This is a genomic window from Halorhabdus amylolytica, assembly GCF_004944975.1.
GTDB lineage: Archaea > Halobacteriota > Halobacteria > Halobacteriales > Haloarculaceae > Halorhabdus > Halorhabdus amylolytica.
In genome coordinates this window covers 1-53,389 of the sequence record NZ_SPQG01000008.1, presented here as the reverse complement: position 1 = coordinate 53,389, position 53,389 = coordinate 1, and the positions used below count along the sequence as shown (strand labels likewise).

48 protein-coding genes and 2 pseudogenes are annotated in these 53,389 nt (G+C 55.7%); 19 read left to right on the top strand and 31 right to left on the bottom strand.

Annotation, left to right across the window (positions count from 1 at the left end):
• A partial coding sequence (locus E3374_RS11055) for a DUF6610 family protein (protein WP_248299462.1) occupies positions 1 to 699 on the bottom strand: 699 nt, incomplete at its 3' end.
• Between the two features lie 125 nt (positions 700 to 824).
• On the opposite strand from E3374_RS11055, the gene E3374_RS11050 reads away from it, so the two are divergent.
• The 3 genes from E3374_RS11050 to E3374_RS11040 all read left to right on the top strand — a co-directional run bounded on the left by E3374_RS11050 (position 825) and on the right by E3374_RS11040 (position 3,650).
• Positions 825 to 2,189 (top strand): restriction endonuclease, encoded by a 1,365-nt coding sequence (locus E3374_RS11050; protein WP_136689144.1) that lies wholly within the window; start codon positions 825 to 827, stop codon positions 2,187 to 2,189.
• 699 nt (positions 2,190 to 2,888) lie between these two features.
• Positions 2,889 to 3,206 carry a toxin-antitoxin system TumE family protein gene (locus E3374_RS11045; protein WP_136689143.1) on the top strand — a complete coding sequence of 106 codons (318 nt, stop codon included), beginning with the start codon at positions 2,889 to 2,891 and terminating at the stop codon, positions 3,204 to 3,206.
• Between the two features lie 27 nt (positions 3,207 to 3,233).
• Positions 3,234 to 3,650, top strand: coding sequence for an HVO_A0114 family putative DNA-binding protein (locus E3374_RS11040; RefSeq protein ID WP_136689142.1), 417 nt, complete (start codon positions 3,234 to 3,236; stop codon positions 3,648 to 3,650).
• Between the two features lie 60 nt (positions 3,651 to 3,710).
• On the opposite strand, the gene E3374_RS11035 is transcribed toward E3374_RS11040, so the two are convergent.
• Entirely contained in the window at positions 3,711 to 4,502 is a 792-nt protein-coding gene (locus tag E3374_RS11035) for an alpha/beta fold hydrolase (RefSeq protein ID WP_136689141.1), read from the bottom strand.
• 203 nt (positions 4,503 to 4,705) lie between these two features.
• Between E3374_RS11035 and E3374_RS11030 the strand changes: the two genes are divergently transcribed.
• Positions 4,706 to 5,392: a helix-turn-helix domain-containing protein gene (locus E3374_RS11030; protein WP_136689140.1), complete on the top strand. Its 687-nt coding sequence runs from the start codon at positions 4,706 to 4,708 to the stop codon at positions 5,390 to 5,392.
• A gap of 340 nt (positions 5,393 to 5,732) precedes the next feature.
• Here E3374_RS11030 and E3374_RS11025 read toward each other — a convergent pair whose 3' ends face one another.
• Positions 5,733 to 6,377, bottom strand: a complete 645-nt coding sequence (locus E3374_RS11025; protein WP_136689139.1) for a MarR family transcriptional regulator — start codon at positions 6,375 to 6,377, stop codon at positions 5,733 to 5,735.
• 165 nt (positions 6,378 to 6,542) lie between these two features.
• Here E3374_RS11025 and E3374_RS11020 point away from each other — a divergent pair, with 165 nt between their 5' ends.
• A complete protein-coding gene (locus E3374_RS11020) occupies positions 6,543 to 7,109 on the top strand; it encodes a DUF7437 domain-containing protein (RefSeq protein ID WP_136689138.1) in 567 nt (188 codons plus the stop codon).
• A gap of 35 nt (positions 7,110 to 7,144) precedes the next feature.
• On the opposite strand, the gene E3374_RS11015 is transcribed toward E3374_RS11020, so the two are convergent.
• Positions 7,145 to 7,471 (bottom strand): UPF0175 family protein, encoded by a 327-nt coding sequence (locus E3374_RS11015; RefSeq protein ID WP_136689137.1) that lies wholly within the window; start codon positions 7,469 to 7,471, stop codon positions 7,145 to 7,147.
• A 51-nt stretch (positions 7,472 to 7,522) separates the two neighbouring features.
• Complete coding sequence (locus E3374_RS11010) at positions 7,523 to 7,969, bottom strand: hypothetical protein (RefSeq protein ID WP_136689136.1); 447 nt, start codon at positions 7,967 to 7,969, stop codon at positions 7,523 to 7,525.
• A gap of 223 nt (positions 7,970 to 8,192) precedes the next feature.
• Here E3374_RS11010 and E3374_RS11005 point away from each other — a divergent pair, with 223 nt between their 5' ends.
• Positions 8,193 to 9,356, top strand: coding sequence for a hypothetical protein (locus E3374_RS11005; RefSeq protein ID WP_136689135.1), 1,164 nt, complete (start codon positions 8,193 to 8,195; stop codon positions 9,354 to 9,356).
• Between the two features lie 163 nt (positions 9,357 to 9,519).
• Here E3374_RS11005 and E3374_RS11000 read toward each other — a convergent pair whose 3' ends face one another.
• From E3374_RS11000 to E3374_RS10980, 5 genes are all read right to left on the bottom strand, one after another.
• Complete coding sequence (locus E3374_RS11000; protein WP_136689134.1) at positions 9,520 to 9,741, bottom strand: hypothetical protein; 222 nt, start codon at positions 9,739 to 9,741, stop codon at positions 9,520 to 9,522.
• Positions 9,742 to 9,807: 66 nt separating this feature from the next.
• Positions 9,808 to 10,962: a hypothetical protein gene (locus tag E3374_RS10995; RefSeq protein ID WP_136689133.1), complete on the bottom strand. Its 1,155-nt coding sequence runs from the start codon at positions 10,960 to 10,962 to the stop codon at positions 9,808 to 9,810.
• Positions 10,963 to 11,145: 183 nt separating this feature from the next.
• Positions 11,146 to 12,015, bottom strand: coding sequence for a nucleotidyltransferase family protein (locus E3374_RS10990; RefSeq protein WP_136689132.1), 870 nt, complete (start codon positions 12,013 to 12,015; stop codon positions 11,146 to 11,148).
• Complete coding sequence (locus E3374_RS10985) at positions 12,012 to 12,962, bottom strand: helix-turn-helix domain-containing protein (RefSeq protein ID WP_136689131.1); 951 nt, start codon at positions 12,960 to 12,962, stop codon at positions 12,012 to 12,014. The genes E3374_RS10990 and E3374_RS10985 overlap by 4 nt, the downstream gene beginning before the upstream one ends.
• Before the next feature lie 80 nt (positions 12,963 to 13,042).
• Positions 13,043 to 13,966 (bottom strand): transcription initiation factor IIB, encoded by a 924-nt coding sequence (locus tag E3374_RS10980; RefSeq protein WP_136689130.1) that lies wholly within the window; start codon positions 13,964 to 13,966, stop codon positions 13,043 to 13,045.
• 608 nt (positions 13,967 to 14,574) lie between these two features.
• Between E3374_RS10980 and E3374_RS10975 the strand changes: the two genes are divergently transcribed.
• The gene (locus E3374_RS10975) at positions 14,575 to 14,928 is read left to right on the top strand and encodes a hypothetical protein (protein ID WP_136689129.1); all 354 of its coding nucleotides are present in this window, start codon (positions 14,575 to 14,577) and stop codon (positions 14,926 to 14,928) included.
• Positions 14,929 to 14,965: 37 nt separating this feature from the next.
• Here the strand turns inward: E3374_RS10975 and E3374_RS10970 are convergent.
• The 6 genes and pseudogenes from E3374_RS10970 to E3374_RS10945 form a co-directional block, all read right to left on the bottom strand.
• A pseudogene (locus E3374_RS10970) lies at positions 14,966 to 15,420 on the bottom strand (IS6 family transposase); the annotation flags it as partial.
• A 222-nt stretch (positions 15,421 to 15,642) separates the two neighbouring features.
• Entirely contained in the window at positions 15,643 to 16,308 is a 666-nt protein-coding gene (locus tag E3374_RS10965; RefSeq protein ID WP_136689128.1) for a hypothetical protein, read from the bottom strand.
• Entirely contained in the window at positions 16,305 to 16,862 is a 558-nt protein-coding gene (locus tag E3374_RS10960; RefSeq protein ID WP_136689127.1) for a hypothetical protein, read from the bottom strand. The genes E3374_RS10965 and E3374_RS10960 overlap by 4 nt, the downstream gene beginning before the upstream one ends.
• A gap of 407 nt (positions 16,863 to 17,269) precedes the next feature.
• Positions 17,270 to 17,455 carry a hypothetical protein gene (locus tag E3374_RS17685; RefSeq protein ID WP_136689126.1) on the bottom strand — a complete coding sequence of 62 codons (186 nt, stop codon included), beginning with the start codon at positions 17,453 to 17,455 and terminating at the stop codon, positions 17,270 to 17,272.
• 134 nt (positions 17,456 to 17,589) lie between these two features.
• Positions 17,590 to 18,462 carry a biosurfactant protein 1 gene (locus E3374_RS10950; RefSeq protein WP_136689125.1) on the bottom strand — a complete coding sequence of 291 codons (873 nt, stop codon included), beginning with the start codon at positions 18,460 to 18,462 and terminating at the stop codon, positions 17,590 to 17,592.
• Positions 18,463 to 18,725: 263 nt separating this feature from the next.
• Positions 18,726 to 19,644: pseudogene (locus E3374_RS10945) on the bottom strand (transcription initiation factor IIB).
• Positions 19,645 to 20,205: 561 nt separating this feature from the next.
• Between E3374_RS10945 and E3374_RS10940 the strand changes: the two are divergent.
• The 5 genes from E3374_RS10940 (at position 20,206) to E3374_RS10920 (ending at position 28,358) form a co-directional block, all read left to right on the top strand.
• The gene (locus E3374_RS10940) at positions 20,206 to 22,176 is read left to right on the top strand and encodes a PD-(D/E)XK nuclease family protein (RefSeq protein ID WP_136689124.1); all 1,971 of its coding nucleotides are present in this window, start codon (positions 20,206 to 20,208) and stop codon (positions 22,174 to 22,176) included.
• Positions 22,169 to 23,113 carry a PD-(D/E)XK nuclease family protein gene (locus E3374_RS10935; RefSeq protein WP_136689123.1) on the top strand — a complete coding sequence of 315 codons (945 nt, stop codon included), beginning with the start codon at positions 22,169 to 22,171 and terminating at the stop codon, positions 23,111 to 23,113. Before E3374_RS10940 ends, E3374_RS10935 begins: the two co-directional genes overlap by 8 nt.
• Positions 23,106 to 26,732, top strand: a complete 3,627-nt coding sequence (locus tag E3374_RS10930; protein ID WP_136689122.1) for an ATP-dependent helicase — start codon at positions 23,106 to 23,108, stop codon at positions 26,730 to 26,732. Before E3374_RS10935 ends, E3374_RS10930 begins: the two co-directional genes overlap by 8 nt.
• Positions 26,733 to 26,845: 113 nt before the next feature.
• On the top strand, positions 26,846 to 27,292 hold the full coding sequence (locus tag E3374_RS10925) for a hypothetical protein (protein WP_136689121.1): 447 nt from the start codon (positions 26,846 to 26,848) through the stop codon (positions 27,290 to 27,292).
• On the top strand, positions 27,285 to 28,358 hold the full coding sequence (locus tag E3374_RS10920; protein ID WP_136689120.1) for a hypothetical protein: 1,074 nt from the start codon (positions 27,285 to 27,287) through the stop codon (positions 28,356 to 28,358). Before E3374_RS10925 ends, E3374_RS10920 begins: the two co-directional genes overlap by 8 nt.
• On the opposite strand, the gene E3374_RS10915 is transcribed toward E3374_RS10920, so the two are convergent.
• The 7 genes from E3374_RS10915 to E3374_RS10875 all read right to left on the bottom strand — a co-directional run bounded on the left by E3374_RS10915 (position 28,355) and on the right by E3374_RS10875 (position 37,339).
• A complete protein-coding gene (locus E3374_RS10915; RefSeq protein ID WP_169051834.1) occupies positions 28,355 to 30,490 on the bottom strand; it encodes a Piwi domain-containing protein in 2,136 nt (711 codons plus the stop codon). The two genes, E3374_RS10920 and E3374_RS10915, sit on opposite strands and share 4 nt — an antisense overlap.
• A 407-nt stretch (positions 30,491 to 30,897) precedes the next feature.
• Positions 30,898 to 31,461 (bottom strand): PaeR7I family type II restriction endonuclease, encoded by a 564-nt coding sequence (locus E3374_RS10910; RefSeq protein WP_282568467.1) that lies wholly within the window; start codon positions 31,459 to 31,461, stop codon positions 30,898 to 30,900.
• Between the two features lie 65 nt (positions 31,462 to 31,526).
• Positions 31,527 to 32,300 (bottom strand): hypothetical protein, encoded by a 774-nt coding sequence (locus tag E3374_RS10905; protein WP_136689117.1) that lies wholly within the window; start codon positions 32,298 to 32,300, stop codon positions 31,527 to 31,529.
• A 99-nt stretch (positions 32,301 to 32,399) separates the two neighbouring features.
• Positions 32,400 to 33,398 carry a DNA-methyltransferase gene (locus E3374_RS10900; protein ID WP_136689116.1) on the bottom strand — a complete coding sequence of 333 codons (999 nt, stop codon included), beginning with the start codon at positions 33,396 to 33,398 and terminating at the stop codon, positions 32,400 to 32,402.
• Between the two features lie 537 nt (positions 33,399 to 33,935).
• A complete protein-coding gene (locus E3374_RS10890) occupies positions 33,936 to 34,565 on the bottom strand; it encodes a hypothetical protein (protein WP_136689115.1) in 630 nt (209 codons plus the stop codon).
• 195 nt (positions 34,566 to 34,760) lie between these two features.
• Positions 34,761 to 35,621 (bottom strand): DNA-binding protein, encoded by an 861-nt coding sequence (locus E3374_RS10885; protein WP_136689114.1) that lies wholly within the window; start codon positions 35,619 to 35,621, stop codon positions 34,761 to 34,763.
• 1,025 nt (positions 35,622 to 36,646) lie between these two features.
• Positions 36,647 to 37,339, bottom strand: a complete 693-nt coding sequence (locus E3374_RS10875; RefSeq protein WP_136689112.1) for a hypothetical protein — start codon at positions 37,337 to 37,339, stop codon at positions 36,647 to 36,649.
• Positions 37,340 to 37,696: 357 nt separating this feature from the next.
• Here E3374_RS10875 and E3374_RS10870 point away from each other — a divergent pair, with 357 nt between their 5' ends.
• Both E3374_RS10870 and E3374_RS10865 read left to right on the top strand, forming a co-directional pair.
• Positions 37,697 to 39,394 (top strand): ATP-binding protein, encoded by a 1,698-nt coding sequence (locus E3374_RS10870; RefSeq protein ID WP_169051832.1) that lies wholly within the window; start codon positions 37,697 to 37,699, stop codon positions 39,392 to 39,394.
• A 113-nt stretch (positions 39,395 to 39,507) separates the two neighbouring features.
• Positions 39,508 to 40,227 (top strand): hypothetical protein, encoded by a 720-nt coding sequence (locus E3374_RS10865; protein WP_136689110.1) that lies wholly within the window; start codon positions 39,508 to 39,510, stop codon positions 40,225 to 40,227.
• Positions 40,228 to 40,658: 431 nt separating this feature from the next.
• On the opposite strand, the gene E3374_RS10860 is transcribed toward E3374_RS10865, so the two are convergent.
• From E3374_RS10860 to E3374_RS10845, 4 genes are all read right to left on the bottom strand, one after another.
• Complete coding sequence (locus E3374_RS10860; RefSeq protein WP_136689109.1) at positions 40,659 to 41,147, bottom strand: hypothetical protein; 489 nt, start codon at positions 41,145 to 41,147, stop codon at positions 40,659 to 40,661.
• Complete coding sequence (locus E3374_RS10855; RefSeq protein ID WP_136689108.1) at positions 41,147 to 41,440, bottom strand: UPF0175 family protein; 294 nt, start codon at positions 41,438 to 41,440, stop codon at positions 41,147 to 41,149. Before E3374_RS10855 ends, E3374_RS10860 begins: the two co-directional genes overlap by 1 nt.
• Before the next feature lie 155 nt (positions 41,441 to 41,595).
• A complete protein-coding gene (locus tag E3374_RS10850) occupies positions 41,596 to 42,009 on the bottom strand; it encodes a hypothetical protein (RefSeq protein ID WP_136689107.1) in 414 nt (137 codons plus the stop codon).
• 292 nt (positions 42,010 to 42,301) lie between these two features.
• A complete protein-coding gene (locus E3374_RS10845) occupies positions 42,302 to 42,580 on the bottom strand; it encodes a hypothetical protein (RefSeq protein ID WP_136689106.1) in 279 nt (92 codons plus the stop codon).
• A gap of 687 nt (positions 42,581 to 43,267) precedes the next feature.
• On the opposite strand from E3374_RS10845, the gene E3374_RS10840 reads away from it, so the two are divergent.
• From E3374_RS10840 to E3374_RS10830, 3 genes are all read left to right on the top strand, one after another.
• A complete protein-coding gene (locus tag E3374_RS10840; protein WP_136689105.1) occupies positions 43,268 to 44,758 on the top strand; it encodes a lamin tail domain-containing protein in 1,491 nt (496 codons plus the stop codon).
• Positions 44,758 to 45,051, top strand: a complete 294-nt coding sequence (locus E3374_RS10835; RefSeq protein ID WP_136689104.1) for a DUF3006 domain-containing protein — start codon at positions 44,758 to 44,760, stop codon at positions 45,049 to 45,051. Before E3374_RS10840 ends, E3374_RS10835 begins: the two co-directional genes overlap by 1 nt.
• Positions 45,052 to 45,228: 177 nt before the next feature.
• A complete protein-coding gene (locus E3374_RS10830) occupies positions 45,229 to 45,891 on the top strand; it encodes a hypothetical protein (RefSeq protein ID WP_136689103.1) in 663 nt (220 codons plus the stop codon).
• A gap of 379 nt (positions 45,892 to 46,270) precedes the next feature.
• On the opposite strand, the gene E3374_RS10820 is transcribed toward E3374_RS10830, so the two are convergent.
• Positions 46,271 to 46,663, bottom strand: a complete 393-nt coding sequence (locus E3374_RS10820) for a winged helix-turn-helix domain-containing protein (protein WP_136689101.1) — start codon at positions 46,661 to 46,663, stop codon at positions 46,271 to 46,273.
• 110 nt (positions 46,664 to 46,773) lie between these two features.
• Between E3374_RS10820 and E3374_RS10815 the strand changes: the two genes are divergently transcribed.
• Together E3374_RS10815 and E3374_RS10810 are read left to right on the top strand one after the other, a co-directional pair.
• Complete coding sequence (locus E3374_RS10815) at positions 46,774 to 47,442, top strand: DUF7509 family protein (protein ID WP_136689100.1); 669 nt, start codon at positions 46,774 to 46,776, stop codon at positions 47,440 to 47,442.
• A gap of 130 nt (positions 47,443 to 47,572) precedes the next feature.
• Entirely contained in the window at positions 47,573 to 48,952 is a 1,380-nt protein-coding gene (locus E3374_RS10810) for a hypothetical protein (protein ID WP_136689099.1), read from the top strand.
• Between the two features lie 126 nt (positions 48,953 to 49,078).
• On the opposite strand, the gene E3374_RS10805 is transcribed toward E3374_RS10810, so the two are convergent.
• From E3374_RS10805 to E3374_RS10795, 3 genes are all read right to left on the bottom strand, one after another.
• Entirely contained in the window at positions 49,079 to 49,357 is a 279-nt protein-coding gene (locus tag E3374_RS10805; RefSeq protein ID WP_136689098.1) for a hypothetical protein, read from the bottom strand.
• A 104-nt stretch (positions 49,358 to 49,461) separates the two neighbouring features.
• A complete protein-coding gene (locus tag E3374_RS10800; RefSeq protein WP_136689097.1) occupies positions 49,462 to 51,477 on the bottom strand; it encodes a hypothetical protein in 2,016 nt (671 codons plus the stop codon).
• A 39-nt stretch (positions 51,478 to 51,516) separates the two neighbouring features.
• A partial coding sequence (locus tag E3374_RS10795; RefSeq protein WP_248299457.1) for a primase-like DNA-binding domain-containing protein occupies positions 51,517 to 53,389 on the bottom strand: 1,873 nt, incomplete at its 5' end.

Here is a 53,389-nt window from a genome sequence, read left to right as displayed (position 1 = left end):
CACCGTCTTTCGGACGGTGACGTGGTCGGCGTCGCGACCGCTGTCGTCCCAGCCATCGCCCGTCCAGAACTCGCCGAACTGTGCGCCACGATGCAGCCCGTTCCAGTCGACGCCAACGATGTCGGCCGGTGGCTCGTCCGTGAGTGTCGGCCTGGTCAGCTGTCGAATGGCGTTGAGCTGCTTGGGCGGACTCCCGCCGAGGATGTGGACGCGTCGCCCTCTCCAATCGGCTGGGTCGGAGAACTCGTGGGCCAGCCGGTCGGCGTATCCCCGTGAATACCCGAGTGCGAGGGTCTCGGGTATCGCATCGATCACCGCCCGCGACTTCGGAACGACGATGAGCTCGGTCTCTGGATAGCTCGCTTGAATCTCACGAGCGGCAGCGACGTGGGCGTCGATGTCGTCGATTTCGTCGATGTCCCCGATGACACCGACCTCTGGTTCGTACTCGAAGAAGCGGTCGACGAACCGCTCCAGATCGGGATTCCGGAAATCGTTGTCGAGCATCCCAACGGGAATCTCGAGGTTCAGGTACTGATCCGTCTGATACCCACAGTCTTCCCGAAACCCGGGGAGAAATCCGAGGGCGAGAGCATCGCCGGCAAAGGGAGCTCGGTGGAGGAACGCCACGAAGTCTGTTTGTCTGGCGGCAGCGATGTCGCTAGTCGTGTTGGAGTCTGGATCCAAATCGAGAGACATGATGAATCTGAACTCGCGAGGCGACTGCTGGTCGCCCTGCGCCCATTCAGGGGGCCCCAAAAACAGGATGGCTCTGTGTTCGGCAACGTATTTGGTTGTTGCAATATATACCCCAGATAAATCGGATGGCTGTACTTGATGACCTCTCTGGGTTCGAGTTCGAGGACCTGATAGAGGATGTGTTTCGGAACCTCGGCTACGAAAACGTCCGACAGGCAGAGAAGACAGCTGACGAGGGTCGTGACGTCATCATGGAAGAGGTCGTTGATGGGACACGTCGTGCTATCGTCGTCGAGTGTAAGCACACGGCGACTGTTGGGCGGCCCGTCGTCCAGAAGCTGCACTCAGCCATCGCTACGTTCGACTTCGACGGGCCAAAGCGTGGGATGGTCGTCACGACCGGGCGGTTCACGGATCCCGCTCAGGAGTATGCCCAGCGGCTCCAGCAGAACGACGATCCGCATCCCATCGAGTTGCTCGACGGCGAGGACCTCCGAGAGATCGCCGACGAGATCGGGCTGGACCTTTATAACGGCCGTATCGAGATCCTCTGCGACGAGACTCTGCGGCCGTACGACCCGGCTGCGGATGTTGACGCACCGGTCCGTGAAGCGTTTCGGGATATCGAGAACATCGACGCGACTGATCTTTCGGCACCACACTCACAAGTTACGTTTCGCCCGGTGGTCGCGATCACCGCTGACACCAACGCCGTCTTCGAGACCTCGGTCGGTGTTATTCATCGGATCAACGATCGAACCCAGTTCGTTGTCCACGCTGAGCGCGGCCATCCGAAGGTGGCTGACGACGATGTCGCGACGCTGGTCACAGAGAACCTTCACGCGGTAGTCGATCTTGAAGAGGGCCGCTTCGCGGATGTGTTCGACGACATGGCCGATCGGCGATTTGGCCAGACCCAGACCGAGTACAAGGAATGGGCTGTCGATCGACTCCAGGACTACCACACGACGACGGTGACCTATACCGGCGACAACAACGTCACCTACGACAAGACTTGTGAGCCGAACCTTTCGGACATCTCGGTGCAATCGGTCGAGCCGGTGTATCTCCCCGAAGTTCGGCATACGACAGAGTTACAGGAGTATTCGTATCCGTACGAATACTATGCTGCTGGCCCCTCACGAGTGACTCTCGAAGACGGGATTCATCGGTGTGTTCATTGTGATACGAGCGGCGTCGACGAGACGTACACCTACTGTCCCAACTGTGGAGCGATCGTTTGCAACAGCCACAGCAAAACCGAACGGCTGGAGGGTGAACCCGTCTGTACAGGGTGTGCGGTCACCGAACGGTTCGCGCTGAAGACGAAGTACTTCTACGACGAGGAGAACCGCGAAGCGTTCCGTGAAGAGTACGACGCGATGCCTCTTCACGAAAAGGCGATGGAGAACAAGCTCCTGGCTGGGGGGAGTGTGGTCACGATGCTGCTGGTCGTCGTTGGATTCCTTGTGATTGCCGGCGTTATCTGAGGTGGGAAAGACCTCCCCAATAACTACATCACAGGGGTTGGGAATAGCTTCAACTTTTATCGAGGCGGAATTTCCTTCCTTGAGACCGAGTAATGCAGGAGCCGACTCCTGTCCACAAGAGGCATAGCCCGATTGGAGCCTGTCATAGAAACACCCTCACGATGTTCGTTTTCATCTATATTTGGTTGAACATCCTGGTCAGAAAGCCTGCGATTTGACCACCAAAACAGGTATCATTGCTTGGTTGAACTATCTATGTATGCAACGTTCAACTCTCTATCATCTCTCAATGGGGACAGCGGGTCTATCTATTGGATTAGTTGGGGCCAGAACGATTCTTATTGAAGGAACCACCCTCGGATCGGGGTTAATGGTTCTCGGTGGCGGTGGTATACTTCTTTCAAGTCTATTCGCTCTGTCAGGGCAAAGTTCGTCTGAGTTCGAACCGGGAGATTTCGTTTGGATTGCAGTCGTCGCAGCAATTTTCAGTCTCTTTGGAATGATACTCATATTCTTCCAGTAGCCTTCTAATGGAAGGATACCCTCCCTATCCCGTGCCGTAGACAGTCTGTACTGAACATTCTCCGATATCCCTATGGAGGGTGCGAGCGGTTCTATGACACGCTGCGATTGAGTCATTTTAGCGTTGGGGTATACCCCAACGCTTATTCTGTTGGGCCCTCTCCCAACACGTAAGGGATGGCCCAGGATCCCCTTTTCCAGTATACACACGTCGAATCTGGTCTCGTTGAGAATGTCGCCCTACGGCCGACAGAGTCAACCGAGTCATACCCATCGGGCTGGAAATACACACTCCACCTGGGTACGCTCGAAGACTTGACCCTTGTCCGATACGACAACGCTCACGAGGACACGAAAGGCCACGAACATCACACCGCTGCCGGCGACGCCGATAACGTCGAGTTCCCCGGCATGGAAGAACTCCTCGTTGAGTTCTGGGCAAGTGCTGATGAGTATTGGAACGCCGTTGGTGGCGACCCGCCGCGGCCGTACTGACGTCACACAAACTACAGACACGCAACTATGACCACACTCCACATCACCGTCGGCGACCGAGAACAGCTTCGTGAGGACACACTCCAGTTCGTCCAAGATGCCGAGACCGCTGATCTTGCGTCCATAGAGGATAAGGTGACACTTCAGTTTGGGACCTACGAGGATCTCGTGGACAGTCTAACTCCGTTACGTCTGGAACTTATCCAGGCGATCGCCGAACACAGTCCTGAGAGTATGCGCGAAGCCGCCCGCCTCGTCGATCGTGACGTTTCCGATGTCCACTCTGATCTGAAGCAGCTGGAAGTGATCGGAATCCTCAAATTCGACGAGGGCGGCCCCAGCGGAGCGATACAGCCCGTCGTCCCGTTCGATCGTATTGAGATGCATATTGATTATCCGCTTGTTGACGATATCGACATTGATGGCACGCCGGCCAGTGCGTGACAATACTACTGCGCCCTGTCCTCTTTCGGGACACCCCAGAGTTGATTATACTCGTCTTGATTACGTCCGGAGGAAGGCTTTGACCTCCGCTGTGATTCGTGCAGGATCTTCACCCGGTCCGCTGTGGCTGATGCCGTCGAACTCAACGAGGCGACTGTGGGGAAGCGCTTCGTGGACGCCACGAGCACTCTCTCGGAGGAAGTCAGGACCGTTCGTGCCCGTCATTACGAGTACGGGCGCAGTGACGTCGAGATTCTCAGGAAGCTCGTACTGTTCGACGGCCCGATTCATTCGGGCGACTTCTTCGGCGAGTTCTACGCAATCCGGCCAGACAGGCCATTCCGCCAACCACGAATCGAGATCGTCGATCCCATTGGGGTGGAGTACCTGTTCGATATACCGTTTCACTGCTTCTCGGCGCTTACCTTCGTTGATGAGCGCCTCCATACGGTCAGCGAGATCAGCTTCTTCTCGGTAGTCGTCGGGCAAGACCGCCGGTTCGTACGCGAGGACTGCTTCCACCGCTGTATCCGTCGCGGCTTCAATCGCCGTCAGCGCACCATACGAGTGCCCGAACAGAATCGGGTCGCCGTCAAGGGTATTCGCAAGCGTTCGTACGTACTGTACCTCGCGATCTAGAATCTCTTCGGCACTCGTCTCTTCTGGCTCGTCGAGACACGTACCGAATCCCGGTCGCTGTGGGATTACAGCGCTATACTCTTCGAAGCGGGGCAGGATCGGATGCCAGTACTGCCGCGGAGCCATGCCACCGTGGAGAAGGATCAGTGGCTGTCCATCGCCGTGCCGTTCGTTCGCTATCTCACTATCATCTGGGGACTGTGTCGTCACCATGGAACTCCGTGTTCGACGATGACGAGACTAAGGCCTTCTCTCAGTCATTGGGCCCTTTATATTGCGTACACGTGATGAGGGGAACACTGGTCCGGACAGAGCCGATCTATGGACTTCTCGGGTCCACCTTGTCCCGTGTTCATCCCATCTAAGCTGTTCAGCTTTTCCGTCACTTCCAATATATCGGGTAGAGACGAGACCCCATGGGACTCGTGGCTGAATTCGATATCCATTGTAAGGCGTTGCCACTCGTAGGTGTGGCGTCGACAGTGCCTGAGGCGACGCTGGTTCTCGACCTTCAGTTCAATCATGGAAAGCGACCGGTATTTCTCGTCACCGTTCAAAACGGCTCTCAGACAGCTATTGAAAACGCGTTCACAGACGCTTACGATGTTGGTGAATGGACACTGATTGGGCAGGCCGGGGACACCCGTCGATATCAATTGCTCCCCGCGCTCAGTCTGGAGGAGCAACTCGGTGAGCATCTCGACGATCTCGAAGGGCTGGAGACCCTTGCCACGGCCGATGCTATCATCGAACGAATCGACGTGATCTTGGATGGGTGGCGGCAGACTGGCTGGTTCGCTGACCGGGACGCGTTTAGTAAGTTCTCTTCTTTCTGGCAGCGTAACGCCGATTTCCAGTTACACCGCCTTACGCGAGAGGGTGAGTCAGAACCGCCCGGTGACGGACTCACCGACCGTCAACACGAAGCACTTCGGATCGCGTACGAATTGGGCTATTTCGACATTCCACGGAACGCCTCTCTCGAAGACATTGCTGCAGAATTAGGCATCTCTCCATCCTCGGTATCCGAGCGACTGCGCCGAGCACAAACCCAACTCATCGAAGAGACGGTCGCTACCACGTGGCCACCGCTCCCCGGTTGAGCGGGATGGGCTCGCTAGCGACTGCGACAGATCAATTGGTTCGTGTTATCTGGAATTATCGTGTGGCCGTCGAACTCAAGGATCGCTGTATACCAGTCGGTCGGTCGTGTCGTCGACGACATCACTCTGTTGACCTGCCGGGTGTCGTCCTAATCGGCAAGTTGCTCCAGTTCGTCCGTGGCAGCTTGACAGCTGACGTCGACTATTGTACGACCCAGATCGGCGAGACCGGATCGGAAACAGTCTCGATCTGCTTGGCTAATCTGGACGGCAAGAGGTTGGTTTCCAGTCTGGCATCGTTGCGATCTCGTATGCGAAGAAAGTCGAAATGGACCGAGGACTACTGGTCTACGTCAATGTCATCGTATATTTGCGCGAGAGTATCCAGTGCCGACTGAAACGTTGCGTAGTGATGACGGGCGAACTCGACTGTCTCGTCCAGAGATACGACCGGGCGACCGTCGACTCGTTCCGAGTCAATTGCCTCGCGGGGATCGATAACGACTTGAAGTGGTCCGTTGAGTTCGTCACGCGGCCGTCGTTCTTGCGACACCGAAATGTCGAAGAGGCCGAAAAACTGATTCCACTCTTTCATGTCTGCTGCTTCGATAGCGATGAACAGTGGGTAGTCGTCCGGATCGCGGGCAACCTGGTAGCCACCTCGCGTCCATACGTACACTGCGTCGATCCCGGTAAACGCGAAATTCATGTCGGCGAACTGGGGAAGAACGTACGCGTCCGAAATCGATGGTGGTGACACGGCTGCCGACGCTGCGAGTAACTGGAGTCCTGTCTCTCGGACAGACTCATCGACGACGAAGAGTCCGTCGTCATATTCGACATAGCCATCAGCTTCGAGTCGATCAACGATCCGTCGGATCGTCCCGCGGTTTTCGTCGATCTTCCGGGCCACCTCGACGATCGTATCGCCCGGTTCGATCGCGAGGAGCGTTTTCAGACTTTTCTCCCCACATACAGTATACATACTTTTTCTTATCAATACACATGCTCGTGTAAAAGTAAAGTATCTAACCATCGGTGAGTATTCAGCTCATATTTTCGCACGCACTCCCTGACGTGGTCTAGCTTTGTGGTCACTCGTCTATCATTGCGGCAAGATTAATTTGTTATACATAGAACATAGATAGTAATGATAACCGAACATCGTACCGCTGACGCCTCCAAATTGGAAGCCGCAGTGGGGGACCTCTTGACGTATGCAGAACTGCTCAATACGCCAAAACTAGCCCGACTCTACATCTATGTCCTTCGCAACGGTCCTGTTCCGATAGAGGATCTAACAGACGATCTCGGTCTTCCGCATTCGACGGCTTACAAGTATGTGGGAGTACTCGAGGAGATGGGCGTTCTCACTCGCCATGAGGATTCGACGCCAGCGACGATCGAAGTCGAACCGATCCGATTGAGAATGGCAACTGACTACGGTGTGGCGGTCATAACGCCAGTCTTAGTGGACGCAGTCGCGCGACAGCTCGATACCGAAGACATCCGAGTATTCCTCGATCGACAGGGGATTCCGAAACTTGCCGCGGCAGTATACTGGACTCTACGTGTTAGAAACGGTGATCTCACGAAGCGTACTGCTGCAAACAAACTCGACGTCCACCTGGTTGAGGGGATGACCGTCCTTTCCGCACTCGAAGATGTGATCGAAGAAGCCGACTCGTACGATCCGTATCTTGAAACTGGCGAGTGACATGCTGAGAGCGAGTCTTCGATCGGGCGGCCCTGTCAGTCGAGGTCGCGAGCCGTCTCGATCTCATCACGTACATCTGTCCGATCTTCCGGACCGAGTCGAAGCTCCACACCTTCCTCTCGCAAGATATCTCGCATTTCGTATCGATTGACATCGGCCAAGGACGCGGCTGCCCCGAGCGTGACGTCTCCACGCTCGTATATCGCGACCGCTGCCGCGATGCGCTGGTTTGGGTGTTCTTCAAAGTATTTCCGGAGGATGTGACGGATCGCGTCGCACTTGTCCTCGAAGATGCCGGCATGGACGGCCCCCTCGATCAGGTCGGTAAGATCGTCGGGGATCGTGGCGGTCATTTGAGACATCCAGGTACCTGGACACTATGTTGCAAACGTCATATGAATTTTGTCGACTCCCTATGTTTCGAACCGCAGGTATGCAGCCCCGACGAGACAGAGGAATCCCACAGCCAGCGTGCCCAGCCGCGGGAGGCGTTGCGTCATGAACTCTGCCTCGTAGGTGAGGTGTCTGACTTGGAGAAGATAGAATTCCCCGTCGTAGTGAACGTTGTAGATCTCGATACTGTCCGGCGGCGGTGTCAGTGATTCCGGAGCAGTCGGGACCGACCGATTGATCGTTTCGGGCGTCGCCTGACGAGCCGTGTCGAAGACTGCACGATCAGCATCGCTAAAATTTGTGTAGGCGAGGTTCGTTTGATCAGAATAGTCGCCCCAGTTACCTTCGACGTAGAATTCGACGCGATTGTCCGGTACGTCAGCTGGAGCGGCAATCGGGGCGACCATCAATGCGGAGCCGACGATGAGGAGGATTCCACTCAGAGCGGTGGATCGATTGATGTCCATGTCCCCGCTTCACCTGGGTAAGGAAATATCGGTCGGTCCAGTCACTCGATAGTTCGATCCAAGAAATATGAGGTGGTCGGCCGTCACGGAATGAGATTTTGTGGACTGGCGAAATGGATCCATGTCATTGTGGAAACGTAAGAACGCATAGTGGAGTTCGAAATACGACCATCGGGGAAGCACATACATTCAAATCACTCCCGGATCAAATGCGTCGAAAACGATGGACGAATCGTCCGTATTCGGGCACGTCATTGACGAACTTGAAACTCGCGGCTATCAACCGCTCGTCCACGTACCCGGCTCACATCAAGACACGTACGCGGCTGTTCTTGACCGGTGCGAGACCCATCAGATTACGATCGGCGGCCGATATCCTGACGTGCTCGGTTTCACGCACGCCGACCGCGTGTTCGCTGTTGAAGTGAAGGGATCGAGTGGTCTTCTACGTGGGATCGGACAAGCGCTCACTTATCAGCAAGGAGCACACGTGTCGTATCTCGCGGCGGCTGCCGACAATGTCAACCAACACGCCGATTTGCTCCGGTCGAAAGGTGTCGGTGTGATCGGCGCGAGTGACGATGGCGTAACACGCTGGTCGAGTCCGCCGACATCAGAGTCCCACGAACAAATTGTAGATATCGAAGGACAGCTGTCCGTCCGCCTGCGTCACAGCGATATCACTGGCGACATTGCAAGTCTCTCGTTGGCTCAGCCGTTGAACTATCTCGCCCCGGTCGTGGCCGTGAATCACCATGGATCACTGGCGGGAGACGAGCTGGTAGACGTGATCGAAGCTGAATACAACTTCAGTGCTGGCTCGCAATCACGACGGGGCGCACAAACCCTTGGACTGCTGGAAGGTACTGATCGGTTCACGTTGACCGATCAGGGGGAACTTGCAGCAACGGTCCTTCACGGATCTGGCATTGCGACACTTGATGAACTCAATGCGGTCAAAGAAGAAGTCCGTCGATCGACGGTCATCACGGAGCATGAGCCGCTCGCCATCCTGCTTCGGAACTGCTACGAGCGCCATCCAGAGTTCCGTCTGTTACTTGACGCACTCCGAAAAGCAGGTCCTACGATTTACTTCCCTGATCTGCTTCGCCGGTTGATTCACGAGTATCCGAACGTATTTCTGAATACGTTCTGCACTCAAGACGGCCGAACACGCGCCCGCGAGCTGATCGAGGCCGGTCAAGTATCCAAGATCTACGCTGAAGAAGCCGTCTGGAAGGACATTATTCGAACGAACGTGCTGTTCAATTTCGTCCAGCAACTCAAACACATCGGGGTGCTTGATGACCAGACACGCAGTCACAGCGGGAAGATCGAAGAATTTGATCCCAACGAGAAACCGTGGATACTGCGAAGAAACGAATAGATACGATTTCGGTCGACCGATTACCATAGTGTCGTTTCTCCCATCAATGAGACGAGATTTCTGAAACCGGTTGTCTCCTGAGAGTCTATTCGGGAAAGTACGGGTTCTGCAGTTTTAACCAACAATACCTTGCTCCCTGAATGATGTTGGTTAACACGGATAACTACTCTTCGTCCTCTCGCAACTCTTCCGCTTTCCACTGGAGTCGACGCAGAATCTGTGTTCGGTTCTGATGGGCGTTCTCATAGGCAACACACTCCCGGAGTGTTTCCATATCGGGAATCGTCGTGATGCCGGCCTTAATCAGGCGATGGTTCGGGGCTTCAAGGCGCTTCTTGGGTGAAAATTCGTCGTCACTCTGGTCGCTGTTCGCGGACTTCTCCATCTCTATCGCCCTCCACCTCTCAAGGGCGAGAAAGACAGAACAGACGACTCCCTCACTATCGCAGAGTCAGGCCATCGCGTCCTGGAACCGTTCGCGCAGCGAATCCTCGCGCTCTTCGAACTGGTCAACTTTCTCCTGCAGATCCTCGCTAACGCGTTCGATACTCGCGAGTGCCCGTTCCCCAGCCAGTGATCTCTGCGCCCCGTCATCGTCCCCTTCTAGTTCCTCTTCGTAGGCTTGTTCGACGCGCTCGATGGTTCCTTCAGGATTGAACAGGATGTCGTTGGCGAGGCGGACGTACTGGTCGAGAGAAGCACCTTCTTTCCCCTGGAAGAAATGGGTCAGGGCGTAGGTCGCGCCGGAGTGCAGTGTCCACATGTCGATCTCGAATGGATTCGCCGCGTTCGCCTCAGCGTCGCCGGCTGCCCGATCGGCGAGATAGTCCGGAAACCCGAGTAACTCGTAGAACTCCGCGACTGAAAATGGCATCTCGGTGAAGTCGATCTCGATCTCTTGGGCGTCTCGGATGAACTCGAAGAGGTCGTTAGCGACGAGTTCGACCTGTTCGAGGATCCCTTCCCACCAAGTACGGAAGTTCTGCACGTCACCGACGTGCTTGATCACTTCCTTGTCGGTGAGCGAGCGCATCGAATTCGAGCAGTAGCCGTCCTGGGCGAATCCTTCCACGTAGACAGCGTGTTCGCCGAAGAAGTCGTATCCCGATGTGACGCCCATCGTGATCGGTTCCGATCGTCCGGGGAGCCGGACTTCGAGACCGTCGAACATGATATCCATGTGGACCTCACCGCCGGTCCGGTACTGCCGAATCTCGCCGAACATCACCTCCCCAAGTGCTGTCCCGTCGATAGTCTCCCCATACAGCACCTCCTCAAGTGGTCCGTACACATCGACGGGATTGATGATCGCGTAACTGTCCGTCGGGATGTGAAACAGCGGCTCGATAGTATCCTCACCCTGTGACTGCTCGCGAATCCGCGACGGTTCGACGATCGCGTTGAAGCGTTCTGTCTCGACCCACTCATCACTGTAGGGGTTCTGGTAGGCTACCGTCGTCTCGATCGCTCGTGGGAGCTCGCGGATCGCCTCAGTGAATGCCACTGGCTCGTCGACGGGTTTCTGTTTCGCGTACCAGTCAGGTACCTGTGCGTCCGATCGGCCATCGAGACCCGCGAACACGGTACGGGTTTCTGGGTCTTTCATTTCGTCATCACCTCGTGACGGAATCTCGTCTTCGGCCAGCGCATCTCTCGCGTGCCCTGCGCCCTTCTTGAGGGCACAACAAACGACACCGTATGGCGGAAGAGCGGGCGAAAATCGCGGCTTTGATGGTGAATGTAACGAAGAAAGCAACTGCTCAGTCACTGAAGTTGGCGTAGTGATTGATCAGCGATGTGTGACACTAGTACCGTCACGCTCGAGGATTTCCTTACAGATCAGTCGATCTATTGCATCGTCGACGGCTTTTCCGTCGTCCTCTGAAAGCTCACGTACACTCGAAAGCACTCGCTCTCGGATCTCCTCGACGTCTTTGATTCCTTCGTCGACAACCCCTAGTACAGTGTACTCAGTTTCGAATTCTGTCGCGAATTTCGCGATATGATCAGTAAACGTATCTGGAAGTCCGGAGAGTGAGTTCACCGCTGTTTCGATCGCGAACAGTGGATGTGAACGGTCACGGATCTGTCGTGCTTCGGTCGAACCAGTGTTGAATGGCCGCTGTTCCTCGATTTCCGTTAGGATCACCTCGTAGTCCAACCCACGCTGGGCGTACGTCCGCATGTCTTCGATGTCTCGCCGCCGGCCACTCGCAAGGTCACCGCCGGAGACCGCTTTCAGCAAGAACATATCCTCATCCGATAGAATGAGTGCTGTTGCGTGACTGCCGGTCCAGAACTCCGCTGCCCGATCGTGCATTCGATCGGTGATCCACACTTTCCCGACGATCTGCTGTTCGAAGAGGTCGATCTGCAAATTGCGCCCCTCGTGATGTAATTCGACGGTTGTCCCGACGCCATCGAAGGGCTCCGTTGGTTCGTCGGTGACCGTGAATCCCGCTGACTGGAGCGTCCGATAGACGTGTTCGAACTCGGAAGCGATTCCGAGCGCGAGATCGATATCCTCGGTCTGAGCTTTCAATCCTTGCACCGTCATTGCGGATCCGCCGAGGAGATACACGGTGACTGATTCGGATAGCCAGCTGTCGAACTCCTCGAGAAACGCTTGGATCGCCTCGTCGCTCCTGAAAACGGTCATAAGACTCCGTACTGCTCTTTGAGTGCCGCGAATTCTGCTTCACTCGGGAGGACGACAGCAGCGTCATCCGGCTCATCGAAGGCTCCCTCGAGTGAGCGATACATCGCAGTTACTGACGCCTCAATCCCGTACCACTGCGCTGTCTCCGTTAACGTCTCCCGGTTGATGTCCAACTCCTCGATCAGGAGCATTGCGTAGCTAACGCGGCGGGATCCGCTGTCAAGGATGAGCGTGTGGCACACCACGTCCGCCGGCGTGAGGTCCTCTTCGGGCGCATACCAAAATGCGGGTTCACCCGCGAGAAAAAACTGCAGGCCGTACTCTGCAAACCGGGCGAGCCCGGTGAGTTGCCAGTCGGAAGCGGCCTCGAGTGCCTCTGTATCTTCAGCTGTCTGGATGCGGACGAGTGCCCGCTTTGGATCGCACCACGCGACGGTCGCGCTTGGAGCGATTGCCCGAACTCGCGACCGATGCTCGTGTCGCACGACCGCACGGGAGAACGATAGCAACGGCTCTAGGTCCGCATGTAACGCGTATTCGGGGCCGGACGGGGATAGCATCGCGCGGTGCTTGAGCGGTGACAGGGCCTTGTGAACGGCTTGCCGAGTAAGACCGAGTCGGTCTGCAATCTCAGCGGTCCGACGCGGTTCGTCGAGATACCAGCACACTCTGAGTGTAGCCGGCGAAAGGAGTTTGGTCCACTCTACGTGACCGAGTTCCGACTGTAGCACCCGGTACGCTTCGACGACCGGATGATCAGTCAAGCGAACTCGGCGTTGATTATTGTGACCACGGCGTTCATCGAGGAGCCCTGCTTCGAGCAGCTCATCAAGGACATCGTAGAGATGGTCTTTCGAATACTCGGTTTCCGTCGCGAGTTCAGCTGCCGTCGCCTCACGGCCGGTACGCAACGTATCGAGGACTCCAAGCCCGGCCTTGGTAAGCATGTGTGTCTACTCTATACCCTATTCATATAAATACGTTTCTGGATTTTAGTTGACGAAGGGTCATTCGATATCGAGATCGTTCAGCGTCTTTTGATTTCCCGCCACCGTTCCCGCAGGGTGGCCGGTGAAACGTCAGCTACGTTGGCGATCTCTTGCTGTGTAATATTCTCTCGAGACTTCTGTACAGCGTGGTAGAGACAGCCAGCGGCCACGCCTGTTGGATTCGGACCGTTCGCGATCCCACACTCCGTCGCCTGTTTGGCCAATCGCTCTGCCATACGACGAACGTCATCGGAGAGGTCAAGCTCGGATGCCAGCCGCGGCACGTACTGTTGTGGCGACGGCGGCACTGTAGGAAGGCCTAACTCTCGATTCAACGCTCGATAGGCGTTCTCGACGCGTTTCTGGTTCACTCGCGAGACCGCACTTACTTCTTCGAGTGTCCAGGGTAGCTGATTACACCGACAGACAGCGTACACACTGCCGGCTGCCATCGATTCGATCGACCGCCCGTGAAAGAGCCCCTCGCTTTGAGCCGTCCGGACGAGGTCACAGGCCTGTTCATCGATCACGTCCGAAGCGTCCAGCGCACTCGCAATGCGACTCGCTTCGGAGAGGCCGTGAGCGAGGTTTCGTTCGCGCTTCGATCGGAACCGCCCGCGACTGTGCTCGCGTCGGAACCGACCGAGTTGTCGACGCTTGGATCCCGTGAGCTCGTTGCCCTTTCCATCTGTCTTCCGGCCGATTTCCGTCGAAATGCCTCGATCGTGTCTAGTCGGCGTGAGCGGTGCCCCAGTGCGTTCCGGATTCGTCTGGTCGTCTTCGAACGAGCGCCACTCCGGCCCATGATCGATCGGCTGTTCATCGAGTATGAATCCACACTTTTCACAGATCGTTTCGATCGAATTCGTTCGAACGCGGCCACCGCATTCCGGACAGCCGTTGGTTGATCCGCTCGGTACATCCTCGTCGAATCGATGGTCGAAGCTATCACTGGTCGCCATGCAAATCACCGGACTCATGAGGGACTCAGTGGATCACGAGCCCCTCGCCCATCGCAGGGGCAGAAAAACGCCACCGGATCGCAACGTTTGCCATACAGTATCTAATCTGAAATTGAGGAGCTGACAAAGATATTGACATTCATTGCTGTGCGATCATCTCGGTGTCTCCCGGTCATTGCAATCAATATAGTCATATAATTGGGCTGCTGTAGCTGTCCAGTATCAATAATTTAAAAATAATCAATCTGATGTTTTGGTCTCTTAATTACAGTGTCGACCTTTTCGCTTCAGTATCTGGTCCTGTATATTTCGTTTAATGTCGTTGCCTGTAGTCAGCAGTGTTGGTTAGTTAGCTACGTTCAGGGAATTTTTGATACAGATGATTCATCAAATGATGTTGTGTTAGGTGTTGGACAGTTTGTGGAATACCAATCTAATCGAACGATACGATAGAGTGGATACGCCCCTTTTTAGCAAGTGCTACTACTAAGATCATATTTTCTAGCATAATGGCCTAATCATTGATGAATAGTTGATATAATATGTGATGCCTGAGTAGGAGGTAATAGTGAAAATATAAATAGTAAGAGTCATATGAAACTAATATCATGGATGGACAAACAGAACACTCTCAGCTGATTCAGTTCGGGAAAGAAATTTCTGAAACGACAAATAAGTGGTGGTATTTCCCCACTCTGTGTGGTTTTAGTAATATTGTTATATTGCTGATGGTATATTTTCCGATCGCACCTGGATGGATCTCGGAGACCTTTACTGTATTAGTTGTTTTACCCTCCACATTACTTGCTATTCCAGCAATTATTTTTGATATTCTTAACAAATATAAGGGTGGTCTTCCTCCTGGGCTATTTATTTATCCTCCCGCTTTGTTGATTGGATTGTTCACAAATAATATCATTATTGTTTTATCTATTCTTCTATATGCGATCATATGGCTGTAAATAATCAAAGATTACATTGGGGTCTAGTGGACACTGTCTACTTCAGCACCTCCTCAATTAGGGTCGAGCCATCTAACGTTTGGTTCGATCGATCATGGTTTTAGTAGTTCTGAAGCGTCTCAGTCAGGTTTTTCTGCTTGATTGACTACCCTGCCAGTACGAATGGAAGCAGTCAATTCGCATAGCGACAGTCTGGAATCACTTTCGATGTGGTTCCGATCTTCGTAATCGAGATGACCGCTCGATCTTGTCGAGCGAGGGCAGTCAGATACCCACCAGCATCGACGAGAAACTCTGTCTCAGAGATATCGTGTTTCTCGGTAAATCGATGCAGGAACGCTACGCGGGTCGGTCCCGTGGCGGCTGTATCCATCCATCTCAAGTAGTGTTTTGAGTTTGTATTGATGGCGGCGTAGAGCATTTCTTCTCGCCATCTATCTTGATTTGTTTCTCATTGACCGCGACCCACGACGGCGACGCTGTTGGCGGGCCGCGTCGCTCTCCGGCAGCTGTTTCCTTCCAAACCTATCCATGTCTATCTATTTGAGGAGAGCTACGAATCTATAACCAGTTCCCACTATGATTATTCGTTCTTCAGGCCTGAACCAGATCTTTCGTCGTCCAATGGAGCTACGGAGATGTACTCACCGAGAGACGCGAGCAAGTAAGTATAATACTAACTATATTTTGAAGAAAATATGATGGTGACACGTATTATACTGTGTCGATTGACGCGGTGGTAGTTACTTGATTTGTTTCACTATAAACTCGTCCTCCGCTTCCTGGACCCCAGGGAGTATAATAATATCCTAATTCGCTTTTTACTATAATTTCACCGCCATCCACTCCATCATTTGCTACTACATCAAATTCTACAGCACTGGTGTCAGTATTACTATCAGGCCATGAGTCAAGATCAAGCGTCCACATAGCACTACGCTCATTTGAGGCAATATCGAACGATCCATTATCTGGGCTAAGATCGACTTCAAACAGGGTTACACCAGCCGAAATTGGGCCCCGAGATTTAGCAAGTGAGATGTTGAACGTTGGATCAAAAAGAGGATCTCCATTTATGTCGCTCTCTTGTGGATAACAAGATTCTAGTTTCAATCCACCCTCTATCCCATCTCCATCTAACTCTACTTCGAAATGGACTTCATCTGGATATGGTGTTTCAGTAACTCTGTCGAACCCGTCTTTCAGGTATCCTTTTGTATAGAACCGGTTCCAGCCACCCTCTGGTATTTCATCACCTGCAGCTTCATTACTTTCTTCGTAGTGAGCACCGTCAATTGCACAAATCCACTCATAATCATTCGTACTATTCTCTTCAACAGATTCTGCGTCAACTAACATAACATTATACTCTTCACTCATTGCTCCTCACCACCCATTTTATTTAAGGCTGTTTCAAGATCATTCATTGTTAGCTCAGACTTTTCATCTACCATGATATATGCAATGCGATTTCTTTTTGGCGTACTAACATAACCTGTAATGTTCGAATTAGTACACATAATTTTTAACCTAATATTAAACAACTCGTTTATGTCCTCCTTTATTTCGTTCTTTTTTATAATGTTTTGTGAAGATTCAGTTATATCTATCTCTTGTATCGCTTGATATTCAGAGGCACTCTGCTCATCTGAATCAATCTCTTGCTTTGTTTTTCTTGCACTAATCTTTATAGACGAATTCATAACGGTAGAAAAGGCGCCCTGTGGAAACATGAGCGTCCCTTTGATTTGATCCGACTTTTTATCTATATCTGCAGTCACTTCTCCCAAAATATGTCCACTCTTTGGATTATATGCAAACCCTTCGTAATTTGGACTGTTAATCTGTTTTCCAGCAGCGATTGATGTTGTTCCAAGAGTAGTTGCAAGAGCTGTACCAGTGAGTTGGATTGTTCTTCTCCGGCTTAATTTCATTTTTATTGTCCTCCTCTACAGTACATTCATTATTTCCTTCCAATATAATTGTTACGACTTGGGTACTTGATGGTACTCATTACGCTTCGCTCTTTCATAGCATTTTATTGAACGGTGGATTCTGTGACGAAAGTTACAGTCCGTTCCACGCGGTCTTCGACGAACATACGCGGTGGGAAAACCTATTTGGGATTGAGTTACCGTGAACTGGCTGGCAAAGACGCGCCGGTTATGATCTGTGATATGTTGAGGATTGCGCTTTCACAACGCCCAGGGCGGCAAAGGATGTCTTGAGGATATCGATGCTAATGCCGGGTCTTCGATGTCTATGGTTGTGTCGAGGATAAACTGTATTTCGGATTTCCTATAGTAGTCCCACTGGTATCAGACGTTAATCGCATGCCATCTTAGATCATGAAAGCACGATCCACGAAATTGCGAATGTTGAGCGTAAGGGACCTTACCTCTTTCAGGAGGTCTCTTGCGGTCTCGATTCGCTCTCGATCCACGTCGTCCAATCGGTCGACGTCGAACTGGTGGAGATTGCTGAGTACACGATGGATCCGGTAGCCCTGTTCGACTTGCTGATTCATCGGCAGTGCCTCACCGCACGTCGGGCTGATAGACACTCCGTGACTGTAGTTGGACTTGAGGGGACTCCCCATGTTAACCAACAGAAGTCATCCCCGAAGGGAGTTGTTGGTTAACTGGCGAGCTTCTTCCCGTACTATTCGGGAGCAGGTCCGTAGCGAGCCGAGCCACACACCCGGCACTCCCAGATCGGCTGGCCCGTCCAGGTCTCGTCAGGGAGCGACTCGCGTGTCCTGAACCGATGTTCTGTTTCTCTCGTACAGTGCTGGCACTCGAGGGCTGTAACGGTCGGAATTTCGGCTCCGGTACTAGTGGATTCCGTTTCGTGGGGTACTATTTCAACAGCGATTGCTGGGACGATCCACTGGTGCTCGCCGTCGTCGAGCGTGTGCTCGAGGGACGACTCATCACGAATTCCCTGGCCACGCTCGTCATAGACGCGTGGGATCTCCTTCTGAGGGCGATTGTTCCTCCCATCTTCTTTCCCTGTCCGCTCACGGGCTGCTGTTAGCAACGCCTCACCAGTCGCTGAGGTCACCTCGGCAGCAGCGGGGAGCATAGGCCAGCGTTCGGTTAGCTGGGGTGCGGGCTCGTCGTCGAGATCGTAGATGAGCGTACAGTCGTCGACGGGCTCGTCGTGAGTTGATGTGAGAAGTGTCGCTGCTGCTGCTCCCTTTGCCACGGCGCCGTAGAACGTCCCAGACTCGACGAGGAAGTGGATCACACCACGGAGTGTCTGCTCGGAACTCGCAGCATCCGACGCTGAGGCGGCGTCGAGTTCGTGTTCGAGACAGAACCGGCATTTTCGTTGCGACGCCGGGATCGATGCGCCACAGGAGACACAGGCTCGGTCTGTGTCGGTTGTTCCGTCCGGATACCCACTCGAATGCGAGGCTTCACGCTGGCGGCTTGGCTGGCCGTCTGCTGGCTGATCCAGCGCTGGGTCCGGCACCAGAGCGCCCTCCCCGACAGGTTGGAACGCCTCTCGGTCTGAGTTGTGGTCAGTCATCGATTCGCTCCGCGTTTCCCCCGGTTTGGTATTTAAACTCAAGGGTGAGGAAATGCGGGGACGGATTCGGCGACGACGGGATAAATCTGACCGCCTGAGACGGATTCAGTCTCGGAGCTCGGCGACCGCTCGACCGACCTCGCGAACGTGCTCACTCCGCTCGATATCGAGTTCTGTGGACAGATACTCGACAGTCTCTTCGAGATCCATACTCTATGGTAGACTCTCCGTCTGTATGTAAGTATCCCTCAACCGGACGAGTCTCAATTCGCTTGGAGTTCGTCCCGCGGGCTACGAAGCGTCACGATTGACACCTCCGCTGCCGACCCGGCGGTGGTTGGGTGATCAGTGTGCTCTGCTCTTGGGCGGCCAGATAGACGCATGTGGCCGTAACGGCCGATGGCTGACAGCTGTTCGTGAGGACTGTCCCCTCGGCGCGCTCTGCGAGTTCGTTCGCGCGTCGACGAATGTCATGGTCTAACTCCAGCTCCGAGATCAGGTACGGAATGAACGATGTCGAGCGCATTGGTGGTGCCGGGAGCTCTAATTCGCGATTCAGTGTTCGGTAGGCGGTGGTGACACGAGTGGACTCGACACGGGCGGCGTCGACAACGTCCTCGAGGTGGAGCGGGTGTGGTTACATCGGCAGATACCGTAAATGCTCGCTGCGCCGATGGCTTCGATGGATCTGCCACGAAGCAGATCTTCGTTCTGAGCGGTCCGGAAGAGCTGGCAGGCCTGGTCACGAAGCGATTCGGAGAGTTCGAGCGCACTCGCCAGCCGGCGCACCTCGCCCAACCCGTGTGCGAGATTCCGTTCCGCTTTGGACCGCCAGCGACCACGGGTCTGCTCACGTCGCATCCGGGCCAGCCGCCGGCGTTTCTGGCCTGAGAGTTCTTTCCGGTGCGCATCGGTTTCGTGGCCGATCTCGGTCGAGAGGCCTCGATCGTGACGGGCCGCCGTTAACGGTGCACCTGTTCGCTCGCGCTCGCCTGCATCGTACGCCCGCCACTCCGGCCCGTGATCGATACGTTGTTCCTGAATGACGAGGCCACAGTCCTCGCAGACGGTTTCTTTGATGTTCGTGGTGACGTGGCCGTCGCACTCAGGACACTGGTTTGCGCTCGACTCCGTTTGGACATCTTCGTCGAATCCAGTCGCGTAGATGTCTCTCGTTGCCATTTTTCTCACCGTATTCAGGAATTTGCCAGTACGGCGAACCCCTCACCTATCAAGGGGATGATATACTTTGCGGGGATATTGAAGCCGATTCAAATACCTAGTCGAAAGCTAGTTTCTGGGTTTATGCCCAAACTACTGTAGAACTCGTCTTATCGGGATTAAACACGATATTGGTCTCCTCACCAACGTTGACAAGCATAAATCAGAGCGCTTATCTTGATTATCGACACCGATTTACTTCTAGAATATGATATAATAATCTGGTAAGAATCAGCTGGGTATCAGCAGAATACTTTAGGGTTCTCCAACAGGAGCACGTAAGTAATGCTTACAAATAATTCTTCAACTGGCAAGTTCTACGCACTCGATTTCTCTCCAGTTTCTCTCGCCGATCAGTTCGCTGCCGCCTACCAAGAACTTGAAGACAACCACGACCCTCGGGATATTCTTGTTCTGAAACGTATCCCCTGTAACTTGGATACACTCACCGACCACATCCAAGACACCCTCGGTCTTATGGTCCGCCCCAACGTCCAATCACTCCCGCAACACGCCTCCCACGTGGTCGAAATCAACGACCCGGACATCGACCGGCTGGCATACGAACAACGTATCGAACTGCTCGCTGACGTCATCGAATCCACGAACTGGGACACACTCATCGACGAGGCCACAACCCGGTTCGACAACATACGCTGGCCGGACAACTACGAGCGATCGGCCGTCATCGAGTTCTTCCAGACCGCCAGCGACCAGGACAGCTTCGGCCGGGACGTCGGGCAAGTCCTCCTCGAGGCCACCCGCCAAGGCGGATTTACCCCACCAGATGACGAAGCGGAAAGACACATCCTGATCGCGGCACTGGCCTGCCTCAACGACCGGTTCCATGACCGGCTGGATGCCCACGGCTTGGTCGAACGGGCGAACATCGTTCCCCGCGCCACGGACGCACTGCAGGATGACACCACCTACGACCACGTCGCCTCTGGGTTCGAAGCGATCCTCGCCATCGAATTCGAAGAATACACCGCGAACGACCGCCGGTACCTCGCCAAGCTCGCCGCGGATACAGACCTGATCGCGATCGGGGAACGTAACGCAAGCATCCAACGGGTGAAGACCGAACCAGGGGAACTGGACGACCTCCGTGATGACAGTGCCATCGACTTCGACGCCGGCGACCCCGCAACACTCGACGCCGCCAGAGAATCCAGCCGGTCTAATACGGATCCAGGACAGATCGCCTCGTTCCTGGCCACCGATAGTAACCCCGCGAACACTGTTTCTGCCGTCCACCTCCACGAATCCACGTTCCGAGATCAGATCAGTGCCGTCGCCAACGAAATCGAATACCTCCGGCACGACAGCGACGCGGAGTACAGTGATTTTGCCGTCGTCGTGAACAGTCTCGGTGACCGGCTGTCAGAAGCTCGCCGCCATCTCCGGGCTGCCAGCCTCCCCACCCAGACCGTGGGCGCACCCGCACTCGCGGAAGACCCGGCGGTCACCGAACTCTATGCCTTCGTCCAGTTCCTATTGAACCGGGATGCAGACGCAGAGTCTTGGCTAACCGCACGCGTCGACGACTTCTCGCTGGATCTCGCCGAGGCTTGCCGCACAGGCTCACCCGAGACCACGCTCAACCGGTGGATTGTCAACACCGACCTGAAAGAACGTGTCGCGACCGGCGAGAGCCATATCGAAATCCAGGAACAGTTCCAGAACATCGAGCGGGTCACCGACCTGGCCCGGTTCATCAACAAGACCGCCCTGCTGGACAGCACCCTGCCCACGTTCAAGCACGTGCTGGAGCGAGCGATCCGGTTCGACGCGGCGTACACGCACACGATAGAAACCGCACCCCGGATGCACGGCGTGGCCGTGACCGATATCCAGGGCGTCAAGCACGAGGCCTACAACACGGTGTTCCTGCTGAACGTGGTGGACGACGAGTATCCCGGCGGGGAACGGTTGACACCACTGTTCCCGAAACCGTGGCTGGCGGACATGCCGGAGTACCCAGCCATCACGGCGGTCGACGATGGCATGATCGACGCCACGTACGACACCTTCACCGGGGAACGGTCGACCAGTGCCTTCGACGCCTATTATCACCACCGGGAACGCCGGAAACTGGCGCTTGGTGCCCGGGCCGCAACCGACAACCTGTACTTCTGTACGTACGATTCGCAGGACAACGGGCTGGGCCGGGCGTACAACCCATCGCGCTACCTCTACCACCTGAAAGAACTGGACCAGATCACAGTGGACGACCTGTCGATAGAAACCGACGACAGGCCGATCCGGACACGAGAGAAGGTGGCCGAATACATCCTCGATCAGCCGTGGGACGAGCTCGAAGGCATCGTCAACGCCGCGCACACCGGTGAAACAGCGGAGATCGAGGACACCGAAAAGGTGTTTGGCGTGATCCAGGGCCTGCTGTCGGAGGACGACATAGACCCCGTGTTCGCCGACGCGGTTGCCAGTCAATTTGCCATGGCCCGTGGGGAGGTGATGCACAGTGACTGACACCCTCACCGCACAGGAACTGACGACATACCTTCTGTGCCCGCGGAAGTACGAATTCGAGCACATAGCCGGACTAACGGGAGATTCGCAGCGGAACCAGGATCTGTTCCGCCAGCTGCTCCGGAAAGCAATCTGCACCGGGTACAGTGAGTCCCGGAGCAACGGTACTGATCTCCACGACGCGGCGCTGGAGACACTTGACACGGCATGGGATTTGTACGCCGATGCGGCAGACCATCACTCGTCCGAGCAGGAATCCACGGAGAAAACCCGAGCTGAGGCCGGGATAGACGCCTACTTCGACGCGGTTGGAACGACGCATCTGGACCGGATCGATCAGGCGGCTACTATCTGCGGTTCACCGGTGGTCGGCCCCGATATCACGTTGATCGCGGAGATCCAGGGACAGCAGGTTGGGGTGGACGTGGATTACATCATGGCCGATGACACCCAGATCGTGGGTGTGCGGCTTACCGATCAGATGTGGGGCGACCAGGTTCCCTACGAGTCCCAAGACGACATCGTCGAGGTCCATCTTGACCAGGGCGGCTATAAGCCCGAGAAAGTGGGAACGGTGATCGGTGCCCGGATCGCGGAAGAGGCACTCAGCCAGTACGGGAACCCCGACACTGGAACGGAGTTGACGTACCTGAGTGTGATGGAGACCACGTTCGAAACGGACGGCGAGTGCCAAGCCGAAATCGAACAACGACCGATGGGCCAGTTCCTTGCGGACGCTCGACAGACAGTGGATGATGCAATCGCGTGGATGGCCGGGAATATTACAGAGGAAGTCTACAGCCCGGAGCAGGTGTTCGACGAGCAGGATCACTGGAGCGGCGACTTTGAGCAGGTGGTCGAAAATTCGTGCAGGTACTGTTCTCATGCCGCTGGCTGTCAGGAAGCAATTCGTCGGGAGGTGATGTTCAATGTCTGAGTCAGAGTCTGCGGACGAACGCACACCAAAAGGCGGACAGGAGGACGTGCTGGAGGCCGAGAATGACTGTATCAGTGTTGACGCCGGGGCCGGTGCCGGGAAAACCACGACGATGCGATGGCGGATCGAAGACCTGCTTACAGCGGGTGATGCCCCGCCGTCGGATCGGGTACTGGTCCTCACGTTCGCGAATGAGGCGGCGTCATCAATCCAGGAAAGCATCACCGACGCAGAGCAGTTGGCTATCGAGGAGGCATATAATGTTGATGTCTACACATACCACTCGTTCTGTAGTCGGCTCGTCTCTGAGTACGCCTACGTTCTCGGGTTAGACCCGGACTTCGACGTCATCACTGATGACCAACGGTTCCGCACTATTCAGAAGCTAATTGACGACCACGACTACCAGTACATCTCCCGGCGCCAGGACGACGCAGCTGCGGTGGAAAAGGAGGCGGTTGACTACATCCGTGAAATGCGGCAGGAAGCCATAACACCGGCCATGGTCGATGAGTTCTTGCCGCCGGAATCCACGGTTGCCGACCTCAAACGGCTTGTCATCGATCTGGAACAATCGGCTGCGGAACTGTTTGATCCGGATAATTTTACTTCTGACGACTTTGAGGCCGGTGAGGCACGTATCGCTGCCAACTTGGACGAGTATCGAGAGACACTAGCCCGCTGGCAGCGTGTCGCTTCCCACCGGTCGGACGACACATGGTCCACCGTCGAATCGTACCTCGACTTCTTGGAGCTGTGGGCGGACATGGTCGAGGCACTCGTTGCGGAAGACCCGGTGATGGCGTACAACTTCCTCCCGCAGGGACTGTTCCAGGCTGGTACAAACGCGTACACCTACTGGTGGACGGACCTGAAACAATCACCGTTGGGCCATCTCAGATCATACATCGAAGTACTGGAAGAGCTGCACGGCCTGCAGGAGATCTACCAGGATTACGTGGCCGAACTCGAGTCCCGTGGGGCACTGGATTTTGACGAGCTCATCAATAAGGCGAACACGTTGATCAACGACTCTCAGGTGAGTGACGAGATCCGCAGCCGGTGGGACTATGTGTTCTGTGACGAGTTCCAGGACACCGACGACATCCAGATGGAGGTTGTAACCGGGCTGTGTCAGGGTGACGCACAGCTGCTCGCGATCGGTGACGTGGACCAGGCGATCTACGGGTGGCGCGGCGCCAACCCTGAAGGGTTAAACGAGCTCGAGGATGCGTTTACGGATCACGACTGGATCGATATCAAGCGGAACTTCCGGTCGGAACAAGAGATTCTGGAGTTCGCTAATCAATGTGGCGCCTACGATTCAAAGCATCTGGTCTCGGACGATTGCGATGCCGAGACCGCGGATGGCGACCCCTATGTCGAACGGGATGAAGACGACGAAGCCCGGCTCGGCATGGTTAGTGGTGATTGGACGGAACTGACCACTGCACAGGAAGTCGCGACCACGATCTCCCAGTTGCTTGAGGACGGGTTCGACGACGTGGGTGAACGTTCGCTGGGGGATATCGCGGTGATCGTTCGTAAGAATAGGCAGGCTCGGGACGTCGCTGCAAGTCTTCAAAACCGGCAGATCCCGTACCAGATCGACGGTACAAGCGAAACAGAGCTACAGCCCGGTGTACAGACCATTCTCTCCTATTTCCGGGTTCTCGTGGATCAGGAAGCGGATATGCATCTTCGCCGGGTGCTGATGCTGGTGTATCGCGTCTCAGAGGCAGACCTGAACGCGCTGGAGACTGCCCCGGTGGATACGCTCTACGAAGCGGTTATGAACTACGACGATATCGGCAGTATTTCCTTGGATGATCCGGACCGTGTCGAACGAGCGCGAACCGATTTCCACCAACTCTGGGAGCTCAAGGACAGTCATTCGCTTCCGTACTTCTACAATGCGTTCCTCGACAAGACGTGTATCGAGTGGTATCTGAAGGAAGAGGATCGTGCACAGCTGGATCGGATCAAGAAGTTCCTGCAGGCGTACGAGAGCGATAATGTGCTCCGCCGGTTCTCCGAGGAGTTTGTGGACAGTCTAGCCCGGTCGCTCAAAGGCAGCGATGACGATGTAGGGGTCGGGATCGGGTCCCAGTCGGAAGATAAAGTCAATATTATGACGGTTCATCAGGCCAAGGGACTGCAGTTCGACACAGTGCTGTTCCCGTACCTGGAAGATGATGAATGGGTGTCAACGTATTCCCCGTCCTGGGCGTCAACCGAAGACGCCGCTTGGTCGGCGCACCGGTACCAGTCAGTTATCCGTGCCATCAAGGATGACGAATTTACGCATCCGCTGGCCGAATCAGCATATCAGGAAGAGCAGGCGGAAGACTGGCGGACCTTCCATGTTGGGGTGACTCGGGCGGAGTCACTGTTGATCGTGTTCAGTCAGTCGGCAGAAGAAACACGTGACTTCCGGAAACCGTGCTCATACTTGCGGCAGCAGTGTATCCGAGCGTCGGGACCGGCGAACTCGCCAGAACAGCTTATCGAGGAAGCATTCCCGGATGTCAACACGCCGTGGTCGCCGGAACAGCCCCAGATGGACCTGTGGACCTCGGTCCGGAACACGTTCAAAACGGTTGAGAACATGTATCCAGAGACGGTAGTGAACCTGTCTGATGAGGTGGCGCAGGCAGCGGATGTGACGCCGGGCACGATTACCTACTACAACGAGTACGAGGACGAACTGAATCTCGAACAGGCGATCGACGAAATTCACGGCTTAGGACAGGATATCTTCGAGGAGGTCCTGACCGAGGAGGATTCGACGGCGGACGATATCTATCCCTCGTCGCTGTCGTTCGAGGACGGTGCGGAGCTCCCGGTACAGCACAGTCACACGTCGCTGGAGACGTATTCGGACTGTCCGCGCCGCCACCTGTTAGACCACGTGCTGTACGGGTTCGATGATCCGATGCCGGCGGACGCAGCGGTCGGCCGGTCGGATGAACTGAGCTGGCGGAAGGTCGGGGACGTGTTTCACGCCGTGGGCGAGGAAGCATTCTACCGGAACGACACCGCGGAGGACGAGTGGCTGGAGATTTGCGACCGGATCGTACGTGCCCGGGACCTGGAGTCCGTGCGCGACGAAGTGGAGGCCTGTATCCACCGCGTGTTCGCGACGAACCTGCTGGACTGGGACCCGGTCGCCGCCGAACTCCCGTTCGAAGTAACGGACGTTCCTGGCGTGGATGGCCCGGTCGTCGGGTATATGGACTCGGTGCGGCAGGTAGCGGACAAAGGTCTCGCCGTGCTGGACTACAAGACGACGTTCGAGAAGCGAGATATTGAGTCCTCGTCCCAGCTCTTGCTGTACCTCCGGGCCTGCGAGGAAATATTCGATGAACCGGTAGAGTGGGCTGGGTACGTGTATGTTGGTGAGGCCGGTGGTGCCGATGGCGAGATCGACCTGATTCACCGGGATGAGCTCGAGGGTGGCTGGAGTAGCGTCGTGGATCTGTTGCAGGCGGCGGATTCCCCGTCGTGGGAGGCGGAGCCCGGGTCGCATTGTCGGCATTGTCCGCACCGGTCGCTGGGTTGTGCACCGGAGGAATACGCCTACGATAATGGGTATGTAGTCGAGAGCACGGACGACTAATTACAGGAGCGTACTATACCCTCAATCAGGGTTTTCAGGCCTTATAGATCCGACCAATCGAAGTTTTGGAGTTCTCACAAGTTATAAGTAAAACGCTAGAGTACACTTTCGTTATGAGCCTCTGGAGGGTCCAGCACGAAAAAGAGACTTACACGGACCTCAGCCGTAGTCTCAACAAGGCCCTCAAAGCCATCTCTATCATCCGACACGACGCTGTCGACCGGTATGGCAGGGACAGCATTCAGCAACAGTTGAAAGACGCAGACGAGATCATCAACCGTCTACTCGAGATCTCTCACGATCCCTACTACACCGACGAAGAACTCCAACCCCTATATAATGGCGTAAAAAACGCTTGGCGTGACTCTGATGATACTATTCGCCCGGACCTGCAGAACATCATCTCCTCCCTCCAGTCGCTTCAGGACAGCACCCAGCCATCACATGCGTTGTCGGACACCGAGCTTGACAGGCTCAAAAACAGGTTGGAGGATATACGGGACGTCGCCAACGAGACCGTCGAAGAGAACAAGCAGGCACTAAGAGGGAACTTTGCCTGAGACTGTCGACGAAAAACTATCCGACTTGGAAACCCGACGAGACTGCATAGACGAGCGTCTCGCAGCCGACGGCGTTCCCACCCCGGACAACGTCTTCGACCCATTACTTGCAGATTTCGACACACTACTCAACGAGATTCGATTCGACATCGAAACCCTCGCCACACTCTCCGGTGACACCAGCGATTTCTACGAAGAGATCTGCAGCGACCTCTGGGACGCCCACAGTAACCTTCAGAAGATCGAGAAGATCATCTCCTACTACGAACTCCATACTGCCCAGGAATCGGATAAGACAGCGGTATTTGACAACGTCCGTACGGTCGTCGACGAACTCTGCCACCCGCTAGGCGTCGACTTCGATATCATTCCTATCTGCTGGAACCAGACAGCACTCGTCACGTTCATCCCGGAAGCGGTGTATGGACTCTGGCTCCCACGCAACATCTCCACAGCATCGTTCAACGAGTTCGCCCCGTTGATTGCCCACGAGATTGCGCACGTCACCAGGGATTACCGGGAGAGCTACGCTCTCCCAGACACCGTCAACCAGGAGAGAAGACGGATCGCCAGTGAATTCGATGACCGCGAAAAAACGGTTACGAATGCCCTCAGTTACTGGTACGAAGAGCTGTACTGTGATACAATCGGCACGCTGACGTTCGGTCCTGCATACGTGGTTAGTCTTACCCGGCGTCTTTTCTCCGATAATCCGTATAAACTCCCTGCCAGACAGGTGAAGCAGAAACATCCGCCGGACGCTCTCCGTTACCGGCACGTTATGAACACGTTGGCCGACGAGTTCCCTGAAGAACTCCACCGACTCGCTGAGAAGGAAACCGCTGACTTCGGAGACCACCTCGATCAGCTGTCTGCCAAGCGAACTCCGGAATATACCGACTGGTGGAATGACCGATTCCTCGACGCGATTACCGAGGACACCAAACAATTCTTCACGCCCGACACCGGGGAACTCGCTGATGCAATAACACAGCCGGAAACTGACACGGCCGACACAGTCACTCTACGAGCGCGAGCCAACAGAAACCTTCTCGAAACGGTCTAGAACGGGAGATACTGGATCTCGTTACACTTTTCGAACATCTTTGCGAGTTCTGTCGCCAGGTCGGTCGATATTGGTGAACGCATATTCACACTTCCCGGCGACCCCCAGTTCAGGAAGGACAGCCGGAAAACGTCATGCGTCAATGCCGTGATGTCCCAGTCACTGTTTGCGGCCACAAGCGTACAGCTCGTGGCACGAGGCGTGCCCTGCCACACGTACGGATGTCCGCCGTTCACCACGAGACCGGTCTCGTCACCAATCGTCGTATAGGCTCCGGTCGGTGCCTGGAGATCATAGTTCTGGTCGAAGATCCGGTGCGGGGTATCCGAATTTACCTCGACTACGCCCCACTGAACATCTTCGGGCAGCATCCCCTCGTCGACAAGTTCTGGGATCAACTCCCGGACTGCTGCTTCTTCGGTGTTTTTCAATATCCCGCCTCGCTGGATAATAATCGAGGACACCGAGCCTTTCTCCTCCACAGCATCTGCGATTTGGTTTCGGAGAGCTGACTTCGTCTCGAACTCCGGTGCAGCCGTACTCGAACCTGCACTGAATCCGCTCGTCGTTTGGGTGATTACTTCACCAGTGTCCCCGTCATGGGTGACGGCTCCGATTGAGTTTTGATCGAACCCGTTTACGTCGAACCCGATTACAATGTCGGTATGCAGCGGTTCGGCGAGGACAAATGGTCGGACACCCATCTTGGCCGCAAGCCCCATCGCGACGTTGAATAGGCTGCTATCTCGGTAATCCTCCAAGGCGGATGGTGTGAGGTGTTGGACAGGTGCCCCAGCGACATCATTGACCAGCGAATAATACCGGTCATTGGACTTCTCGGATAACGCAGCCAGCAGGCCGTCAATCTGGTCTCCCTGTTGGTTCACCCACTTGTCCCAGATCCGGCGATCCGTGTGCTCAATCGGACCAACTGGACCGGGTGCTGTGATCTGTGCATACTGCTGCAGATGTTCCTGGATATCCCGGTACGTTTTCTCGGCTGTTTCCGGATAACTGTCCGGATACGCGAACGCGATATGCCGTTCGCCCCGCACACGTTTGTACGGGCCATGCTCGTCAAGCAATTGTTGTATCTCGCTTTCCCATTCCCATTTGTCCGGAAGGTCGCCCAGCGTCTGCGGATCGAATACGTGGCCGTTACCGAACATCAGAGACGGGTATGAGAACCGGGTAATTTCTCCAGATAGCTCTGTGTCACCCACGCTAAATTGCTGGCTGCCGACTTGGATGTACGATACGTCCTCGGCGAGTGACCGGATCTCATCCCGGCGTTCGGTCGGAGTGATTATCGCGGTGTCGTTTAATGCGTCGCTGTTCCCGGGGGTCTTGTAGAGCAGGGCCGGCGATACGGTGTATTCCTTCGGGTTATTCAGGTAGGTGACACCGCATAGCGGATCCGTTTCTTCGACGTTTTCGGCCTGGGGAGCCGGAGAATCGGCGTTGAGCTCGTATATCGTCGAGCCGTACACAGATTCGTCCATCACGGTCCGGTCCTCGTACACGGTTTCGAGTGTGGCGTAGCTCGTCCGTGAGCTGAACATGATGAACTTCTCGCCGGTGAACTGTTCCTGCACCCGTTCAATCCCGACCTGGTCGATCCACTCCTTCAACGATTTCTCGGAGAAAAATTTGAACGTCGGATCGAGGAAGAGTTGGAACCCATCACCATACTCGACAGAGAGCTTGTACCCAAGATGCATATTGTAGCTCCCTTGCGATGCGTACGGAGTGTACTGGTACACTCGGTTGTAGTCATCGTCCCAGTAGTCGCGGTAGGTAGTCAGGTATTCTTTGAGCCCGGTTTCAAGGGCTTTCGCCATCACCTCAGGGTCGCCGTCTGTCCCGGGCGTCCACACAGTTGATTCTGTGAGCGTCAGATTGCTGTCGGTATCCTTGATCTGTGCCGGGGGGTCGGGGTCACCGCAGGCTACGATTCTCCACGAGTCCCCGTCATGGTACCGGACACCGATCCCGTCCGTGCCAGAAGAGACATCGTTCTCGAGCTGGTCTAGGCGGTTCCAGGCCGGTGTTGTTGGTTGGGGAGAGATGTCGTAGATGCCGATGTCCATTTGAGAGACATCGACGGGGAATGCATTCAGGTGACCAGTCATCGTTTTAGGCTGTTCGCCCACTTTCAAAACCATACCGGTTGTGTATTCCATCCGAAATAAGGGGGTGGCAGGTAATGTTTCTTTGATGTTGCTAATGTGTCCAGTTATCCCGGTCGAACTATCCCCAACGTCCCCCGAATACCGTTTGTAGTGGATGTTCTCGTCGGCAAGCCTTCGCCCTACTTCCAGATCGAACCGAGTAGCACCTCATAGAACGAGAAGACCACGAGAACGGCCATGGAACAGCACTGCTGTCATTCGACCAGTCTACCTCAGTCCAGATCAATAGTTCCCCAATTCGGCCTGCCGCTGTCCATACTCATCAAGAAACTGCCCCACGTGCCCTACGAGTGACGCAGCAAACCGCTCAAACTTCAACCGATCATGCGGCGTCCGATACGCACCATCTAGCCCGGCCTCTTCTCCCGACAACAAAAACGACGCCCCATCAATATATCATTATCCAGCAACCGCAGACACAGTTCCTCACATCGGTCAGCATACGAAGCACCGACAAAGGCGTCTGCCATCCCTGCATCCGTCGCCGAAATCGAATTACCCTCCAGCGTCCCTTGCTCATCCATCAAATACACGTACCCTAGCCATGGTCGTACCGGTGAATCAAGCACTCCAATTTCCATTGCTGTCCGGAAATCAGTTGCACTGCCAACAACCTCTTCGACCCGATCATTCCAGTTGTTTCTGAACGAACTGGTCTGCGACTTGAACTCGATCGCCGCCACCGGATTACCCCCCTGCAGCACGACCAGGTCCCATTCCTTTGATGGCCGGTAATATCCCGGTAACTCCGCGGACTTTCCCGTGTGAATTGCGGATTCAGGCAACCCAGCATCCACGAGCAGATCATACAGCAGCCCCTCAAACTCGGCCATGTGTCCACCGCTCGTCACCTCTTTACGCCGGCCCTCCTGCGCATGGTCTATATCTGCCCGGTCCTCCGCCCTTGACATCCGCTCCTGCCAGAAACACTCGACCGCGTCCGCGATTTCCACATCTGAAACAGGTGGCACCGACGTCATGACAGAAACCGGGTTTCCATCCAGTCAGCCATCTGCTGAACAAGCGTGCGGTAATGTATCCGATCATCAGGCTGTGGGGCCGGCGGCTCCGTCACCAACTCAGTATCTCCGATATCGTCGATGAGATTAGAATGCCGAACCACGACGACACCGGCACCGTCGAGATTGGCACTGATCTCGCCTTCGCTCCGATTGATCGAGTCGAACATCTGGATGATCTCGCCGACGATGCGCTCGATGTGAACGTGGTCGGTGATGTCATCGGGGTCACGCAGCGGGGAGTCGAATTGCTCGGCGAGGTTCACCAGCAAAATACCCGCCGTCAGCGCTTTCTCGTGGTGGTGATGCATAATATCCGCGAAGGAGTTGATGTCCCGCTGGCGGTTGCGCCGGGCCTTCTGGTGTTCGGTCATGATCGACTTGGCATCGGCCGCGAGATAGATCTCGGCGGGATCGGCCTGCGCCATCTCGCGGTCGCCATCGAGGGATACTTGAACGCTGTCGGCCGGCGGGCCGATCACGAGGTCGGTGTTCCACGAGAGGCCGCCCTCCCCGACTTCGTAGTCTTCTTGATACACGAGTTCGCCGGCGGCGGCCGCCTCCCGAATCGCGTCGCTCTCATAGAGGAGATCATCGACAAAATACCGACACTGCGCGCCGCCGTGGGAATCGCTGCGAGGATGATAGGGGACGTTTCGCGGATAACTCCAGTCCCGCTCCTGATTCAGCCAGTCAACAATTCGTTCATCACCATATCGATGCTCCGACATTACCTAGCGGGTTCTTGAGGCTACTATATAAAAAGTAGCACATCGGAACGCTCGCGAGGACGTCGCAAACCGCGGGCCGGCTTCTGAAACGTTTGCTCTCTACCGCGTCACGTCGACGGTCAGATTTTCGTAGTTCGTGAGTGTTCCCCGCTCTGCCTGAATCCGCTCTTCCGCGATATCGACGTATTCTGTCTCGAGTTCGACGCTGATCGAGTTGCGGCCACAGCGACTCGCTGCGACGGCAGTGCTCCCGGTCCCGGCGAACGGATCGAGCACCGTATCGCCGACGAACGAGAACATCCGAATCAGTCGCTCGGCCAGTTCGGCGGGATACGGAGCCGGATGGTCCGTCTGGCGCTCACCTTTGATGTCGTCCCACAGCTGCCGGAACATCTTCTGGTGGGTGTCGGCTTCGATGGTGGACAGAATTCGCTCTGCGATATCCGGACTCCGGTAGCCGCCGGGCTTGCGGAACAGCAGGATATACTCGATGTCGTTTTTGATGACTGCCCCCGGCTCATAGGGCTTGCCGAGGAATCGGGCGTTGCCACCAGCCTCGAGACTCGCGTTCCCGATCTTGTACCAGATGACGGGCGCGAGGTTGTCGAAGCCTATGTCGGTGGCGTGTTCCTGAATCGTCGCGTGCAATGGTAGGACACGATGCCGCCCGTGGTCGCTCCGGGAGCGGAGGACGTCCCCGACGACCACACAGAGCCGCCCGCCGGGGACGAGCTTCTCGTAGACGTTCTCCCAGACCTCGTCGACGAGTTCGTTGAACTGCTCGTAATCGTCGATGTCCCCGAGTTGTCCCTCCGACCCACCGCCGTTCTCGATGTTGTAGTCCTTCAGGTTGAAATACGGCGGCGAGGTGACTGCGAGATGAACGGACTCGTCGTCAATCATCGAGAGGTCGCGCGCATCACCGTGATAGAGATCGTGGTGACTCGGCAGCGATTTGACCGCCTGTTCGACCTCGCTCATCCGCCCTTTGTCGCGTGCCAGTGCCGGGATTTCCGACTTGAGCTCTTGATCGGACAGTTCGAGCAGGTCACGACAGGAATCGGGAATATGCTCGCGAAGATCCGTTGAATCAGCCATCTTGTCTTGGTTTGGTAGCGCCATCGTTTATAGTGTTTGAGTTTGGGACTGCTTGGTTACGGTACTCCTGCCGCAGCGACTGCGTACAGTCGTGATTGCGAATCCGCTCTGGGAGTCCGACCTTTCCACAGACGGGACACTCCCGCAAGGGTGTCGGAGTCAGGTCGTCCCAGGCGTCCAGCGCAGCCTCTAACTGTGCTTCCACGATCGGCGAGTCGGTCGTGCGGCGGGCTTCGCGGAGGTGAATGCGAAGCCGCTTCCAGGCCGTGAGAGTACGGTTCTCAGACATTGATACTTGGGGACACGTTCTGGTGTGCCCTCCGCCCCTCCAAGGGGCAAATAAACAGACTCCGTCGCGACAGCGGGCCTGCTCCTCGGTCTACTACTCCCAAAGCTGTGACTCCGGTTGTGGCTGCCGGCCGACCGAAGGGAGGCCGGGAGCGGAGGGTGGGGCGGTGGGGCTTGGGCTGGTCCGGCACTCACTAAAAAAGAGGTATCCCCGATCTGCTTCTCCCGTGGAAATACCGCGCGATCCGGCTACTCGAGAGTGTATTCCATCTCCCAGAGGTCCTCGAAGTAGTCGAGCGTGTATTTGCCGCGACTCCCGCCTTTGTACGCGTTGAAGCGGTCGACGTAGTGCATCACCTCAAGGAACCCCTCCTTGTCGTGGTGGACGCCATCCTCCAATCGTGGGATGATCTCATCGAGGAAGAGATCGACCTGCTCGCGTTTGACGATGAACTGATCGCGAAGCGGGGCCAGGAGTTCTCGTGTCGTGCTAATCCCCTGGACACCCCACACGTATTGGTCAGCTCTATCGTCGTCGTATTCAAGCGTCGTCACAAAGCAGTTGATATCGCGAGCGTCACAGTACGCACAGAGGGCGTCCATCAGGCGATCCTGTGACGACTGACTGATTTCTACCTGCGGTTGAGGTCGATGGTTTACTTTGTATCCGTCTTCGGGACGGACAGTCACGCCGATCCAGCCGTCTGCGTCGAGCAGTCCAGTCAGCTGTTCGTGGGCAATTCGTACCATTGGTGCAAGTTCGAAACCGGTACTGTACCGCTCTCGATCGGCAATCGAGATACGGATACAGCCTTCGCCTTCGAAGAAGCCGGCGAACCACGCATCGAGATCGTGGTAGGCGGTTGAGTTGGTTGACATCTCGCTGCACCCCTCGCTGGCGCACAGAAACACAACCGTCGCTATCAGATTGCAGGGGTTTCATCGCTCCCGCCACGACTGAGCAAGGTTGTGGCTGCGCGCGCAGTGACCGCAGGGAGCGAGCACGGAGCGGTGGGTGGGGCGGCGGGGCCTGGGCCGGTCCGGCACTCATCAGAAAAGAGGGGGCGTCGCCTCCTACGCTTTCCACCAGCGGTCGTCGCGTTCCGGGAAGATGATTATACTGTCGTAGGTCAGTGCGAGGCTACACCGCCCCTGGTACCAGTTCTTTTGTGCCTGCCTGATCTTGACCTGATCGCCCTCTTTGATGCCCGGCTGGTCGCTCGCCTCCCAAATGGTGACCTTGATTTTCCCAGTTTCGTCGGCGATTAGTCCGACTTGACTGATGGCGCTACTGCTCGGTCGCCACAGTGTGACGATTTCGCCTTCAATGCTCACCTCGTCGGTCGGCACGTCCGGGACGTCCTCGATCGGACAGATGGTCCCAGCGCTCGCCTTGAGGGCGTCTATCGTGTCGAACACTGCTTCGGTGAGGTCCTGGCCTTTCGCGACCCGCGTTGCGAGTGCCTTGGAGATGAAGGGTCGACGGTGATCGGTGCGAAGCCGGTGTGCGATCCGCTCCGCTTCTTGATTTACTTTCGCTAGTTCCGCCCGAGTGAGGTATTCCCGTGGATCCGTCTGTTCGATGACTTGTCGCTCTCGCTTGCGCTGCCGCCGTTCGGTGACGACCTTGCGAGTCCGCTGGGCGCGTCCCTCCTGGGTCCTCAATTCTGCCTGGGCACTGATGTGCTCCAGTTCGGCCTCCCGGGCGCGAATTTTCTCTTCCTGGGCGAGGGGCAGGTGCGAGAAGTCCTGGACGATGCCATCTGGATGGTTGGAATCCACCTTCGCCTGTGTTTCCTGTTGGACCGTGGCTCTGAGCTCCGGCTGGTCGTCGACGACTTCGAACCCGTCCTCGTCGACGCCGGCGTCTTCGGTTCGTTCGAATGCTTGTTCATCGACCGTAACGACCTTGCGACTCGAGTTGTTACTAGACATTGGTATCCTCCAGATACCACTGAAGGCGCTCGCGCGCTGCCACCGCGATGTCCCAAGCATCGCGGTTTTCCGACGATGTCGACGTCCGATAGCACCGACTGCGTGCTCTCGCTCGCGCCTTCGCGAGCGCCCTACCGGGCGCGAGCGAGAGCGCGCCCGTGTGCGGCGACCCCAACCAGCACCGCGCGCCGACCCGCCCGGAGCGAGCGGCCAGCACTCAAGCCGGTTTCGTGTCCGTCGACCGAGCGACCACCGGGAGCGAGGGAGACGTAACCGAAAGCGCGCTTGGTGCTGGCGCGAGGGCACATCCATTTTAGCCCGGAACGGCGACCGAGCGCACGCGAGGGAGCCGCACGCCCGGAATGGTCGGTCGCGAGCGACGCGAAGGGCGGAACGCGGCGAGCGGGGCGGGCCGTTACGTAGCCAAAGAGGACATCCCTCGGTGTGCTCCCTTATCAGAACCGCTATTTCGTGCTGAAGTCCACGAAAGCTGACAGAAACCGCGTGCTGAATACAGCGCGCGAGTCTTGCACGACAATTTTCTCAAACTACGGATGGATAGAATCGCTCAGTGCAAGTTCTGTAGGTTGCACGGCAATCGAGAACTATCCAATCTGAGACCGGTGAAAAAATAGCCTGAAATTCACAAGTTCACACTTGAGATGACACTGAGGTGATATCGTCTGCCGTTTACACCCGCAATACAGGATTCACGCTTCGACCAAGGTAGAACGCGAGCAGTGCTGCTATCCCGCCAAGTATGAGGAGCCCGTAGTTGCCGATAGTACTGTCGACTTGACAGACGTCAAACGAAATGTGTGAACCATCCTCATCAAGCGGGTTAATGCCCGTCGTCGTCATGGTGTCCGCCCCGATATATGACAAAATCCCTATAATTCCGGTCGAGACGCCGAAGAGACCACTGCAGAAGATGAGTAGCGGATTCACTCCTTGACTCTATACTGACGCTCCCCTGGCCCCTATATTCAGTGCTTTGTGTATCATCATATAATTTATATCACATACTATCGAAGGTATGACTTATCAAGCGACTCTGCGTATGCTTTTATCAGTTCGTACCGAATATCTTGGTTGATCCCGGGTAACAACGCATATTTCTCGTTTTCGAACTCCTGATAGTCTTCTGGTGACACTACAAACTGCAATCCAAGACGAATGACATCGTCAATAGTTGCGAAGTCATTACCACGAAATATCTCGTAAGCAGGGCGTTTCTCTGCGTCGTATAGTGTTCGAAGATCTTGTCGATTTTCCTGGAGATGCTCCCGATATTCGGACTTTGAATTATATTCGTCAGGGATCTGGTTACGATCTATTTGGTCAACAAAAAAGTTGACTGCAAGTTCGCTGAGCCTGCGCTGAGTTCCTTCAAGTGCTCGGAGAGTGTCTTCATGAATCGCAAAATCCACTGCATGATCGTCTGGAAGCGGCCGGTGACATGGGATGATGTCAACATGCGGCTCTGGATCAGGAAACGATTGTACTTGCGGCTGCTGGCGAGTCCACTCCTCCGTACGATTGTCGAGCAATTCTAGTTGCTTGATGGCTGCTTCTCGGGCATTCCGGATACGATTCCGTACGTCGGCAGATTTCTGTTTGCCATGCTCAGCAACGAAATCTTCTGGGTCAGCAAGATAGCTCCGCATCTGCTCTGTGAGGAATCCCTTGGGTGTCTCGAGTGGCTCAATATCTGGCACAGCTCTGATTATGTCCGCTTGAGGTGTATATTCTTCTATGGTTGGCACTTAAGGTTCGCATACATTCGTCTTTAGCTAAGCCTGATGGTTATTATTAGAAGAGATATTATTACCAACAGTATTTCAAGGTCGGTTCCAACTGGTGAGACGCTGTTCATGCTGAAATTAGTCGATAAACGACGCTGTGAAACGGCGTTTCGGGCGATTCAGCGAGTCTATAGACGAGATCTGGGCGAAAATCGTGGCTGAGTAGTATTACTATGAGTATTAGCTAAAGACGGATGGGTTCGCATATAACGACGATTTTCGGGACTGCGATAAGCCCCCACCCCGTTGATATGTGACGGAGGGAAAACGGTGAGTAACCAAGACATAGACACGGAAACGGATTCCCAGAAGAGTAAATCAGACAGTGAACAGTCATTATCTCATGCGCGAGAACAGTGGCAAGAATTCCTCATTGAGCGTGATGTTCCGTCACGGACTCTTGGGGATGTCCACGGACACAGTGAGCGGGTAGAGAAGATTAAACAGACTGCGATACGGTCGCTCACCGATCCTGAGACGCCAGTACGCATACAAACCCTGCTTTTCGAGGGTGAGGATGGCGCTGCTCCAGACCAACTCGCACGGGCGGCGCTCGGAACACTGTCGTCTGAAGGATTCGCATTAAGAGAGTTCCCGAGGAGGCGAAGAGATCTTCAGAGACAAGACTGGCGGGCATTTGCTGACGCTCTCCTAGACTTGGCACCCGTTGCGTTGTATATCGGACCTGAAGCACTGAAAGGAGCTGATTGCGCTCGTCTTTCAGATGCCCTCAACACCGTCGCAAATTCAAACGCCCGTGTCGCTATTCTCTACTCCCATATCTACGAACAGGGGCCAGGAGGACACCGACGAGGAAGGCTCCTTTCGGCAGAGGCCGCAGAACTCCGAGTGTCAGTCCCTCTCCCAGACACGGAGCGTCAACGGGAGTTCATCGTTGCTGAGCTGAACCAGCTCGCCGAGCGTGGCTCTGTTACGACTCGTCTGACCAGAGATCAGGTTGGGGAGGTCTTAGAACAGTCTGCCACACTTACTCAATCTGAATGCGAGGCAATCACAAAGCGAGCAGCAGTCCTCGCACAGCAAGTAACTGAGCAACCAGCGCATATCGAAAAACGGCATCTGAAGGCAGCCCTTGAGCAGGTCGATTCCGAGGGTCCTGATAAGGAGAATAGCCGTCGGCACCAAAGAGGGGTCGAGGAGCAGTTTCAGCCGTCGGTGCCAGAGGTAACGTTCGATGATATCGGGGGCTTGGATCAGACGATCGAGCGCCTTGACCAGCTGTTTGGGGTTCATCGTCACCGTGACCTGTTTAGCCCGACGACGTTCACCCCCGCTGCTGGTATCCTGTTGTATGGCCCTCCAGGGACGGGGAAGACCCGACTAGCGAAAGCACTCGCAAATGAGCGTGATCGAACGTTTTTCGTTGTAGAGGGTGCTGAAGTGAAAACCAAATGGTTCGGCCAATCCGAAAAGAAGCTCCGTAAACTGTTCGAGCACGCCCGTACTGAAGCTCCGAGCTTGATATTTTTCGATGAGATAGACGCACTGGCCCGAGACAGATCAACCACGTCACACTCGGCAGTTCACAGTATTGTCGGCACACTCCTTTCAGAACTCGATGGCCTCACAACAGACGGAGACGTCGTCGTCATCGGAGCCACGAACCGTCCAGAGGCCGTTGATCCAGCAGTCACACGACCAGGGCGGCTAGGCACGACACTTGAAATCAGTCCTCCAGACGCAAATGGTCTACAAAGCATCTTTAATATTCACACCCGAGACTTAGAGATAGCCACCGATGTGACTCCAGAGTGGTTCTCCAATGTCGTAGACGACCACCTGACGGGCGCACAAATTGCAGCAACTGTCGAACGTGCTTTGCAACTCGCACTTGCTGAGGCACCGCCTACTATCGAGACACTCCCCCCGATTACACGTAGTCACTTTAGGACAGCGCTTGAAGACCTCAAAAACAGCGATACTGAACACCCGAATGCCTTCGCATAACATTCCAAATATGATACCCCATGTGAAAATTACACAATGGCGATTCACCTCCGGACAGGCAACCGACAGACTGGGACATGAATACACCGCAAAACCGCTAAAGGTGGCCGTACATGTCTGTCAATAGTCGTCTGTCCAAGATTGAAGTGGGAGATTCTGTTGAGGTGGTTTTACACAGATATTCTGATAACTCTCAGCACTTTATTTCCTATCCAACGGACACGGATTACGACGGGACTGAAGATGGGATCCACATCGAGGTTCCTCAGGCTCTCACTGAAGATCTTATACAGATCGTCTCAAACAACCAGACTACACTACGAGGGGAGACAAAGATAACGGAAGCAAAAACCCAGGGATACCCTCTCGGCGAGTTATCATCTATCGATGAAGTGATCTGTAGGGAAAATATCGACAGTGCTGAAGACATTAACGGAGTGATTGAGACAGTGAAAAATAGCAGCCAGATCTCTACGACTGGGTTCATTAATATCAGCATCCCAATCAGCGCAGAAAATGACAGAAAAGCTGATAGCAGAAGGGAGAAATCTAAGCAAACACAGAAAAATAAAGAAAATAATGGATCAAACGGTAGTAAAAAAAGCCGGCCCCCGGAGAAGATTAGAGAGCCAGACCCTCCGCCAGATGTAGTTGGAAATGATAAAATGCAAGTCTATTATGTCGATTCCAGCAAAGCAGAATGCTACCATTCTTTCAAGAACTGCGAGGGATTAAAACACCGAAAAGGGATATTAAAGACGGTAGGGATGGACACGAGCAAGCCGAAACCCGAAGAAATCGCCGACCTACTAGAATGCCGCCGTTGTTTATGATACTCTTACAGCCTGAAACACTCTCTAAGTGCGCCTATCCGCTTTTCGGACGAAGATGAGCCAACAGACAGCAGTTGGACGCAATAATACGAGTGCCGTGCGCAAAGATAACTCAAATCGCGGCGGCCAAAATCGTTATAGACAAACGATCCAGATGTCGCTGCAAAAAGAAGCTGCCTTACTGTATGGATGCTCTATATTCAGCAAACGCTGGATAATGTATCTAAAAAGCGAGCGACCGGCGGATCGATATCTATTCCGCGGACACGGAGCGTCCGCTCGCTGGCGTCATGATGACACCACGGCGGCACCTTGCGGGTCTGTGCGCTATTCGTTGGGAACCACCGCGGTCCCCTCAGCGGGGCACCACTGGTGATCGTCCCACTGGAACCGCACGGGTCGCGCCTCTTTGATGAGTCGTCTCCTTCGATTCAGTCACCCAGTTCGCGGAGTTTCCGCTGTACCTGCGCGTAGACCTTCGGATGAAGGTTCATCCCCTCGTCCACGAGCTCGTACAGCACGTCAGTCGCCTCGCTGGCTGTCAACTCACCGTTCTTGGTACAATGAAGCAACAGCGTCGTCACCCACCAGCACTCGACGCCGTGGCTCCGGGCCACTTCGATCAGACCCTTGTCGTTGGCGATGAGAATTTCTTCGTCGTCCTCCGCCAGCAATATTACCGACGCGTCGGCCACCGCGATCCCTTCCAGTGACGCTACGTTATCGGCTGCGTCCGGCGGTTCGTGAACAGCTACGGTTTCAAGAAAGTCATCGAGCGCTGCGGTCCCACGTTTCCCTTCAGTGAGGACTTCGTCCTGTACCGGTTTCGTCGTCCGAACGTCCTCGAAGGCGGATCCGATGAGGTCCAAGTGGCCGACCCACGCGAGCGGGATCAGCGCGGACGAATCGACGACAACCATTAGATGCGGTCGAGGTCGCGTTCGAGATCAGCAGTCGTGTATCCGATGTCGATGCCTTCCTCGGCCGCAAGCGTCAGCATTTCGACGTAGGAAACGTCTGCGAGCTCGGCGGCGTTTCGGAGTGTGATGCGGTGGTCGCGAAGCTGCTCGAGCGCTCGTTCTTTGCGCCAGTCGGCAAGTCCCTGTTTGACGAGTCGCCGGAGTACTTCCGACCGGTCGGTACTCATCTCCTCCTCGAGTTCGGCGAGTGTCTCCTCGTCGTCTTCCGGGATACGCGTGGTGACCGTCTTCATCGTTACAATTTACTACGTTACGATACGCAATAGATGTAACGGAGAATCGTCTCTATAAGTTCCTTGCTGGGGAGTGCCCGTACTGGTCATTGATGAATTCTGTCTCCAACCGATGACGCTACGAATCAGTTCCAGGGGGAAACGTCGTGTCTGCCTCAGCGTCGACGAGCGCCACATTCAGCACACCAGTATTCGGTCAGTATCACTTGACCGGCCTGTCGATAGTTGTGAGATGTGACTTCCCACGCGCCGCAGGTCGAACACTCGCTGTCGACGTGATTTCTGAGATGAAACGCTTCGCTTGCGATCGCTGCGTGTTCGCAATTCGCCGCTGCTCGCTTCTGTTGAGCGGTTCCCGGCGGCGTTCCTCGTTCAGGCGTATAGGCTTCGTTGTCGTCGCAGGCGGTACAGAATGCGTCTGCCCACGTCGTCCAGACGATTCGTCCGTCGCTGTACTCGAGCCGGTAGATTGGGGTTCCGTCTCGTCGCCCTTCCGTGATTCGGACTACGTCACGATCTGTGGGATGCGGAATCCGGTCGAGATCTTCGATGGCAATATCTACTTCCATTGGAATCACGCTCGTGTCTCCCTATCGACGACGGTAGGTACAGTACGTTGGATGTCGATTACAGCGGCGCTATAGTGGTGAACACCGGTCTGTGAATGTATGCAATCGGTCATGGCTCACCATTATTGGCCATGGAAAGACATTCTACGCATCGTTGGGATGTCGCCATCGGTAGCGAAAGCCCGGCAGCGCAACGGCGCGTCGCGCCGTGCGCAGCCCGGACCGTGGAGGTGGTGGGCGGTGGTGGTGATGAGTACGCTTTCCCCCAGACAAATCCGTAAATGTCGATCCGCTACGCTACGTCTGCGTCCGGATCGCGCTTTCGAAAGTCAGTCGCACTGCTACAGGCTGGACACCGGAACCGCGTTTCGTCGATGCGCCACGGTGACTCCTCCGGCGTAAACGTCTGTCCGCAGAACCAGCACGTCGCGCTTTCTGCCAATTCGTCCGTCGATCGGTCGTGTCGTCGCGCCATGGGACCGCCGGTCGCTCCCAGGGCCATGATGGCACCGTCCTTGGGCAAACGCGCGAGCATCGCGAGCGCGGCACACCAGCAAGCGGTGTCCTTCATGGTCCTGGGAGGAGACCACGTGCTGGCGCGACGGACGACACCATGGGGATCATCGGACAGTATTCCATCGGATTGACCTGCTCATGAACGGGTGCTCTTCCACACAACCGCACACCGAGATTCTCCCGGGGTGGATCCTGTTACTCGGCCTGCGGCCTAGCATCTCGGCCCCGGTGGCCGCGAACTCACCTTTGGGCCGCCACCCCCACCATATATCGGTTGATTTTCCTGCTGTCTAGTGACCTAATTTGCTCCGAAATCGCAAGATTGCGATACCTGACACCTGCGATTGGGAATCGGTCTGGGGAACACACACTCGAGAGAAGGGTGTCTAGTGCTGCAGTCTAGCGATTCTGCAGATCGGGTCCGACCGTTTCAGGTTTGGTGTCTAGTGGGACTAGAGGAGGTGTCTAGGAGACATACGGTCCCGTAAGGTCGCGATTCCCGAATATCCAATTCCTATTCGCGGAACGCACCAAAGGGCTTGCCGCAAGCCTTTGCGGTCAACCAGGGAATCAACCGCGACGCACTCCATATCCACTTCCAGCCTGGACGGATTGATCAAGCAGCCTCGGCCTTAGCTGTCTTCAACGCTGTGCCTGTCAGGAACAGAACCCAGCGACAAAACAAAGACGTATCCAACTGATCGGCCGGCAGACCTATGCATTGACCCCTGCCAGTATGTATATGGCCCGCAGGCGTTTCTTCGCCGTCTTCCTCGTCGCGGTTCTACTGGCGTTGGCCGGCTGTAGTGGTACGACTACGGATGCTACGCCAGAGACCACGATTGATGCGACGACGCTTACTGACACCTCCACCGCGACGACCACTACTTCAACCACACCCATCGAGACACCGACTACCTCCCCAACGAGCCCTAATGGAACGTTGTCAGTCCACTATCTTAACGTCGGCCAGGGCTCGGCGACGCTCATCGTCGGACCGACCGGAGAAACGATGCTCGTCGATTCGGGCGATTGGCGTGACGACGGTGAGATCGTTCTTGACTATCTTCACCGGCATGATATCGACCGGATTGATTATCTTCTCACCTCACACGCTGACGCCGATCACATCGGAGGGCACGCGGCCGTAATCGAGTACTTCGAAACCGAAGGCGAAGGCGTCGGCGCGGTCTACGACCCCGGAATCACCTCAACTTCACAGACATACGACCGCTACCTCGACGCTATCGAGACCCACGACGTCACGCTCTACGAGACTCGCGCCGGCGATACGATTCCCTTTGAAGACGTCGACGCTCAGGTCCTCGCTCCACCGAAGGAATTCCTCGCGAACGGCGATCGGAACGAGAATAGTCTCGTCGTCCGTCTCGGCTTCGGGCAATCGAGCTTCCTGTTACCGGGCGACGGTGAGACTTCCAGCGAGGAGTACCTCCGATCTGAGTACAGTTCAGCGCTTAACGTAACCGTCCTCGCGACCGGCCATCACGGTAGCGCCTCTTCCACTGGCGAAGCCTTTCTCGACACCACGGCGCCACAGATCGCCGTTATCTCCAGCGCCTACGACTCACAGTACGGCCATCCCGACGAGGCTGTCCTCCAGCGCCTTGCCGACCGCTCGATTCCGACCTACTGGACTGGAGTCCACGGAACGATACGAGTGACGACTAACGGCACGGCGCTCACGATCTCCACCCAAAGCGAGGCTCCGACGGCGCCGCTGGCCCTTCGCGACGGGAGTGCGATCATTCCCGAGAGCGACGAACCTCTCCAAGTCCGGACGACTGTCGCGGTCACCGGCGCTATGGCGATCCCGGACGGTGGAACGCCGACCGCAACGGCGACGGCCACGGAAGCTACGACCGAGCTACCCACCGAAAGTGGGGAACTCGCGATCGCCGAGATTCACGAAGACGCGCAGGGAACCGAGCGGGAGAACCTCAACGACGAGTACGTCGTCTTCGAGAATACGGGGGGCGAAGCACTCGATCTCTCCGGCTGGACCGTCGAAGACGAGGCTGATCACACCTATACGTTCCCCGACGGGTTTTCGCTTGATCCCGGTGCTGAGGTGACGCTACACACAGGTTCGGGGTCCGATACTGCAACCGATCTGTACTGGAACTCTGAAAATCCGATTTGGAACAACGGCGGCGATACCGTTTTCGTCCACGACGACAGTGGTGAACTCGTCCTTGAGGAGGCGTACAACTAATGGTGGCCGATGGCACCTACACCGCAGTCGTCGATCGCTTCGAAGGCGAGCAGGCCGTGCTGTTGCTCGAAGCCGATGGCGAGACGGTCGACGAGATCGTCCTCGACGAGGATCGCCTGCCTGAGAACGGTCGCCATGTCGATGCGGTACTGACCATCGATCTTGTGGACGGCGAGATTCGTGACAGCACCTACGAGGAAGGCGACACTGAAAGACGATCTGAACACGCACAGCGCCGTTTCGACGCTCTCTCAGAGCGCCCGCCGGGTGAGGACGACTCGAGTTCGCCATGACACTTTGTCTGGGTAGCGTTATCTCTTGATGCGGTCACAGGCATACAAATTCGAGCACCCGCACTCGGGAAGCCCAGACTCGAGTTCGTCGGCTCCTAAACACCACTAGGTGCCGTCTGTCAAAGAGGTATTTCACTTTTCGGTTACATTACTTGATTGCCCACCGCTAGTCCCTCTATGCGCCGCCGTGACCTCCTCTCCGCGCTCGGAATCGGGATCGGGTCCGTTGTAGGTTGCTCGACGACACCCGAAAACAGCGCGACAACAGGGCCAACAGAGACGCTCACAGCTACTTTGACGCCCTCGCAGTGTACAGTTCCCCAGCCCCGCCGTGTCTCTATCGCGAACACCGGCACGATCGTCGACGATGCCGGCCTGGAAATCACGGCGACACTCCAGCGAGGCACAATCGATTCTGACGGGCCAGCCCTGTTGTCGGTCAGCGTCACGAATACCGGCGAGGGGCGGTACACGAACGTCGCTGACGCGCCGTACTGTCACCCGTTTAACCGAGAGCATGGTGGGAGTACGCCGGACGGGATCTGGCTCTACCGACGCGAAGAAATCCCGGAGATCGGCGAGACCTGCTGGCGAGCGGCAAACAATCTCGAGGATACACGAACGTTCGTCGATATTGGATGTAGCCGTCAGCAGTTCGACGCGGGGGACGCGATCACGACGACCTACCATGTCTGGGACGACTACGCGGTCGAGGGGTACGCCCCTACAGGGACCTACCGCTTCGAATCGTCGCTCAGTCTCTGGCCATCTGAGGAGTCCGAGGATATCCAGTCGGTCGACTGGTGGCTCGAGCTCTCAGTATCCGATCTAGCGGACTGATATCCGGTGCACTTCCGGCGGTAGTAGCGAAATCCCCGCGAGAGTGTACACCCCTTCCTTCAAATACCAAACCGTATCCATCTCACGTCAATGCCATCAACTGATGACTTGTACCCACAGGATTGGCTGTTGATTATTGCGGGCTTGGACGTGATCGCGGACGATATCACTTTTTGTGGACGCGAGCCCCCACGCGCCCAGCGCGCCAGACAGCTCGCCGACCGGCTCGCAGCTGAGCAAGGACTACACCGGGACGCGGTACATAATCAGATTGATCCGACTTGGAATGGGCCGGACGACGGCTCCCGTCCGTAAAGAGTTCGTCTACACCTTACGATGAGTCAAGGAGAAAGCCTCGCCCTTCAAGGCGGGGAGGATGTCAAGAATATACGTCGTTGAACTCACGTTCACGGCGCATGAGCTCTTCGACGCCGTGCTCGAGAATGCCACGGCCCATCGCTGTCGGCCGATAGTACGTGTAGAACCCCTGGCTGTCAGCAGTCCGTCGCTGACGCTTCTCAACGAGGCCGACGTCGACGAGTTCGTCCAAGTGGTAGTGGAAATTGTGGGATTCGACGTCGACCGCGTCTTTGAGATCGGCGGCACTCAGTTCGTCGTTGGCGACGAGCGTGCGTAGGATCCGAAACCGCGTCGAATGGCCGATTGCCTGTTGCATTGCGAGGTACTCTTCGAGCGTCAGTCCGCTGTCTTCCGGTAGCGGTGGCTCGGGCCGGCGAACGTCCCCAGTCGACTGACGATCGGTTTCGGACATCTGGAGCTTCCTCATTCGAATACTAGTCCACCACGTACTTAGTCTTTCTCGACTAGAATATTCTTGAAAACACGGGTATTTATATAGCTATACGTTGAAGCGGGACCTGAATGCGGCAGCGGATCATCGATAATCTCCCTCGCGCTGTGGATGACTCAGCCGCACTCGACCCGGTCCGACGAGAGCAGTTTCTCGTCTACGTGATGGGGCCGTACCGGACGTTCGACGTCGACGCTCTGTTGCCGGCGGACGCCGATGTCGAAACTGACGCGCCGTCGTTTGCGACGTGGGACAAGGAGAGTGGCGAGTACGCCGAAGACGAGGTCCTCCGTCTTCTCGAAGAAACACGAGACTGTCTCCGTGAACGCGGTTTCAACGCCTTCCTTGCGATTGATGTCGGGATCTCGCTCGACGAGATGGATGCAGCCACCCAGAGTATCGCCTTTGCGCGGGCAAGCAATGCGACGATCTTCATCGCCCCACAGGTCGGTAATAATCTCGGTGTCGGGATCGAGATCGGAAGCGTCCTCGAGGATCTCTTCTCGACTGCTGATATGGAGGGACCCGCCGCTGAGGCGACCCCACCCGAACGCACGCGACGAATCATGGTCGCGACGGAACCCTCAGTTCGGAGTGCGATGCTCGGTGCTGTCAATACACGCTGGGACGCCAGTGTTCGGACGTTCACTGACGCTGCAGACTGCTGTCGTCTTTGCGCACAGTTCTGTACTCATATTCAGAACGCGGAACTCTATGGATCACTCGAACGCCGGGATTGATCACAGATCGGATTGAGGGATATGTGGAGAAGAAACACGATGAGGGGAAAATCGATATAACCTGATGTTTCAATGTCCCTTCTCAATATCCGGCAGTTGACTTTTCAACTAGGGCTAAGACTACGCGAATATGACCCTTTCCGACGAGCGTCAAATCATTCGAGTCTGGGACGCTTTTGCGGACAGTGATTTCCAATATGCGAGCGATAGTGGTGACATCTACGAGCTCGGTGAGATGAACCAAGAGCGCGAAGATCGTCTCCCTGTTCGCCGAGAGATGTTACAAGATTTTCTAGACGGCAAAACTGATCTGACGACGTTTAAGCAGGAGATGGACAGCGAATGTAGTAGCCACAAGCTCTGGGGATTCAGTGGCTTTAGCGGTCAAATGTTCTTCAATATGCTTGTCTCTTCTGTCGACACTGAAGGCAAATCTGATCTCGCTGTTCTTCTTCGTAAAGTGCTCCCCGCGCCAGAAAGTGAGGAAAAGGCAGCTGATCGGATCCAACAGCTTAAGGTCCATGTTGAGGAGGTCAAATCTGGCGTCGAAGACGCCCGAAAGGCACCCAATTCAGGATTCATTCCGTACTTTCTCTCGTACTTCTGGCAGTTACAGGAACCGGATACGTACCCTATCTACTACAAGTCGATTCGCCGGGCGCTATCTGATCTTGCTATCTGGGATCCGAGCGACGATATAGCCGAGGGCTACCTCTATTTCTGGCGCCTGAACGAAGAGATTCGTGATGTGCTTGAGAACCACGCAGACCGAGAAATTAACCTGTGGACGATCGAACGAATGTTCCTTTTCTGGCTCAATCGAGATGAAATAGCAAGATCGGGCGAAAATACTGGTGATAATTCGACACCGAATGAAAAGCAGATTGGTACGACGGAACGTCAGTCGTTACCTGACAGCTATATTCCCCCGATTGTCTCTGTCTTACCCGACCTTGCACGGAATAGCGACGAGATGCAGGACATCGTCTCCGAAACGGGACAGGCGGTTGAGACGTTGTTCGAAGATCGGCTCGCGAAGTGCCTCCAGATGCTCGGATACACTGTAGAAGAACGGGGCCAGGGCAGCGGTCGCAATCCAGATGGGATCGCGAAGGCTCGCCGCTACAATTATGCAATCATCTACGATGCGAAGGCCCGTCAAAAGGGATATCGGTTCTCAACAGGCGATGAACGCCAATTCCGTGACTATATCGACACTGAGGTGGGCCATTTACAGGATCAGGGTTTCCGAAACGTCTATTTCGCCGTCTTCTCAAGCTCGTTTGACGCTGATCGACCGGACCCAGTTCGAAGACTAAAAATAGAGACTGATATACAGGAAGTTCGTCTGGTCGTAGCTGAGGCACTTCTGGAACTGTTGGAGACCCGGCTTAGAGAGCCGGACTTTACATTAGGGCCGAGTGGAGCCGAGGGTCCGGGAGTGCAGGATTTCTTCGCTGAAAGTGGGACGTTGACTGCAGCCGAAGTACAAGAACAAATCGGTCGGTAAACGGGGGACACAAATCAAATTCTGAGAAACAGCTCAAGCACGCATATGGCACATACGAAGATCGACAAGCAGGTGGCCGTGTGAAAGACACTAGGTTTCCTCGTAAATAAACCTCTATCTATCGTTTTACTCGTCCATCATCAGATTTCGAAGATTCTGTTGCGTATTCGATTCTTCGTTGAACTCAAATTCAGTAGCTGACGCAATCCTTCGCATGGCTTCTCTCGCGTATCTATCACGAAGGGTGAATTCCGCTATTGAATGGCTGTCCTCACTTGGCTGTTTTCTGAAGATCCGTCCGCTACCATCTTCGAACTGTATCACGTAGAAGTGACAACCTCTTTCATCAACGAACTCTTTGAAGGACTTCAAATCACCTTCAAACATATCGGCATCGCTTGTCATACCGAAAAGCACTGCTTCTTCTATCTTATAATTTAGTGTAGATTTGAAGTCACATTATCGAAAGAGCGTTTGGACAAACAAGGAAGACACTCTAGAAACCGTAACTACCGGTCGAACGGAACGAAACGTCTCGCCCTGTCAAACGGGAACTGATCCTTATCTTGTTCCTCTTGGTTCGGTTCCTGCTCAAACGTGTGTTCTTCGAGAGCATCTTCCAGTCGATTGCGTTCAGAGCGTACCCGAGCAAGTTCTGACTGAAGCCGCTCAATCTCAGATTCTAGGTCGCCGATTCGTTCCGATTTCTCTTCCAAATCAGATTCGAGACGCTCAACTTTCGCCGACAGAAGTCGATTCTTTTCGCGAAGATGGACTTGATCTAGGTCGCTTGTTGCCTCTGAAACCTCGGTTGGTTCAGCCCCAGTCTCAGATTGCTCATCATTAGTACCTTCTTCAGGTGTGACTGGCTTCCGGCCATGTTTCAGACCAATCGAGTCGATCGCTGCCAGCGTCTCGTTGTAGGTTTCGTAGCCGGGAAATCCCTCGTAGGTCCCATCCTTACCCTCACGATCGACGAACGCGTCTTCAGGACAGATCTCGAGGGCAACGGCCGCTTTTCGAACGGCCCAGAAAGGCATCTGGTCATAGGTTCCGCCGTCGACACGGTCTGCCCCAGCCTCTGGAACCCATACCGGAATGTCGTACCCGGCACTCCGCAGTTCGTCGACGGCGGCCCAGTAGTCCTCGCCATCGAGGTCGGCATCGGCGTCTGAGAGAATCCCCGTTGCGAGGGCCATCAGTTTGGCCGGCCCGCCGCCGGCGTTCACCTTCGAATCGCCGAAGGTGTTGGCCTGCTCGTCGACGAAACAGGATTGGCCGCTCTCGCTGTGGCGCCAGCACGGGTCGAACTGAGGCCGCGGCTGGTTCGGATCCGTATCGTAGGCATCGCTCGCGTAGTGGCGAGCGATCTCAGTGATGTCGACGTTCTCGACGGCCTCGTAGACGTCTTCTTTGAACGGCGTAATGGAATTGCCTTCGAAGGCACCCCCGAGCTCCGCCAGTCGCTCTTCGCGTCGCTGGAGCGCTGCTTCACGCTGCCGCTGTCGTTCCCGTTCTCGTTCACGCTCCGCTTCAATCCATGCCTCCAGCGTGGCCAGCCACCCGTCGTGGTCTTCGTACAGATCCGGCCAGAGCGTCGCGACCAGTGAGTCGACGCAGTCCGTATGCTCGACCCGCGTGAGGTCGTCGGCCCAGCTGACCGCTTGCTCGACGAGTGCGTCGTCGACGCCCTCGAACGGACAGGGATCATAGCGGACATCGTCGGTTGCGATAGGCGTGACGACGGCATCATGGTCGGCGTGAACTGACAGCGGCGGCTTGTACTGGCGGTTCTTGTTGTTCACCCAGTCGGGTTGGATGACGTCGCCGGCACCGTCGACGTGCTGGTTCACGCGGTCCTCTGCCTCCTGAAGCCACGCGTTCGAGCGGTCGAGGAACTCGTCAAATACCCGTTCGAGCGCATCTGGATCGTCGTCGAAGTGATCCACGATCGGGAGCGTGGCCTCCGGGGCTCCGAAGACGTACGCGCCTCCGACGGAGTCCAGCGCATACACCGCGTCTCGCATCCCATAGAGCGTTGCATACTCGTCGATGTAGGCGTTGAGCGTTCGCTCGACGAGCTCACGCGTCTCGGTATCGAGGTCCCCGCGTTGCGGTTTGATATCGTCGGCAAGGTCGATATCCCCCCAGGCAGGAACCGCCCGGAGGTCGGCATACCCGGGGGTCGGGGGTCCGCCCTGCCAGATGGTCGTCCCTTCGGATTCGTCGTAGTGACAGGGTTCCCACCGCTGGAAGGCGGTCGGTGTCTTGTATGTAGTGACTGCATAGAGCGTTCGCTCAAGTCGGTCGTGGATCTCGTCGTAGTCACGATCGAGGCGGACAACCCGTCCACGCTGGGGAAATCCGGACTTGATCGCCTCGACGTCGTCGTGATCGCGTTTGATGTACCACCCGACGAAGTCGTTCAGGCCGATCGTCGGGTAGTCACTGACAGTCGCTAGCGCCTTGTAGACGGGTTTGGCGCGACGATAGTGTTCGTGAATGGCTGACTTGCTGAGTGTCATCTGGTACGCTCCTGCACCTCCTGACCGGGAGCAAAACGACTACTCGCTAGCAAGGCTTGATCCCTCCTGATCGCCGGCATCGCGCAGATCGATACCGACGTAGCATCGCTGGGTTTTCCCATCCAACCATTTCTTGTCACGCTCGAATTCGACGTGTTCACGGAGTGCCTGCGTAAATCGGGATTTCGGTTTCACGTCGTAGCCAGTGGACTCAACGTACTGCTCGTACGCCTCATAGACGTCACCGACTGGGACCACTTCGTCATCGGATGCGGAGATCCAATCCTGGGTGAATGGACTGATTCCGAACGGATCGTCTTCTTCATCCTCCTGAACAACGTCTCCCTCGTCTGGAGATTCGACCGGTTCTATCCCTGCTGGGTGGAGGTCCCCCTCTTCGATCGCCTCAATCAGGGCGGTGAGGTCTTTGATCGTGTCCGAAGCCGGCACGTAGAACTGGAGATTTGAACGTTCTTCGTCGTCGGTGATGATGCTGATTGCGTACGAGCTGTCCGAATAATCCGGGAGGGACAGATCGGTGCTTGGCACGAATGGGCGTTTGACAGGTACCCAGTCCGCTTCGAAGGTCTCGCGTGATTCGTAGGTCTTTGGGAGTTCACCAGGTCTGAATACGGTGTACGTCCCACTTGCGGCATCGTAACTGTACGTCGCTGGGAGCTGTTCTTTGGACACTGATTCGAAAGAGTCGACCCGCGCATGGGACCGTCCACTACTGTCCTCGAGTACGAAGCTCTCATCTCGCTTGACCCAACGGGTGTGACGACTGTCGTCAGTTGCTGGACGAGCTGCTGTCACCCCATCCGGAGTATGTGCTCCACCGTTGAATGTGACGTTGTAATCCATCGTATACAGACGCGTCTCCCCGGAGGTCAGCTGGTTGTACGGCTCTCGGAGAATTTTCGCGAGTCGAATAGCAATATCGGAAGCGGGTTGATCGTCGTGCTCTGTGACGACGAACAGCGGAACCCGTTCTTGCTCCTGAGCTTTCCGAAGATTCGTGAGGACTTTGGCCGGGCGAACGTGGGTGGTGGTTTCGACCTCCACCTGGAGGTCCCAGTCGAGTTCTGAATGTGTCGCGATAGCGTCGGGGCGGGCCTCCCCGTTCTGATCGAGGATCTCTACGGAGAACCCCACCGCTGCGAGCGACCGCTCGACCGTTTCGAGGGCTGAATCGTGGTGTTCGCCCCCACCGGTCGGTGACGTCGACGTGTCGGCCTTGGCTGCCTGCTCACCCTCGTCTGTGAGTCGACACTGCACCGACGATGTCCCGTCCGGAAGGTCCACCTCGATAAGCGAGGACGCTTCCCGCACGTCCAGAAGCGTCTCATACCCCTGCGTCTCGATGGTGCCTTCCTCGATGCGCGAGAGCAGTTCCTTGTCGACATCCTCGACGGATACCCAGCCGTTCGTCTCGCGAACGTCCTTCGACCACTGGACGGCGCGAATCGCACGGGCCATCGCGACCTCCAACGGTAGGTCGTCAGCGTTCTCCAGAGCGACGTCAGTCGCAGCGTCACGGCTTTCCACAGTCGTCCCGCCGGCCACCCCGTACTCCTCACGGGTATGTTCGTGGACGGCCTCCAAAGCGTCTTGGAACCGCTCTTCCTGCGCTCCGGTCAGTGGCTGCTCGCTATCGGAATGACCGGGCGGAATCGGGAGGGGCTCGATACTGAACGGGTCGGGGCCGGTTTCGCCGAACTCCGGACTCGGGAGCTGAGCGATCCACTCGCCACGCGGGAGCGAACTGATCCGATTCTTGAACTCGACGGGATCCATCGCCTCGTGTGAAAGTGCTTCGGCGATGTCGGCGTCGACAGCGATCTTCCCGACTAGCGGGCTGCCGATGTTGTTCAGGACGTTCAGGTAGACCTCGCGGTTGCCGGCCTCCTTC

Bases quoted from the DNA above. Each gene is read 5' to 3' on its own strand.
- E3374_RS11050 (WP_136689144.1), top strand. From the start codon at position 825: ATGGCTGTACTTGATGACCTCTCTGGGTTCGAGTTCGAGGACCTGATA.
- E3374_RS11045 (WP_136689143.1), top strand. From the start codon at position 2,889: ATGGCCCAGGATCCCCTTTTCCAGTATACACACGTCGAATCTGGTCTC.
- E3374_RS11040 (WP_136689142.1), top strand. From the start codon at position 3,234: ATGACCACACTCCACATCACCGTCGGCGACCGAGAACAGCTTCGTGAG.
- E3374_RS11035 (WP_136689141.1), bottom strand. From the start codon at position 4,502: ATGGTGACGACACAGTCCCCAGATGATAGTGAGATAGCGAACGAACGG.
- E3374_RS11030 (WP_136689140.1), top strand. From the start codon at position 4,706: ATGGGACTCGTGGCTGAATTCGATATCCATTGTAAGGCGTTGCCACTC.
- E3374_RS11025 (WP_136689139.1), bottom strand. From the start codon at position 6,377: ATGTATACTGTATGTGGGGAGAAAAGTCTGAAAACGCTCCTCGCGATC.
- E3374_RS11020 (WP_136689138.1), top strand. From the start codon at position 6,543: ATGATAACCGAACATCGTACCGCTGACGCCTCCAAATTGGAAGCCGCA.
- E3374_RS11015 (WP_136689137.1), bottom strand. From the start codon at position 7,471: ATGTCTCAAATGACCGCCACGATCCCCGACGATCTTACCGACCTGATC.
- E3374_RS11010 (WP_136689136.1), bottom strand. From the start codon at position 7,969: ATGGACATCAATCGATCCACCGCTCTGAGTGGAATCCTCCTCATCGTC.
- E3374_RS11005 (WP_136689135.1), top strand. From the start codon at position 8,193: ATGGACGAATCGTCCGTATTCGGGCACGTCATTGACGAACTTGAAACT.
- E3374_RS11000 (WP_136689134.1), bottom strand. From the start codon at position 9,741: ATGGAGAAGTCCGCGAACAGCGACCAGAGTGACGACGAATTTTCACCC.
- E3374_RS10995 (WP_136689133.1), bottom strand. From the start codon at position 10,962: ATGAAAGACCCAGAAACCCGTACCGTGTTCGCGGGTCTCGATGGCCGA.
- E3374_RS10990 (WP_136689132.1), bottom strand. From the start codon at position 12,015: ATGACCGTTTTCAGGAGCGACGAGGCGATCCAAGCGTTTCTCGAGGAG.
- E3374_RS10985 (WP_136689131.1), bottom strand. From the start codon at position 12,962: ATGCTTACCAAGGCCGGGCTTGGAGTCCTCGATACGTTGCGTACCGGC.
- E3374_RS10980 (WP_136689130.1), bottom strand. From the start codon at position 13,966: ATGGCGACCAGTGATAGCTTCGACCATCGATTCGACGAGGATGTACCG.
- E3374_RS10975 (WP_136689129.1), top strand. From the start codon at position 14,575: ATGGATGGACAAACAGAACACTCTCAGCTGATTCAGTTCGGGAAAGAA.
- E3374_RS10965 (WP_136689128.1), bottom strand. From the start codon at position 16,308: ATGAGTGAAGAGTATAATGTTATGTTAGTTGACGCAGAATCTGTTGAA.
- E3374_RS10960 (WP_136689127.1), bottom strand. From the start codon at position 16,862: ATGAAATTAAGCCGGAGAAGAACAATCCAACTCACTGGTACAGCTCTT.
- E3374_RS17685 (WP_136689126.1), bottom strand. From the start codon at position 17,455: ATGAATCAGCAAGTCGAACAGGGCTACCGGATCCATCGTGTACTCAGC.
- E3374_RS10950 (WP_136689125.1), bottom strand. From the start codon at position 18,462: ATGACTGACCACAACTCAGACCGAGAGGCGTTCCAACCTGTCGGGGAG.
- E3374_RS10930 (WP_136689122.1), top strand. From the start codon at position 23,106: ATGTCTGAGTCAGAGTCTGCGGACGAACGCACACCAAAAGGCGGACAG.
- E3374_RS10925 (WP_136689121.1), top strand. From the start codon at position 26,846: ATGAGCCTCTGGAGGGTCCAGCACGAAAAAGAGACTTACACGGACCTC.
- E3374_RS10915 (WP_169051834.1), bottom strand. From the start codon at position 30,490: ATGACTGGTCACCTGAATGCATTCCCCGTCGATGTCTCTCAAATGGAC.
- E3374_RS10910 (WP_282568467.1), bottom strand. From the start codon at position 31,461: ATGTCAAGGGCGGAGGACCGGGCAGATATAGACCATGCGCAGGAGGGC.
- E3374_RS10905 (WP_136689117.1), bottom strand. From the start codon at position 32,300: ATGTCGGAGCATCGATATGGTGATGAACGAATTGTTGACTGGCTGAAT.
- E3374_RS10900 (WP_136689116.1), bottom strand. From the start codon at position 33,398: ATGGCTGATTCAACGGATCTTCGCGAGCATATTCCCGATTCCTGTCGT.
- E3374_RS10890 (WP_136689115.1), bottom strand. From the start codon at position 34,565: ATGTCAACCAACTCAACCGCCTACCACGATCTCGATGCGTGGTTCGCC.
- E3374_RS10885 (WP_136689114.1), bottom strand. From the start codon at position 35,621: ATGTCTAGTAACAACTCGAGTCGCAAGGTCGTTACGGTCGATGAACAA.
- E3374_RS10865 (WP_136689110.1), top strand. From the start codon at position 39,508: ATGTCTGTCAATAGTCGTCTGTCCAAGATTGAAGTGGGAGATTCTGTT.
- E3374_RS10860 (WP_136689109.1), bottom strand. From the start codon at position 41,147: ATGGTTGTCGTCGATTCGTCCGCGCTGATCCCGCTCGCGTGGGTCGGC.
- E3374_RS10855 (WP_136689108.1), bottom strand. From the start codon at position 41,440: ATGAAGACGGTCACCACGCGTATCCCGGAAGACGACGAGGAGACACTC.
- E3374_RS10850 (WP_136689107.1), bottom strand. From the start codon at position 42,009: ATGGAAGTAGATATTGCCATCGAAGATCTCGACCGGATTCCGCATCCC.
- E3374_RS10845 (WP_136689106.1), bottom strand. From the start codon at position 42,580: ATGAAGGACACCGCTTGCTGGTGTGCCGCGCTCGCGATGCTCGCGCGT.
- E3374_RS10840 (WP_136689105.1), top strand. From the start codon at position 43,268: ATGGCCCGCAGGCGTTTCTTCGCCGTCTTCCTCGTCGCGGTTCTACTG.
- E3374_RS10835 (WP_136689104.1), top strand. From the start codon at position 44,758: ATGGTGGCCGATGGCACCTACACCGCAGTCGTCGATCGCTTCGAAGGC.
- E3374_RS10830 (WP_136689103.1), top strand. From the start codon at position 45,229: ATGCGCCGCCGTGACCTCCTCTCCGCGCTCGGAATCGGGATCGGGTCC.
- E3374_RS10820 (WP_136689101.1), bottom strand. From the start codon at position 46,663: ATGTCCGAAACCGATCGTCAGTCGACTGGGGACGTTCGCCGGCCCGAG.
- E3374_RS10815 (WP_136689100.1), top strand. From the start codon at position 46,774: ATGCGGCAGCGGATCATCGATAATCTCCCTCGCGCTGTGGATGACTCA.
- E3374_RS10810 (WP_136689099.1), top strand. From the start codon at position 47,573: ATGACCCTTTCCGACGAGCGTCAAATCATTCGAGTCTGGGACGCTTTT.
- E3374_RS10805 (WP_136689098.1), bottom strand. From the start codon at position 49,357: ATGACAAGCGATGCCGATATGTTTGAAGGTGATTTGAAGTCCTTCAAA.
- E3374_RS10800 (WP_136689097.1), bottom strand. From the start codon at position 51,477: ATGACACTCAGCAAGTCAGCCATTCACGAACACTATCGTCGCGCCAAA.